Source organism: Streptomyces sp. NPDC017943, assembly GCF_044328425.1.
GTDB classification, from domain to species: domain Bacteria; phylum Actinomycetota; class Actinomycetes; order Streptomycetales; family Streptomycetaceae; genus Streptomyces; species Streptomyces djakartensis_A.
In genome coordinates, this window is record NZ_JBIRHH010000010.1 from 1 (window position 1) to 57,671 (window position 57,671).

Genomic DNA, 57,671 nt, shown 5'->3' on the forward strand with positions numbered 1-57,671 from the left:
CCCGCGGAGCGGGTCCCTCCGGGCTGCGCCCGGAGCAAACGAACCACCGCGCTGCGCGCGGGGGTTGCGCTCCCGCTACCCCCGGCGCGCTGGCGGGGTGCTGCGCACCCCGCGCAATCCCGGCGCTGCGCGCCGGGATTGACGGTCCGTTCGCTGCGCTCCCGGACCAGCGGGACTCTGTCCCGCTGTCAGGCCTTCGCTTCGCTCCGGCCTGGCCGGCGGGTCCGCTGCGCTCCCCCGCCTGGCGGTCCTTCCGGCTGCGCCTCCAGGACCGTAGGCCCGCTGACGCGGGCCGGGCTGGCTACAAGGACGGGGCTTCGCGGGTCTGCGAGGGGACGTGCATCAAACAGATGCAGCATGTTGAGTTGGCGAAAGTGCCCCACTTCTTTCCTCAAGCTTAACCGCAGATCGACGAGCCTATCGCCCTTCCCTAAAGGGAGCTGGCCGACAAACATACGTTTAGCCCTTCCCGCGAAGCTCTCGACTCCGGCACGAAAGGCGGCTTGCTTTTTTGGATCACTTTAAGAGAGATCGCTGCATCCCCTCAAGGGAATTCATGAGGTTGCGTTCCGAATTCGCTCTATGACTCTCACCAGCTTCACCTGTAGAAGTCGCGCGGCAATTGGGGGTGTTCGCGGGTGAGCAGTAGGAATGGAGCGCGGGGTGACCGTGTACAGAGACCCAGCGTGGGCTGCAAGGGTGCGCAGTTGGGGTGATGTCATGTGGGCGGCCGGGGATGGGGCGGGCAGTGCTGTGGAGGGCTGACCGTCAGTCCCCTACAGGTCGTCATGGGCAGACGCTGTGCTGAGTGTTCTGGGCGTGCGGCGCTGTGAGGCTGTTCTGGGGTAGAGAATTACGCGCCACACTGCTGTGAGCAACGTCACATAACCCTTTGAGGGGCCTAGGCTTTTGCGTGCCAAAAGAAGAAATAGTCGGCGGCTACAGGGAGCCACCCAAGGAAAATGATGCACCGTCAGTAGACGGTACGATTAAAGCAGTTCAACACCTCGACGCAAGGAGCGTCGCATTTGGAAAAATTTCTTTGGAGGACAGATGTCTGAGCGTGATTTTCTCATTTTCTCTTTCGTGGCTGCAGTGCTCCTCTACCCGGTCGCAGGAGCTGCTGCCGCCCTGACCTTCTTCTTCGGCGTAGTCGCACGTTACGTCAAGTAACAGTCGAGGCCTCGCCCATGGGCGAGGCAAGCTTGAGCACGACCCGCGCAGTCCGCCGGCCACTCTCGTACGGGACCACCCCCGCGAGTGCAGGGAGCACCGCTGGATGTCCTCCAGCTGGTCCTGAAGGTCGGGACCATCCCCGCGGGCGCGGAGAGCACGTCCACGACCGGGGCGGTCGTCATGCCGCAGTTGCTGCGCCATCTGCTCCGAAGACGTCGTCGAAGGGGTGGGCTTGCTCGGTGCGCACCAGGTGGAAGGACCCGCTGCGGTGGCGTAAGGCGTGGGCTGCGTAGTGGACGATCTCGGCTGGGGTGAGGACTTTGAGGTCGCCGAAGACGTAGTACAGCGGGGTGGGGGCGTGGGCGGCGGTGAAGAGGAGGCCGGCGTTGACGGTGTCGGTGCTGATGGCGTAGCGGTCGGTGTGGGTGCTGGGCATGCGGTCTTTGGCGTCGATGGTGATGAGGTCGCTGCCGCGGGCGGCGATGAGGTCGGGGAACTGTCGTAGGGCGGAGCGGGTTTGGCGCAGGGCTTCCCGTATGGCGGGTGGGTAGGTGCCTTGTCCGCAGGGGTGGACGGTCCAGCCGCGTGCGCGCAGAGCGGCTGCTACCCGCCGTTCGTGCGTGTCGCCTACCGCCTTGCGGTCCTGCCACTGCCTCACTGTGGTTCCCCCTCGAGTAAGTTCAGCAACCCGCGTTGGTGATACGAAGCGTTCACTGTTCGTACTACCCGTTCGGTGGCTATGATGCCCCTCATGGCGGCATACGTTGACCCACGCTTTCGTCCCACGCTCTGGCCGGGAACTCCTGTGCCCGCACCGGAGTTGCGGCCCGTCCCGGGGGCGCGGGCCGACGGCGAGTGGATCGTCTGGGAGCCTCATCTGCGATCCGAGGGAGCAACCGTTCCACTGCCCGAGGACTTCTATCTGCGGGAGTTCATGGAACTTGACCCGGCAGATCTCGACGCCGTGGCCACTTTGATGCGCACCTACGGATACCTGGGTGGCAGCATCAACACTGGTAGTTGGGACGAGGAGGAGTACGAGCGGCTCAAGGAGCTCACCGAGCGCGAACACCCCAGGAGCGGGACGTTCTCCCTTCACGGCGAACTGGCCACGCTGTACGTGACGCAGGCCCAGGCAGCCATCACCACCTGGCTGGCCCTGCGCCACGAAGGCGGTCTCAACGCGCTCATCGAGCCGGAGGTATGCGAGGAACAGCTGGCGCAGTGGCAGTCCGAGAACACGCATCGGGACGAGGTATGGCCGCGCGACCTGGACCATATGCGTGAGATCGTCCTGGGAATGCGGATCAGCGACCTGGTGGATGAGCTGAACGCCGCGCTCAAGCCGTTCAGCATCGGCATCGGCGGCCTGACGGACCGCTACCCCAGCGTCCTGTCGGTCGTTTTCCTCCAGCTGTACAACCACCTTGCCGAGGACGCCACCATCCGCGAGTGCGCCAACGAGACCTGCCGCCGCAGCTTCGTACGCCAGCGCGGCCGCGCCGAGTACGGGCAGAACCGCACCAGCGGCATCAAGTACTGCACCCGCGAGTGCGCCCGCGCCCAGGCGCAGCGCGAACTCCGCCGGCGCCGCAAACTGCAGGCCCCGCCACTCCAGCAGCCACCGACCGACAGCCCGACGATGCAGGACGGTCCAGAGACCGTCGGCCAGGCGGGAGACGAGCGATGATCAGCCTGCGGGAACACCAGGCAGAGGCCGTCTCGCGGATCCGGAAGTGGGCGGGGTTCCCCGTACGCGCGTCCGCGCCCGCTCAAGGGCTGCGTGGAACGGTGGTCTCCGCGACCGGCTCGGGAAAGACGATCACCGCCGCGTGGGCTGCGCTGGAGTGCTTCCGTGGCGGACGGATCCTCGTCATGGTCCCCACCCTCGACCTGCTCGTGCAGACCGCCCAGGCGTGGCGGAGGGTCGGCCACGGGGGGCCGATGGTCGCCGTGTGCTCGCTGGAGAAGGACGACATCCTGGAGCAGCTAGGCGTACGGACCACCACGAACGCGATCCAGCTGGCGCTGTGGGCGGGCGCGGGGCCGGTGGTCGTGCTCGCCACGTACGCCTCACTCGTGGACCGGGAGGATCCCGAGGATGTCACGGGCCGGGCGAAGGTGCGCGGGCCGCTGGAGGCAGCTCTGGCGGGCGGGGATCGGCTGTACGGGCAGACAATGGCGCCGTTCGACCTCGCCGTGGTTGACGAAGCCCACTCAACGGCGGGTGATCTTGGTCGGCCGTGGGCGGCGATCCACGACAACACCCGCATCTCGGCGGACTTCCGGCTCTATCTCACCGCCACCCCCCGCATCCTCGCCTCCCCCCGGCCGCAGAAGGGCGCTGACGGGCGAGAGCTGGAGATCGCGACCATGGCGTCCGCCCCGGACGGCCCGTACGGCGAGTGGATCTACGAGCTCGAACTGTCCGAGGCGATCGAACGCGGCATCCTCGCCGGTTTCGAGATCGACGTGCTGGAGATCCACGACCCCTCCCCCGTCCTGGGGGAGTCCGAGGAGGCGCAGCGGGGCCGGCGCCTGGCCCTGCTGCAGACGGCGCTCCTGGAGCATGCCGCCGCGCGGAACCTGCGCACAGTTATGACCTTCCACCAGCGGGTTGAGGAGGCGATGGCGTTCGCGGAGAAGATGCCGCAGACGGCCGCCGAGCTGTATGCGGCCGAGGTCTCCGACGAGGCTCTGGCCGACGCGGACTTGCTGCCGAAGTCGTCGATCGACGCGGAGTTCTACGAGCTGGAGGCCGGCCGCCACGTACCGCCGGAGCGGGTGTGGTCGGCATGGTTGTGCGGCGACCACCTCGTAGCTGAGCGACGGGAAGCCCTACGGCAGTTCGCCAATGGCATCGACGGCGCGGGCCGCCGCGTACACCGGGCCTTCCTCGCCTCCGTCCGGGTGCTCGGCGAAGGCGTCGACATCGTCGGCGAGCGGGGCGTGGAGGCCGTCTGCTTCGCCGACACCCGCGGCTCCCAGGTCGAGATCGTGCAGAACATCGGCCGGGCACTACGCCCGAACCCCGACGGCACGGCCAAGACCGCCCGAATCATCGTGCCCATCTTCCTGAAGCCCAGCGAGGACCCGACCGACATGGTCGCCTCCGCCTCATTCGCACCCCTCGTAGCCGTCCTCCAAGGCCTGCGCTCACACTCCGAACGCCTCGTCGAACAGCTCGCCAGCCGGGCACTGACCAGCGGGCAGCGGCACGTGCACGTGAAGCGGGACCAAGACGGGCGGATCATCGGCACCACAGCCGAAGGAGAAGGCGGGCAGGACGAGACCGAGGGCACGGTGGAGTCAGCGCTGCTGCACTTCTCCACCCCGAGGGACGCGACGACGATCGCGGCGTTCCTGCGCACCCGGGTCTACCGGCCCGAGTCCCTGGTCTGGCTCGAGGGCTACCAGGCCCTGCTCCGGTGGCGGAAGGAAAACGGAATCACCGGCCTGCACGCAGTCCCCTACGACACCGAGACCGAAGCCGGCGCCACCAAGGCATTCCCTCTCGGGCGGTGGGTCCACCAGCAGCGGCGCGTGTACCGTGCGGGCGAACTCGATGATCACCGCAAGATGCTGCTCGACGAGGCCGGGATGGTGTGGGAACCCGGCGAGGAAGCCTGGGAAACCAAACTCGCCGTCCTGCGCTCCTACCGGCGCGCCCACGGACACCTCGCCCCCAGACGCGACGCCATGTGGCGCGACGCCGACAATGAGCTGGTGCCGGTCGGGGAGCACATGGCCAACCTCCGCCGCAAAGACGGCCTCGGCAAGAACCCCGACCGCGCCGCGATGCGGGCAGCGCAGCTGGCCGCCATCGACCCCGACTGGAACTGCCCCTGGCCACTGGACTGGCAACGCCACCACCGCGTCCTCGCCGACCTCGCCACCGACGAACTGGGCGGAACCCTGCCCGCCATCGAGCCGGGCGTCCTGTTCGAGGGCGACGACCTGGGCAGGTGGCTGCAACGGCAGCGCCACAGCTGGACGGAGCTCTCCGAAGAGCAACAGCAGCGGCTGTCGGCACTGGGCGTGACACCCGCTGAGCGGCCCGCTCCGGCCCCAGCGGCCGAGGGCGGCGGGAAGACGTCAGCCTTTCAGCGCGGTCTGGCTGCCCTCGCCCAGTGGATCCAGCGCGAGGGCGCCCAGAAGGCAGTGCCGAGAGGACACATCGAACGCGTCGTCATCGACGGCCAAGAGCACCACCACAAGCTCGGCGTATGGATCTCCAACACCAAAACCCGCCGCGACAAACTCACCCACGACCAGCGCACCGCACTCGCCGCACTCGGAGTCGAGTGGGCTTAGCAGCAGGGTCTGTCGGGTTGCTGAAGCGTGGCGTGTCCTGCGGGGTGCCTGGATCCGCCTCAGCGGTTGGTGTTCTCCTCTCGGATCATCCGTCGGAGGCTGGTGCGTGCTGCCGCCAGGTCTGTTTCCAGGGTGCCCACGCGGGCCTGGAGCCGGTGGTTGTCGTCGGTGGCCTGCTGGAGGCTGTCTTCGAGCCGTTGGCTGTTCCGGGTGAGTTCGTCGACGCGTTCGGTCAGGTTCCTGGTGTCGAGGGCGTCGAGTTGCTGTCCCAGCTGGTGCTGGATGGCCTTCCTCATCCGGTCTCTGTCTTCTCTTAGGGTCCGGATCTCCTGCCTGGCGAGCTCGAGTTCTGTGCGCAGCGTGGCGGTGGTGCTGCGGGTGCGGGCGGGCGAGGGGGTGGTGGGGTGCTGGCGTTGTTGTGCGGCTTCGATGTGCTCGCGGATGCCTTCGGTGTAGGTGAGCCATGCGGAGACGCCAGCGGTGCGGGCGACCGCGGTGTGAGTGATCTTCTTGCCCTGTTGTTCCAGCAGGGCGAGTGCGGTCAGGGCACGCTGGCGCTTGTCGAGGCTGGTGCGGCGGCGGGCCTGGGCGAGGGTGTGCGGGTTGCCGCGGGGGTTCATGCCGGGTCCGTCCTGGAGACCACGGTGAGCGGCAGGAGAGTGTGGGCGTTGCCGGCGCGGGCTTTGCGCAGGATGGTGCTGGCTTCCTCGATCTCCTGGCGTTCTGCGGCGGGGAGAGCGGCGAGGCGGCGCTGCATACGGTCGGTGACCTGCTCGTAGGCGGTGATCTGGGCGGTGAAGGCGGTGATGACGAATTCGGCGGCGTCCATAGCCTGGGCGGTTTCGCGGTCGGCGCGCAGTTCGTTGATGTGCTGTTCGATCGCCGGGAGGTAGGAGGGGTCGGGGCGGTAGAAACCGCAGCCGGCGCACTGGAAGCGGATGGGGCAGGAGCCGCCTGCGGCTTTGACGTTGCTGGGTTCGGTACATCCGCCGTAGGGGACGGCGACGGAGCGCAGCTCGTAGGCGGTCTCGGAGCTGGGGCTGGGGTGGCCGTGGTTGTCGACGACGTGGGCGGCGAGCTTGGTGACGGCGTCGCGCTTTCGTTTCAGAGAGACGGTGTAGTAGCGCTGGGTGGTGCTCACCGACTTGTGGTCCATCAGTTCGCGCAGGACGTCGAGTGGGGTTCCGGCGTCAGCGTGGCGTTGCGCGTAGGAGTGGCGGAAGGCGTAGGCGTAGATGAGGGAGCGGTCGAAAGGCAGTGGGTCGCCCTGGGTGTCGGTGCCTTCGCCGTGCAGGTGGGGGATGGAGTCGACCCAGTCGCGCAGGGTCTCGCCGAGGTAGCTGGTGTGCAGGTAGGGGCGGGTGGCGAGGTGGGTGAGGGCGGGGAAGAGGTAGTCGGCGCCGGTGGGCGGAAGGCTGGTCTGGAGCTGTTCTCGGCGTTCTTGCCAGGTACGGATGGCCTGGGCGGTGGACGTGGTGATGGGCAGGCGCCTGCGGTGGCGGCGGGCCTTGTGGTTGTTCCAGATCAGAGAGATCTGGTCGTTGCGGGTCTCCAGGCAGTCGCGGGGCAGGGAGCAGACTTCCAGGGGCCGCCGGCCGGTGTCTCTGAGCAGGATGTACAGCGTGCGGTACATCAGCTGCAGGTCTTCGGGGGCGAGGGTGCGCTGGCCGCGGGCCCGGCCCTGGCCGAGGAGGTGGAGGTGGGCGTCGAGCTGGCGGATCACCGGTTCGGGGATCGCCTTGCCGATCTCGTCCTCGTTGGCCTCCTGCTCAGGGATGCGGTGGAGGGCGTGGTCACGGACGAAGGCGGCCGAGAGGTCGTCCGCGGCGCCCGAGCGGCGGCCGTAGTCGATCAGGGCGAAGAAGTGGCTGGCGATGGACATGCGGTAGTTCCAGCCGGCCGGTTGACCGTCCCGTTTCCGTGCGGTGCGGATCGCGTCGACCACGGCGGTGACGTCGTCGTAGCGAAGCCGTGTGGGGTCGTCGGTTCCCGGGCGCTGCGCGAGAGCCCGGGAGGCGAGCTCCACGCCGCGCAGCGTGCGGGCGAACTCGTCCGCTCCCGGGCGCTGCTGGACGGTCCAGGTACGCAGGAGGCCGCGCAGCCACGGCTGCCGGATGGTGCGCAGATCGACGGTCTTGGGCTGCCGGATGCCGGCCGGGGTGCGGGAGCGCTGGCCGAGCGCCCGCAGGTCCAGGACGTCGTCCTGCGTCGGCGCGGTGCCGGTGTACTGCGCATGGCCCGCCCGGACCGCCGTACGCACGCGGTCGAGCATCCGCAGGACCGCGACGGTGGAACGAGGGCACATCTGCTCGTCCGTGGCGTCGACGATGAGCGTGGTGGCCGCGGCGAGGTCACGCACCATGCGGCGGACCTGCGGGGGTTCGAAGATCCGCAGCCACGGGTCCACCTGCTGCAGACCGTAGAGGACCTCCCGGCGCAGCAGTTCGGGCAGCGGCAGGAGACTGAACTGGTGCGGGGCCAGGTACGGGGGCTGCTCGGCTGCCCACGGCGCCACGGCCGCGTCCGGGTGAGTGCGTCGGTGCTCACGGAAACGCTTGGCGTGATGCCGGCACAGACCCCGGCCGTACAGGCCCGGCAGCGGACAGGCAGGAGCCGGGCAGGCAGGGGTATCGGCATACGGGACCGCGGTGTCCTCCCACCGGCCTGCGGTCTTGCGGGTGGTGTGGGTCTTCCACTGGGTGTAGTGCGTGGCGCACAGTTCCTTGCAGTGGCGGGGCCGGACACAGCGCTGCCCGTCCTTCGTGAAACTGCACGGCTTTGGAACACCGCCGAAGGCAACGCGGTTGCGCACTGGCACGAAGGCCCGCGCGAACTCCGCGTCGGGCAGCGGCGACCGTTTCTGCTCCTCCTTGCAGAAAGGGCAAAAAATGTTGGCCGGCGAGACCACGGTGTCGCACGCCTCGGTACGGCACAGCGCAACCGAGGTGCGCGGCTCGTGGACGCTGCCGGTGAACAGCCAGCAGTCCTGCCGCCATTCACTGGTCCGCCAGACGGGATCGAGATGACCTCGCAGCCACGCAGCCCATCCCCCGCCGTCGAGATCCACCGCGTTTTCGGCGCGCGGTGCGGGCAACCGCGACAGTGCGGACGAGATGCTGCTCATCGACGCTCCTTCAGGGAACCGACGCGTTCGACCGCTGCCCGCGCCTCGGCGTCGTTGACGTGCCGGTAGCGCTCCATCGACAACGGCGAGGCGTGGCCCAGGAGCCGCTGCACCACATCGCGGTCGACGCCGTCACGCAGCCAGCGGGTCGCCGCCGAGTGACGCAGCATGTGCGGACGGCACGCCTGCCCCACGGCGCGGGCCAGCCGGTCGAACATCTCCTTGGCATTCGGGTACGACATCGCCCGGCCCAGCGGATGGCGGAACAGATTCACGAACACCATCTCCGATTCCGCCGCCTCGGCTACCCGCTCACGTTCGTACTGGTAGTCGGTGTAGAGGGCCACGAGGTCGGCGGTGACCGGCACGAAGCGGAGATGCCGGGACTTCGCCAGAGACCGGTTGGGATTGTCCACGCGGCGGCGGATATGCACGTGCGGACCCTCCACGCCGCAGCCCACCACGCGCGAGGAAGCCAGCAGATGCATGTCGCCGCGGTGCAGGCCGAGCGCCTCGCCGATCCGCAGCCCGGTACACGCCAGCAGCGCCACCAGGAAACGGTCCCGGGCACTCGGCGCCGCAGCGATCATCCCGCGAATCTGCTCACCGCTGAGGTCCTCGTAGCCCGGCTCGGTGATCTTGAAGCGGAACGCGGCCGCCTCGACCTGGCGCCGCCGGCCCGATTCGCCGGTATCGAAGCCGGGTGGGGTGAAGCGCAGCAGCTTCGGCTGGGACAGCAACCCAGCCGTGTCGGCCGGCACCCAGCCGTGCACAGCGCCGAACCGCAAGAACTCCCCCACCACCGTCATGATCGCGTTCGCCGTCCCCCGCGACCGGTAACGAACCGGCCCCGGCCGCGCCTGGCTGGCCCGGTGCTGGGCAGGCGTCTCGACCAGCCACCGCTGCAACCCGGCCAGATCCAGAAAGCCGAGAGTCCGCCAGTCCAGCCGCCATATCCGGCAGTAGCTCAAGTACAGAGCGACCCGCCCCGCATACGCCCGCTCAGTGTTCGGCGAACACCCCCGCGCCCGCAACGACGCCAGGAACGCCACCGCCTCGGGGTGCAGGTCGAATGAGCCGGCGTCGACCACCACCCACCGCACCACACCGGTCACCGGAGAAACCGCACGCTCCGCCACAAACTCGGCATCCACGAACAAACACAACCACCACGCCCAGCGGCGAGTACCGCACTCCTGCCAGCACCATCACCGCAGGCGACAACCCAAACAAACATCCCTCATCGTCCACTTCCCCTGAGATAATGGATGTGCCCGAGTTGGACAAGCGCCCATAGGTAGGCGGTTCGCGAGGGGTGCTGGATGGGTTGTGAACGGTCCTCTGAGGAAGTCCGGCTGAGCGCACTTGTCAGCCGACGCAATGACATTGCCCTCACGCCGCCGCTTTCAGCCCCCGACGTGTTGCCCTTCGGACAGCTCTCACCACCTGTGTTCGAGCGTGTGGTCGGCGAGGTCATGTGGCTTGTCGACGGGATGAACGACATCCGCGGTTACGGCCGATCAGGACAGGATCAAGGTGGGCTCGACCTCATCGGCAGGAAGAAGGGCAAGACGCACGTCTACCAGGTGCGCAGAATCGTCTCCCTCTCCGCGCCCGCCCTCCGTGCGGCCGTCACCGACTTCACCGGCCCACCTCGCACGACCACCCCTGAGGAAGGATGGTCCGAGCGACGGTTCGACGCGGTGCGTTTCGTCCTGGCAGCAGGGTGCGTCGTCGACGATACGAAGGTAGAGGACGAGCTCGTTGCCCTGCAGGAGGAGTACCAGGGCGACATAGAAATCGATCTGTACGACGCGGGTGCCCTGTCTCGGTTCCTGCGGGAGCGCCCGCATCTTGTCGCGGGCGTGTTCGGTCCGGAGTGGGCCAAGGCATTCTGCGGGGTGGAGACCCCTCCGGTTCCGTCCCTGCCGCACGGGTACGCGCTTCTCAACGATCCGCTTGAGCACATGGGGCTGTCCGATGCTCTGCAGCGCGCCCAGCACCTCGCGGATACGGAACCTGGGCCAGCTGCCGAGCTCTTCGGTGAACTGGCCCAGGAGCTGGAACGTGTGTCGTTTACGGGGCATGCCGGCCAGCTGCGCATCCAGCAGCGCGACCTGCTGGCGTCTGCCGGACAGCACGGTGCGGCATTCGCTGTCGCGGCGGAGCTGCTGCTGGACCGGTACGAGGCCGGGGACCGCGTCTTCCTAGAGAACCAACTGGAGCGGCTGGCTTCCGACGCCGGGGGCATGGCACCCGACACCTATGTGGTCTTGAAGGCGCTGGCGGACTGGTTCGAATACGGCTTCGACCTCGCGCCGGTGACCGCCGCACTTGAGACTGTGGTCCAGGCCGGTGAGCCCTGGGCGTCCCGCTTGGTACTGGCCGTCATCGAGCAGATCGTTGTCGACGAAGATCCCGACGATGATCCGGCGGGACTGTCCGATCTGGCTGCCGGCCTCGTCACTTCCCAGACAGGTCTTTTGCGTGTTCGGCTGGAATGCTGCCTGGCAGACCTGGCCATCCGCTCCGGACACAGCCCGGATGAGGCCTACGCCGACCTCGACCGGCGTGCGCTGGGCGGCCGCATACCGGAACGGTGCGCGGTCTTGGTGCACATGCGCCGCGGGCGCGCCTTGGCCCTGGCCGACCTCGGAGACGAAGCCATCGAGGCCTACCGGCGCGCCGTACTGGCTGCGACACGCGAGGGCCTGGGAGGCGATGCCCGGCACGCCCTGCGGGCCATCTCCTACCTGTCCGACCAGTACAACCTCGGCTTCGGGCATTCGTCGAGGGCCATGCAGTCGGCCCGCACAGTCGGCGCCAAGGGCGCACGACTCATCGATCTCTCCTTCGACCCGGCCGTCAGCGCCCTGGAGGCCTTGGCCGACGGCAAGCTGCCAGACGCTTCCCGCGCCTCCCACCAGTGGCTGTGGCAGGACCGGATATCCGGTGCCCTAACCGACGAACTCCTCGCCCATCAGCGCTACGGCGAAGTTTTCGACCGTGCCGGAGAGACAAACCGCGCAGTGCATCACCTCATCCTTGCCGGGCGTAGAAAAGATGCGCGGAGCGCCGCCGAATCCGTACCCGACTACCTCGATGTGCGCGACTTGCTACAGGTCCGGGCACGGTGGGTATGCAGCGCAGCCGCTGCGGTGACCGGCGAGCAGGCGGACCTGATCCCGGACGACGCCGTCCCTGGCATCGCCGCACGGCTGGCGGACATCGTCACCACAGGCCCGCAGTCGGGGCTGACGGGCAGCGATCCAGTCAAGGAAGCACTCGGAGCACTTGGAGCACTCGACAGGCGGCTGCCAGCGGAGGCAGCGCAGCAGATCCTGCCCTTGCTGGTCGAATGGATTCCCAGGGAACCGAACACCTACCGGTTCACCGACGAGCAGATGCTGGCCTTCCTCGGTGCCTGCATCAAGGCCGAACTGCCGGTAGCGGACCAAGCCGTCCAAGCTCTGCTACAAGCCTGGAAACTCGACGTAAACGGCGCTGAAGACCTGCTCGCCGGCCTCGGCGCACAACTGCCGGCCGCCGTGCCGGTGGTACGCGAACGGGCGCAAGCAGGCCACCGCGGCGCTGCAGCCCTCCTGGCCGACTGGCGGGTGGACGACCCGTCTGTCGCCGAGGCCGCGCGGGATCTGGCCGACACCGTGCTGGCCGAACCGGTAGGAACCGTCCGCTCCTCCTACTCCATGGGCAACACCGCGCAACGGTGCGCAGCCTTCCTTGCCGCATGCACGGATACACAAGCCACACCGGAAGAGGACAAAGAGTCGATCACGCGATTGCAAGAACGCGTCGCAGCTCACCTCCTGCTGTGGGCCGAAGACCGCAACGACATGGCCGACCGACGCTCGTCCGCCATTCGCGCGCTATCCATCCTCGCTGAAAGTCTGCCGGTGCCCGTGCGAACTGACATGTTCGAACGCCTCATGGCCCTGTACCAAGATCCCGGAGAGCACCCGGTCGATGCCTTCGAACGACGCAGCCTGCATCCCCTGAGCCGTTTCAAGATCGATACAGGAGGCGATTGGCGCCTACCCGGAGAGATCCTGCACGCAGCCGCCGTCTTCGCCACGACCACCGAGCAAGCCGTCCGCGTCGAACAGTGCCTGCTCCCCCAGCTGACTCGCCCCGAGCGGAAGCGAGGTCAAGGCTGGCTGCAGGCGCGAACGGTGCTCGCGCTCGACCATTTGACCCCCGCGCAGACATCCCTGATAGCCGCCCACCCCTCACGCTTCCTGCGGCAGACCGCCGTGATCTGCTGGGGCCGCGCCGCGCACCGGGACCCGGATCTGGCACGCGTCTTCGCCGAGGACTCCAATACCGGCGTACGCCACAACCTGGCGCACGCCCTCACTGAACTCCCTGCAGATGAACGCCCCAGGTACCAGGCCATCACCCAACAACTCCGAACCGACAACAGCGCACGCGTCCGCCAAGCCGCCGCCCAGATCCCATGAGCCCGGCACTGGCACCGCAACCACCCGACACAGCAAGCAGACCAAACACACCGCCCAGATACTCAGCTCCAGATAAAGGGCCTGCGCAGCCACGATGAACAACTCGTCGAGCAACTCGCCTCCCGCGCACTCACCCACGGCAAGCGCAAGATCCACCTCCAGCTCGATGAGGACGGGCAAATCGTCGGGGCCGGCGGCGAGGGCGACGGCGAGGACCAGGAGCAGGACGACACCGACGCCGCTGCCGAGTCCACCCTGCTGCACTTCTCCTCTCCCCGCGACGCGGCGACGATCGCCGCGTTCCTGCGCACCCGGGTCTACCGGCCGGAGTCGCTAATGTGGCTGGAGGGCTACCAGGCCCTGCTGCGCTGGCGGAAGGAGAACGAGATCACCGGCGTCTACGCCGTGCCCTACGACGTTGAGGTCGAGGTCGGGGCGACGAAGGCGTTTCCGCTCGGGCGGTGGGTGCACCAGCAGCGGAAGGCGCTGCGGGCCGGGGTGCTGGAGGAGCGGCGCAAGGTCCTTCTGGACGCGCCGGAGGCCGGGATGCTCTGGGAGCCGGGCGAGGAAGCGTGGGAGGCCAAGCTCGCCGCGCTCCGGTCCTACCGGCGGGCCACCGGGCACCTCGCGCCGCGTCAGGACGCGGTGTGGGGCGAGGGCGAGGCGATGGTGCCCGTCGGGCAGCACATGGCCAACCTCCGCCGGAAGGGTGCGAAGAATGGCCTGGGCAAGGACCCGGAGCGGGCCGCCGTACGCGCGACGCAGCTGACGGAGATCGACCCGGACTGGAACTGCCCGTGGCCGCTGAACTGGCAACGCCACTACAAAGTGCTCGCCGACCTCGCCGCCGACGAGCCCGGCGGGCTCCTGCCAGATATCCAGCCCGGCGTCACCTTCGACGGTGACGACCTCGGGCGATGGCTCCAGCGACAGAAACAGCCCGGCACCTGGGCGCAGCTTCTTCCCGAGCAGCAGCAGCGGCTGGCGAAGCTGGGCGTTCAGCCCGACCAGGCCCCGTCTCCCGCCCCGGCTGCCGCGCGGGCGACGAAGGCCCCGAGCAAGGGGCAGCAGGCGTTCCAGCGGGGCCTGGCAGCCCTGGTGCAGTGGGTGGAGCGTGAGGGCGATCGGCCAGTACCGAGGGGGCACAGCGAACAGATCACGGTCAACGGCGAGGCGGAGCCGGTGCCGGTCAAACTCGGGGTATGGATTTCGAACACGAAATCCAGGAGGGACCGGCTGGCCGCCGACCGGCTCGCCGCGCTCGCGGAGCTGGGCATGGACTGGGCGAGCCCGGTGGCGATCCCCCAGACCAGCGGACAACCCCTGACCGCTCCCAGTGTCGTGACCGGACCCCCGGCTTCTTAGGGCCCGGGGTCCGTTTCTGTGGCCGTGCGTCAGCCGATGTTCTTCCAGGTCAGGGGTGCAATGCGGGCTCTGTTGCACTCCCGTGTTGCACGGCGAGGGGCTCGAAGGCGTCGGCCTGTTCTGGCCGGCACTGCCTCACGTGCTCCGCTACGCGCTCTGGTTCATCAACACGTCGAAGATCTCCAGGGCTCCGCGCTCGGCGCCGGCCGCGTTCAGAAGCGTCACCGGATCCCGCAGCGAACACGGTTGGTTCACCGCTGGGAACACCTTCACATCCGCACACCGCAATGTGGCGTGACGCCCCGGAGCGGTCGACCCCACCACCGTCTCCTTACCTGTCGCCTTATCCACGTACGACACCCGCATCGGGATGTGGATCAGCATCTCGACGCCGCCGCCATCGGCCACGGTGAGCGTCGACAGCGGCCCTGTCTGCTCCTGATCACGCTCCAGCACCAGCCGATACCCCGAGGACGGATCGGCGTGGTTGAGGTCGGCCTCCATCCGAAACCCCTGCTCCTCCAGCGTGATGCCCTCAGTCCCGGAGCTGCGGGTCGTCAGATTGATACCGCCCTTGAAATCGGCGAACAGCAGCCCCAGGTCGTTCAGCCGGATCTGCGTGTTCGCCGCGTACATGCTGTGCGAGATGTCGACCCCGATCGGCGGCAGCGGGATCGCTCCGCCGAGCAGCCCCCCGAGGTCCGGTTCCTCCGTGCCCGGGGGCGGCGTCGGATCGGCTACCGCACCACCGGCCGGAACCAGCAGACCCCCTGCGACCGCCACGGCCGCCATCACCGCCCGCACTGTCAGACGCTTGCTCACCACGAAACCCTTCTTCCTGCTCCGTCAAGATCGCAACGGGCCTAACGCCCCCAATCGGCGAGCGTTGCGGGCACAGACGAAGGCCCCACCCGAACCGGGTGGGGCCTTCAGTGGCGAGTGGTCAGGCGGTCGCAGCCGGCCCCGCCGACGGCCTCGGGGAAGCGGCCGCCGTGGGACCACCATGAGGAGTGCGACAAGATGCACTACGAAGGCGGGGCCTGCACCTGCGACCTCATCGAGCGGTACAGGCCGAACTCCGAACGTGGCGACTACTGACCTGCTTCCCGCATCGTTGTCGGGCCCCGGGCCTGTTGAGGCCCGGGGCCGGTGCTGTGTTCATGGGAATGTTCACAGGTCAGGAGTGCAACGGGGGCTCTGTTGCGCTCCCTTGATGCAGGGCGGTGTTGCAGGAGTCGCGGTGAGCCGCCGTACGAGACGGCGCGGTTCCGGATGCAGCGGATGGCGCCCTGGATCGGTTAGGAGAGGCTCATCGGCCTCCCGCGCAGCGGCATGCACCGCACCGCACGACGTCAGGACCTTGATCGCCCGGTCCACCGTTTCGCGGTCCGTGCCCGGCTGACGGACCTGGGACCACAACTCGGCCATGTCCGGTTGCGGCAGCAGATCGACTGCGTGCGCCAACGGCATGGTGACCTTGCCGTTGCGCAAGTCCTCACCGACCTGTTTGGTGGGCGCGCCGCTGCGCAGTACCCCGGTGAGGTCCTGGACGTCGTCGGTGATCTGGTATGCGGTACCGATCGCTTCTCCGAACCGGGCAAGAGCTTCACGCTGCTGAGTGCTCGCCCCGCATCCGTATGGGCCGAGCTCCAAGAAACAGCGCACCGGGGCCCCGGACTTCAGTGTGTGGGTGAGCCGTACCGCGTCCAGCACACCCTCGCCGGCATGGGAGGCCACCGCCGGGTCCATCACCGTCCGCAGTCCGGCGATGTCCAGTGCCTGCCCGGCATGAGCCGAACGCAACATCCCCAGATACGACTGATACATCGACACCTGCGTACACGGATCTGTGGGCATCACCAGCCGCAGCGCCCGGTCCAGCACGAAGAACGCGGCCGTCGCCGCGTTGAGGACCAAAGCCGGGTCGAACGCGACGTGCGCGGCCGCTGCACCGCGCCGCACCACTGACCCGTCCTGCAGGTCGTCCACCATCAGCGACCCGGTGTGCATCACTTCCAAAGCCGCCAGTAGCGGCCCGAACTGTGTGCTGTCGCCACCCAGCGCATCGATCGCCGCAGCGATCAGATACGGGTGCCACCGCCCGCCGCCCTCCTCGATCAGATAGCACACGGGATCCACCAGCGCCCCCTGCACCCGCGCTGCGGTGCCGGGTGGCAGTACACAGTCCTGGCGGCAGGCCAAGAACTCGCGGGCCACGGACTCACCAAGCTGCTGCGGATACAGCCCGTCGATAGATGTCCGGACAATCTCTGCGGCGTCTTGCAAGTCCTCCTCGCTCCAGGCCGGACCCTCCCGCTTACCAGGACGCGGCGTAACGGGAAACGGCACTGAAGAGGAAGGCATGCGTCCGTTCCACCGGCAACAGCGTTTCACGCGGGCCGAACGTCACCCGATCGGGGGCACGCATCACCTTTTCGCGAGCCCAGACCGGTTGCCCAACGAGCTCATCAACGGTAGGCGGTGCTGATCCGGTTCCTGGCCGACGGACTCCCGGGACTCTCCGTCGGCTGCTGATAAGCCACGTCACCGGATATCCCACCGTTGGCTGGACGAACCCGTCGCTGTCGATCAGATTCTTGTCGGGATGGTTTCCGCCTGTGGGCCCGGGTCGTTGGTCCAGGCATGATGATCGATGCTAGTTCGGTGGCCGGTGTGTACCCGGACCTCGACCCGGCCAGGCTCGCCGACACGCTCTTCGCCGACGGCTGTGAGGGTCCCGACGTCCACGGCAGGTGGCGCAAGGCGGTCTCGACCGCACTCTTCCGTCACCGCACCGGCGCCGGCACCGAGGAGAGATGGCAGCTCGCCTATGACCGGCTGCGGGCCCTGAACGAAGAGCTGCCCAGCCCCGAGGACCTGGCGCGCGACGCGCGAGGCCTGGCGGCGTTGCACGAGTGGGCCGCGGTGGTGGACGGCGCGACGGCGACCGTGGCCGGCATCCACTACAACCTCTTCCTCGGCAGCCTGCTCGACGACCATTTCTCACCGCCGCGCGACCTCAGTGCGTTCTACGGCCTCGACCGCATCGGCACGTTCCTGTGCACCGAACGCGCCCACGGCAACGACGCGGCCGCCCTGGAGACCTGCGCCCGGTACGACCGGGAACGCCAGGAGTTCGTGCTGCACACCCCGCACGAGGGCGCGCAGAAGTACATGCCCAACACCAGCGCCGCCGGCGGCCCGAAGAGCGCGGTGGTGGCGGCCCGCCTGCTGGTCGGGGACCAGGACCACGGCGTCTTTTTGTTCCTCATCCCGCTGAGCGACGGTCGCGGGACACTGCCCGGGATCACCGTGACCGTGCTGCCCGAGCGCGTCGGCAGCCCGGTGGACCACTGCGTCACCAGCTTCGACCAGGTGCGCCTGCCACGGACCGCCCTCATCCAGGGCGAGCACGGGCAACTTCGGCCGGACGGCAGCCTCACCGGCTCCGTGGGCAGCGCGCGCAAGCGGTTCCTCCACGCGATCGGCCGGGTGACGGTGGGAAAGCTGTGCATGAGCGCCAGCACCCTCGGCGGCTGCCGTGCCGCGCTGGCGATCGCGGTCCGCTACGCGCACACCCGCCACATCTCCGGCCCCGTCGCGGGCAAGCGGGTCCCGCTGGCCGCGCACCGCAGTCACCACGCCCGCCTGCTGGAACGGGTGGCCACCGGCTACGCGATGACCTTCCTCCACCGGGAGGTCACCGACCACTGGATCACGCACACGCCGGCGGACCGGCCGGCGGCGGAGCGTCTCGTGGCCCTCGCCAAGGGCTGGATCACCTGGCAGGCACGGGAGATCGTCACCGAGAGCCGGGAGCGCTGCGGCGCCCGCGCCCTGTTCCCGGTGAACGGGCTGGCGGAGTACCCCGCCAACGCGGACGGGGCCATCACCGCGGAGGGGGACAACCTCGCGATCTGGTGCAAGGCCGCAGCCGAGATGATCTTCGGCCACACCCTTGCTCCCCAACCCTCTCCGGCAACCGGCCGGGAGAGTCTCACCGATCCCGTTTTCCTCCGCCGCAGCATCACCGCCGCCGAACGCCACTGGCACGCCGGCGCACGGTCCGACCTACGCAGCGGGGAGGCCGACGACGCGCTCGGACGCTGGAACAACGCCTCCGCCGCAGCCCTCAACCTCGCCGAGGCCCACATCATCGGCCGGGCCGCCGACGCCTTCGCCACCGCCATCACCCGGACCACCCCGGACGGCACCCGGGCGGCCCTGACCGACCTGTACGTCCTCTTCCTGCTCGACCAAGTGGACTCCCGCAGCGGACTGCTCCTCGCCGAAGGCGCCCTCACCCGCGACCACGTGCGCGAGATCCCCCGCACCCGGCACCTCCTGATCACCCGGCTCGCACCGCACCTGCCGGCCCTCACGGACGCCTTCTCCATCCCCCAGGAACACCTCTCCACCCTCCCGATGCTGACAGCCCCCTGACCTCATGCACCGCTCCCAAAAGGGTGACGGTCTTCCGCGTGGGCTGCCCAGCCACCGCCGTCCGACATGGCTCGCAGAGCACGGTAATGCTGCGTGGCCGTCGGGGTTGTCGAGCGCATCCCGTCAGCGTCTGCTCCCCGGTCCGTCCCAGCCGTCGCCACACCGCCCGCCGTACCGGCGCCGTGCTCATGGAGCTTCTCCAGGGTGGTGACGACCACGGGCACCGCCTGGCGGTAGTCCCGCGCGGTGACCGCCTTCGGGTAGGGGGAGTCGTACCGGCGCGGCGCCCAGTAAAGGCGGCCGGTCTCCTCCAGCACGGCGACCGTGTTGTCGACCTTCGCCTCGGTGGTGTCCGCGAGCACGATCGCGAGCGGCATCAGGCCCTCCCGGCCGGCCGGCGGGTAAACCCGCCGGCCGGCCGCTGCTCGAGTCGATGTGCTCGATCGCACCCGGCCGGGAGCGGACCAGGTCCACGGTGTGCTTGGCCGCGTCCTTCGGGAGCAGCCGGCCCCACTCACCGGCGCAGCTTCTGCACCAGGTTGTGGACGTCCTCGCAGCGGCGGTCGATCTCCAGCAGCATCACCGGCACCCCGGCCTCCGGCGCCCGCACCGCCAGGTCCGCCCGCTGCACGTACCCGTCCGCGAGCCGATGCCCGATCCCGGCACGGTGAGGTTCGGCGGCCGTCGAGGTGACCGCCGCCGCGTGGTCGTCGTAGCCGCCGCCCAACAGCTCCCCGGTGACCGGGTCGTACTCCTCCTCGCGTAGCGCCGAGACCCGTATGCCCTTCGGCTCCAGCAGCTTCTTCGCCTCGGCATGTCCTGGCTTGGCCAGCACCCACTCGCGTCGTGCCCGGCAAGGCGATATGTCTCAGCTGGGCTCGCAGCCCTGAGGCCAGTTCGTGATCTTCCCCAGCCAGCCGGCCCCTCACTCCGACGCCGGGACAAACGCCCGGATCAGGTGGGAACCGGTACACCACTTCTCAAGACGCAACCTCCGCCAGTCGAGGCGGCAGGAGACGCGCCGACCGGGCCGTGGAACCGCACCGTGCCGCTTCAGCTGTGCGGTCCCAACAGGCCAAAGACGTGGGGTGGCGGTGGCTTCGTACCCGCAGTCAGACGCGCGGGCGAGCGCGGGACCGAGGAGCGCTGCGCCGAGGGCGGCCGTTGCTGCGGGGGCGGGGGTGATCTTTCGCATGGTCTGCCCAACGGCTGGCGGGCGGTGACGACACGAGCGGCTGGCTGGGTGCTCACGTACAGGACGCAAAGGGCCCGGGCGAAGGACCACCGCGGCCCGGAAGATGGCTGGGAAGATGACGGCCTCGCGGCGCGTGACGCATCTGGCTGCCCCGGCCCCGGGGGTCGAACAGGCTCGGGAGTCCGGAGGTGGTTGAGGACCGTATCTGTCCTTGGTGGCCCTCACGGTCGTTCCAGGTCGCCGATCGGGTGACTCGTCGCCAGGATGACGAGGGCAGCCCGCTGACTATGTGGGCTGCTGTCGCACACGTAAGGAAGTACGACCATGGGGATCTCCGAGGCCGCCGACCGCGCCGACACCTTCGTCGCGCACCGGTTCACCGAGCAGCTGGTGGACCTGGGCGAGATCCGTATGAACTACGTCGTCGAGGGTGATCCGGCGTCCCCGGCGCTGCTGCTCGTGCCCGCCCAGGGCGAGTCCTGGTGGGGCTACGAGGAGGCGATCGACCTGCTCAGCTCCGAGTTCCAGGTGTTCGCGATCGACCTGCGCGGCCAGGGCCGCTCGACGTGGACCCCCGGCCGCTACAACCTGGGTACCTGGGGCGCGGACGTGGAACGCTTCGTCGATCTGGTCGTCAAGCGGCCCGTGGTCGTGGCGGGGAACTCCTCCGGCGGCATCATCGCCGCCTACGTGGCCGCGTACGGCAAGCCGGGCCTGGTCCGCGGCGCGATGCTGGAGGACCCGCCGCTGTTCTCCTCCCAGGCCGCCCCGCCCTACGGGCCCGGCATGATGCAGACGCTGGGGCCGATCTTCGCACTGTGGGCGAAGTGGCTCGGGCCGCAGTGGTCCATCGGCGACTGGAGCGGCATGGTGAAGGCCGCACCCGCCGAGCTGCCCGCGTTCCTGCACCCCGGGATCGGGTTCATGATGGGCGACGGCGACCCCGAGGCCGGCGCCTCACCGACTCCCGTGCAGCACCTCAAGGAGTACGACCCCGAATGGGGCCAGGCCTGGGCCACCGACACCGCCAACGCCGGCGTCGACCACGCCACGATGCTCGCCCAGGTCAAAGCCCCCGTACTGCTCACCCATCACTTCCACATGACCGACCCCGAAACCGGCCGGCTCATGGGCGCCATGACCGACATCCAGGCCGCCCAGGCACGCCGGCTGCTGGAGTCCACCGGCCTGCCCGTCGCCTTCCAGCAGCTCGACGCACCGCACACCATGCACGAACCCATGGCCCAGCAGTACGCCGACGTCCTCACCCAATGGATCAAGACGCTCCCCTGACCAACGGCGCAACCGCGGACTTCCCGGGCTTGCCGACCTGAACAGGCCGCCGGCAGAAATCAGTCCCGCCCCGATCAAACATCGGTGACTCAGAGCGCCGTCCACACTCGGTTCTGGCTCAGCTTCTGTGACGCGGCCACGCTGAGCGACGGCTGGGCTTCCTCAGGCAGTAGGTGAGGAAGGAGCTGTTGTTCCCGTCGATCGCGGACGTTGCGGTGCTGGCTGTGGACGTGGGCAACGCGATGGTGCGGGTCGGCGCAGCATGCACTGCCAACGGTGCCGCTTGCCCGGCGTGCGGGCTCTGGTGGAACCGGTTTCATGATTGCTACCTGCGGTTTCCCGCTGATGTGCCCAGCGCCGGACGAAGCGCCGTCCTTCAGCTGAGGGCCGGTTCGCCTGCAGGAACTCGCGGTGCACCCGCCGCACCTTCCTCGAGTGGATACCCGGCCTGACCCGTCGGCACGGTCAGCGGACCGAGCGGCTGCGCGCGACGCCGGCCGCGGTCGGTCTCGCCCTGGCGGGCCGTGCCGGCGCCCGCCTGAGCTCCGCGCTCGGGATCTGCGTCAGCCGGAGCACCGTCCTGCGCCTGGTCGACGCCCTTTCCCGAGCCGTAAGTGCCTGCCCCGCGTGTGGTCGGCATTGAGGAGTACGCCACCCGCGAGGGTCGCCGATACGGCACCGTTCTCGTCGACTCGAAACCCGCCGCCCTGTTCGACCTGCGGCCCGACCGGGAGGCATCGAGCCTGGCGGCCCGGCTCGCCGATCGGCCCGGCGTCGAGGTCGTGTCCCGGGGCCGGGCGCCAATCTTCGTCGAGGGCGCCACCGCCGGTGCACCGCAGGCCGTCCGGGTCGCGGACCGGTGGCATCTCCGGCACAACCTCAGCGAGGCCACCGAGCGGAGCATCGCCCAGCACCGCCGCTGCCTCCGCGCTCTGGTCCCCACGCTCCCCCGATCCGGACTCGGAATCGAGGCCGTTCCGGCCACGGACTCGTCCGGTTCTCCCCGGCCGTGCGGGCACCGCTTCGCCGACCGGACCGGGCCGCTGATCGAGACCGCCGACTACGAGATGGCGATCATCTGTCAGACAGGCCCGAGGGGGTCCGGCGCATCAGCCTGTGCGCTGTCCATGCGGCAAGCGCCCAGCCTGCTACGGCGCCGTACTGCCCCAGTGGGCCGCCATGCTGGTCACCGCTCGATCCCGGGCCGGGTATCCGTCCCACACTCACCGTGCTTTCCCGGCCGGCGAGGGCTCGCAGCACAGCGCGCGCTTCGTCCAGGGCGCTGTCGCCCGCCGCGATCAGTTCCAGCCCTCGCCGTGCCACCTGCTCCTGTGACAGGTGCTTTCGTGCCAGTTCAGTCATGATGTCCATCAGCGCTTGCCGGAATACGTCCGTGGCTGACAGGTCGGGGGCGAGGGCGCGCACTGTGCCTTCGGTGTTGGCCATGGATTTGCCCAGGATTCCGATGGTGGGGCTGGTGCGGATTCCGCGGCGCGCGGCGCAGCGCAGGATGGTGGACAGGGCTGAGCCGAAGTTCATGTGGTCGAGTCGGCTGGTGGCCAGCTGGGGCACGATGCGTGTCAGGTCGTCCCGGAAGGCGGGCAGGTCGGTGCGTGAGGTGGGGCGGCCGAGTTCGAGCCAGGCGGTGGCCAGCCCGCGTGCGTCGTTGTGGGCGATGCTGGTGAAGGCGAGCGCGCCGAGCGTCCCGGTGTGCCGGTCGATGCGGCCGGCCATTCCCCAGTCGATGAGGGTCGCGCCTGTTTCGGGGTGCAGGAAGACGTTGCCTGGATGCGGGTCGGCGTGGAAGAAGTGCTCCACGAAATAGCCCCGGAACATGTATCTGAGCAGGTCGGTGGCTACCCGCTCGCGTTGCTGCTCGCACATGTCGTCCGCTGCCCCGCAGCTCAGTGCTCGTCCGGGTGCGATGCTCTGGACCAGCACCCGCCGCCCCGCCTGCCGTACTGCTGGTACTGCGAGGTGCGGGAAGCCTTCGGCAGCTCGGCGGCCGGCCTCCATGTGTGCGGCCTCGGCGGTGAAGTCGAGCTCGGGTCGCATGCAGTCGAAGATTCCTTGCAGGACGGCGTCGAGGTCCAGCACCTCGGCGAGTCGCGGAGTGGCCCGCCCCGTCATCCGGGCTGCTCGGCTCAGCGTCGCCATGTCCGCCCGCATCCGTCTCTCGGCACCGGGTCGCTGCACTTTGAGCACCGCGCGGGTGCCGTCGTGCAGCACCACGGGATAGACCTGGGCCAGCGACGCGGAGCCGCAGGGCAGGCCGGTGTCGACCTCGCGGAACAGTGTGCGCCATGCGGGCCCGAGCTCCTGCTCGAGTACGGGCTCGAAGACGGAGAACGGGGCGGCCGTCACGGTGCGGTGCAGCCGTTCCAGCTCCGTGGCCAGCGCTCCGGAGATCAGATCCGGTCGGGTGGCGAGTACCTGTCCGACCTTGATGTAGAAGGGCCCCAGTGCCTCCATGGCCTCCCGGATACGCCGCGCCCGGACGCGTTGCGCGTGCTTCGTGCGCTCAGTGGTGCCGGTTCCCTGCTGGGCCGTGAGCGCGTCCTGTGCGAGCAGTCCGGCCAGCCGGGCCACGCCCACCCCTCGAGCCGCCTTCATTGCCACGGCCGCCGGTCTCAGGCTCGGCCCAGCAGCTGGGTTCCCGCTGCGGTGGGTTCCCGGGCCATGAAGAACGCAGTGAGGCCGTCCAGGAGTTCGGGCAGGCTGATCGCGCCGTCCTTGTCGCGGTCGAGTTCGTCGAAGCCACGGTCGAGGTCCCCGGGGTCGACGCGTCCGCCGGCGAAGACCGTACGGTACTCGTGGCGGTCGATGGCTCCGCTGCCGTCGGTGTCCACTGCCTCGAACATGGCGCGCACGGCGTGGTGTACGCCGTCGCGCACGTACCCGGGGTCGGCGTCGCAGTTGCGGAGCATGGCGGTGACCCACTCGTCCTTGCTGACGCTTCCGTCGCCGTCCGTGTCCATGGTGGCGCGCATGTGGTCCCACCATGCGGTGAAGCCGGCATACACCTTGTCTTCCTGCTCCGGGGTGAGTTGCAGCTGCCAGCACAGGGCGCGGGCCATCGCCTGCAGGTCCGGGGCGTCGATCCGGCCGTCGCCGGTCTGGTCGAGCACCTGGGAGAAGAAGCGGCCCAGCCGGTCGGCCCGCGAGTCGCGGTCCTGGCCGCGGACGGCCGCCGAGGCCACCGCTTTGACCAGTCCCAGGGGCCGGGCCAGCAGACCGGCGCCGGGAAGCCGGATGCCGCCGGGCCGGGCCTCGTCCGCCCCGCTCGCAGCAGCCTGGCCGGTCATCGCTGCGGCGGCGACCGGCATGTAGCGGCTGCGCAGGGGCAGCGGCTCCATGGCGGTTCGCGCGGCGTGGTGCACCATACGCGACAGCGCGCGGTCGGCTTGTCCGACGTGCAGGTGGAGGCGCTCGCGGTAGGTCTGCGGCAGCTGTGCGGCCACGGCGCCGGGCATCAGCATCGCGGCGGAGGAACGCATCAACGACCACACCGGCGGGCACCACTCCAGCTGCGATGGTGTCGCAGCACCCCGGTACATGTCCCGCATCAGGAAACGGACCTCGGTGTTGTCCTCCAGCACTTCGCGCTGCATCCGCTCGAAGTAGTCCCAGAACCCGGCGAGATCAGCCGGCAGCAGGTCGCGGTCCAAGCCGAAGGCGCCCAGGGTGGCACACCACTCGTCGTACAGCCGCATCTCGTGGGCAGGCGAGAGCGGGCGGCCGGCGAGCCGCTCCATGCTGCTCATCGCCTCGAACACGGTGCCGAGCACCCAGGCGCGCACCTCCGGCTGCTCGGCGCTGTAGTCACGGCCGCGGTCGTCGGTGCCCTTGATGCGCCGGTGGGCGCGCAGGACCCGCTGCACCTCCTGGAGCCGCTGCTCGGGCGGGGCGTAGACGAAACGCTGCAGGCTGATCAGGGTGTGATCGACCCGCCGCCAGGGATGGGTGCGGTACGTGGAGTGCTTGGCCAGGCCGGCACCGACCACGGGGTGGGCCGCTTGCAGGACCAGCAGCCGTGGCATCACCAGGGTCATCCGCCACTGGCCCAGCAGCTGCCAGGTCACCGATCCGGGGCCGGGGAAACCCGCCCCATCGGCGGAGATCTCGGGCTCTGGGGCCGGCAGGGTTGCGGTCATGACGAGGCGCCTTCCATGTGCTGTCGCCGAGCGGCGAGGAGGACCTTGATCGAGGGCAGCCAAGGGGTCCGGACGGTGTGTCGTGGCAGGCGGGAGCCGGCTCGTCGGAGCGCCCGTAGCTGGATCCGTTGCACGTCCAGGAACGCCGTCATGACCGGAACGAACTCCGGCGGCATGAGCGGCAGGACGTCACGGGCCCGGCCCAGGGCGGCAGCGGCCAGCTCGATCTGAGCGTGCAGCTGCCGGCCGGTGTGCGGCAGGCAGGGCAGCCCTCTTCGCAGGTCGTCGGCAAGGTCGCCGAGGCAGTCGATGCGCTGCCCCGCATCGGCCGCGTCGCGCAGCGCGCGGACCACCTCCGGGGTTCGGCACCCGGGGTGGACCCCACAGACAAGGACCATCAGGGGATGCGAGACGCGGTCCACGTAGGCCTGGAAGCCGGCCTCCGAGCCGAAGGCACGGTATTCGAGGTCGCCGGCCATGCCGTCCAGGAAGTCACTCACCCACGCATCGGGCAGTCCGGTGTGGTCCAGAGCATGCAGCAGCGCGGCCAGCCGGGGGTTGTCCGCCCTGCGCTCGGCGAGAGCCTCCCTTACGGCGGTGTCCCAGGCGCGGAAGCGGTCGGGCCGCGTGGCGGCGGGCCCGCTGTCGGAAGCGGTGTCCGTGGCATGGATGAACGCGTACACACACAGGATGTGCGGCTGCAGCCGGGACGGAGCGAGCAGCCGGATCGCGGCGTAGTAAGGGGGCTCAAGTCGGCGGACCTCGCGGGCAATGTCCCGGTATGCCCTCCTCACCGAAGGGGCGTGGACGCCGGCGTGATCCAGGACGGTGTGGTAGGGCACGGGGGCGATGAGCTGCATCAGGCGGCCCCCGCGCGTCCGAAGCGTCGCTCGCGCCCGGCGTAGTCGGCCACCGCTTCCCACAGGGCGAAGCGGTCGAAGTCGGGGAAGAGCACGTCGGTGAAGTACAGCTCCGCATAAGCGCACTGCCACAGCAGGAAGTTGCTGATCCGGCGCTCGCCCGAGGTGCGGATGAGCAGGTCCACATCTGGGACGCCGGGCTGATACAGCCTACTGGTCAGCGAAGCGGCATCAATGCGGTCGGGGCTCAACCGTCCCTCGGCGGCATCCCGCGCCAACTCGGCTGCCGCCCGCAGCAGTTCGTCGCGGGCGCCGTAGTCGACGCAGAAGATCAGGTCCATGGTCCGGTTGTTCCGGGTGAACTGTTCGAAGTCGGCAAGCGTACGGCCCAGTGTGGGAGGGACACGGTCGCGTCGTCCGCACCACAGTGCACGGACCCCCTTGGCATGCAGGGCAGCCTGGTTGTCGGTGACGAAGCCACCGATGATCTCCAGAGTCCTCGCAACCTCCTCCGGCTCGCGCCGCCAGTTCTCGGTGGAGAACAAATAGAACGACAGATGCCGGATCCCCGCCTGCACCGCACCGTCGATGGTGTCGAGCAGGCGCGGCACGGCGGCTGCGTGCCCGTCATTGCGGGCCAGTCCACGACGAGCGGCCCACCTGCCGTTGCCGTCGACGATCAAGGCAACGTGTGCGGGAACCCGCTCCGGCTCCCACGCCGACGACCGGCCCTCACATAGATGTGGCTTTGCGGACAACGGAGTACCGGCCATTCACATCCACCCGCCCTTTCACCAACCACGCCCCCATCCTGCGAACCTGCGCCGGTATGCGCGGGAACAGCTACACAAGACCCCCGGGAACAAGACCTGGAAGGGCTGCGAACCGCTCAGAACACTGCCTGGCCAGCGTGGCAGCGGTCATCCGCTTCTTACGGATCCACTCGAACGGAGGACGGTCCCGCAGCCCCCGTTACGGGGTGACGCACTCGGTGTCGACGGGCCATCCGCAGCGGTCGGTGTCGAGGTCGTAGACCATCCACTCCGCTCCTTGACAGCGGCCGGTGCCGTCCTCCTCACAGGCCGGACAGGCCAGGTCGGCCGCTGCTCCGCGGGACAAGCGGGCGATGTCCTCGTCGCGGATCTCGTGGCCCTCGGCACGGAGCTGTTCGACGGCGGCGTCGATGTACCGGCTCGTCCAGAGCACGATGGTGTTGAAGACCAGGCCCAGCGCGCCGAGCTGATTCGATCCGAACTAGCCCAGCCGACGGCCCGGCAGGAGTCTGCGCGGGTCCAGTCACTGAACGTGCTTGTCCGAAGTCGTGAAGCCCTGGAGTGTCCGGGCGTGTCGCGCACCGCTGCGTTCTGCACGGTCACCTGTGACACGGCGCCCGGGACCAGGCGACCATCCCCCACATGGACGACGCGTTCACACTCCTTCGGCAGGCCGTTGACGTACTGCCGCAGGACGCCATGGCAGGAAACGGCCAGACGGTTGGAGATGTGCGCAAGGAGATCGAGCTCCAGGAGAGGGAGATGGCGCTCGACGAGCTCATCGAGATCGCGGACATCCATCCGGCATCCATCACCTTGTGGGAGATGCTCTCCGAGGCTGCCCGGCAGATGGTGCTCGACCACAGCCGCCGTGGGTGCGAGTGGCGGGGCGAGAAAGCCAAACACGGCACGATCCGTGCCACCTTGACCCTTCTAGGAGCCGACGAGGGCGGACGCCACAGTGCCTTCTCCGGGGACGGCCAGCTCAGACCGCTGTGGGACATCGGTCACCGCACCGCAGACGGACAGCAAGATCTGAACATCGCGCGGCTCTGGGTGGAGTGCGAGCCGCAGCTGGGCCCTGGAAGGACCGCCCACGTTCGCCTGACTCCCCTGCAGCCCGAGCAAGGGCAGCATCTGCAGCCCGGTGACGTGATCACCATGCACGAGACCCAACCGGCCGCTGAAATCGCCGAAATCATCGAGGATCTGCCACCTCGCGCCTGAGACCAGGACAGCCAGGGGGCGAAGGGCCCGTGACCGGACAGCTGTCAGCCGCTGACGGAGCTGCCGGTGAGTCGGCCGGCGCTGAGCGGCGTCGGCATCGTTGGCATCCGAATGTGCCGACCCGCAGCCGCGTGAAGCCGTCCAGAGGTGGCGTGGAGCAGGACCGCGCACCCCACACCGACTCCACCACCGGACAGACGTCGTGCGGTAGTTGATGACCTCCTTGAGGGGAGAAGGACCTCGCGCCAAAGCGAACGTGGACAGGCAGCACCCTTTTGTGACGCTCGCGGTAGTCGGCTGAGTCGAACTGCGGTGGCCCGCCACATCAGGAGCGGCGCACAGGAACGTTTTCAGGTGGTCAGGCAGACGAGCGGCCAGTGATGGCCGGCAGGGTCGTGGTTTTGATCCGGCGGTAGGTCCTGAAGCCGTACACGGTCAGCGCTGCCCAGATGACGGTACTGGCAATAGGCCACCACAGGTCCCACCCCTGCTCGCCCTGGATGAGCTTGACGGTCCCATTCACCGCCCAGCTGACCGCAAGAACAAGCGCCGCCCACCTGGCCCAACGCCACATCCGCATCGTCCCACGGACACGGGCTTCCCGTGAGATCTGATCACCCCGTCGAAGTCGTGCGCCATCCATACCTACCCGCCTACCCCCTGACCGCCCCTTGCCTCCCATTCCTGAGGAGAAGGCCGGAACGGGACGGGTCGCGGGGCGCGTCAGGCGGACGCGTGCCGTGATGCAGACGCCTTCCGCGATACAGCGTGGTGCGCCGGACGTCCCTCGCTTGTTCCTTGGAGGCGCTCCCGCCACAGGGAGACTGTAAGCAGCAGACCGCTGAAGACGGCCAGCAGGAGAGCGGACACCCACATCTGCCGGCTGCCGGGCGACTGCCACGCGGTAAAGGCAGCCAACACCACCCACAGCAGGGCACCACCGACGTAGAAGGTGCGGACCCGGTGCAGCTGCCGCACCTCCCGCAACGACATGACGCGATCAGACTTGCATGCCATGCCAGCCTCTGTACCCCAGCGGACGCTGAACAACGTTGCAGGTTGATCGAGTTGGCCCTTCGACCGCTTCCCACCCCTTACTGCTGGGCGCGTCCTTCAAAGTCACGGCGCACTGCTGCACCTTGGTCCTCGACCAGGCCTGCATCGTCGGGGAGGTCCAGGACAGCGCCGCAGTGGCTGCACAGTTTCCCGTCCTCGGCCGGCGTGCCACACGCCTTGCAGAACCGATTACCCTCGCCGTTCCCAGTGGCCTGCGACATGACTCTCTCCTTCCCAAAAGGGGACAGTGATGAGCAGGGAGTACCCCCAGCGTCCGCGAACTCACAGATCATGGAGATCGCCATCACCACAGCCCCGGGAACGGTGCTGCTCGGCACGCTCACCAACCCCGGCGGCGAGCCGATCCCGGCGGAGACCCAGCACGTGACGGCATCCCCGAGCCATGGTCCAGACGCGCCTACCGGAGTGGGAAGTTCGTGCGATGGAGCAGCACGCCGCCCGCCATCGCGACTGGCACGACTACTACACCTGGCAGAAGCTGGGCGGCGGCTACCAGGCTCTGGACGATGGCTGTGCTGTCGTCGGACGGCTGAAACCCATTGCGGAAACGTGGTCGCGAACAGGGTGGCCGACCCTGCCTCGCGCTGGACGGCCGGCGCCCCGCCTTCCGCTCACTCAGACAGCCCATGTTAGAGGGGAGCGCAGTTGGCCTCTCGATGCCTCGGCTGTCGCTGCGGCCGGCCTCAGGCTGGAAGGTGGGGATTTTCCTCACCATGGTCACAAGGCTGGTTCAGCCGTCGGCCGGACACGTACTCCTGCTCACCGGCTCCATGCCTGCCGTGCGGTCCCCACGGTGGTGTGGATGCGGTGATGTCCAGCTCGCGCACTTCCAGGCATGTCCATCACGGCCGGGGGCCGAAGGGTGGGCCCGTCCTGCGGCAGGCTCGGCGGCGATGGCCGCGGGTGAGGTTGAGTTGGCTGAGTCGGAGCAGGTCGACGAGCTCCTGCATCGACATCCACTCCTGGGGTGGGCTGCACCGTCGTCCGTTCGCTCGCGCACGTCAGGTACTGCGTGGCTGACGCGTGGTCGGATTGGGTGCGTGGGGCGGCCGAGTGCGCTCTTCTGCAGTCCGCCGCCAACGTGCAAACGCTCGCCCCCGTCGACCTCCTGCGCGTCGACGCTGTACAACCTCACCGGCGCGGCCACCCGCAAGAGCACCATCCCGAAGACGCACCATGTCCAGGACCCACCATGCCCATGAGCCGAGGCAGGCCGCCTCGGCGGCGACCGTCTCGCGGCCCGTAGGACGTACTCCTGCGAGCCACTGACGCCGGGGTCCGTAGGGGCAAAGTAGCAGGTCAGGGGACGGCGGGCAGCGAGGCCTCGATCCCACGGGCCGCGACCGGCTGGGCACTGCCGTCGGCCAGGCGGTAGGACAGGCCCACCACGGCCGCTCGGCCGGTAGCGACCCGATCGGCCAGGACGCGGGAGCGTTCCAGCAGCAGGTCGACGGTCCGCTCGATGTGCTCGGCGAGGATCTCCTCGGGCTGGTCGCGCCCGGCGGCCCGAGCCGCCAGGACGCTGGGGGTCACCCGCTCGACGACGTCCCTCACGAATCCGGCGGGCACTTGACCGCCGTCGGCGGCGGCGCACGCAGCCGCGATGGCCCCGCACGAGTCATGGCCGAGTACCACCACCAGCGGGCAGTCCAGCACGCTCACGCCGTACTCGATGCTGCCCAGCGCCTCCGCGCCGACGACGTGCCCGGCGGTGCGCACGACGAAGAGGTCCCCCAGCCCCTGATCGAAGATGATCTCGGCGGCCAGCCGGGAGTCGGAGCATCCGAACAGCACAGCGAACGGCTTCTGGGCGGGTGCGATCTGCGCGCGGCGCGCGGCGTCCTGGTGCGGGTGCTCAGGGGTGCCCGCAAGGAAGCGCTGGTTGCCGGCCAGCAACAGCTCATAGGCATCACGCGGCGCCGGAGTATGGGTGTCGGTCATGATCCGAAGCCTACGATCCGGCTCCACCGATCGACAGCGCGGGCCATGACGTGTCCCGGGGAAGCACACCCCGCGGGCGGCGCCGCGCGTGCTGCGGTGTCACCGAACCCGGTGCATCCACCGGCACCAAAGGATCCCGCGGATCGTCTCGGCGGCCCTTTCCGGCGCGTCCGAAGACGCCCCCTTGGCAAAGAGCCCGGCAAGGCGAGTGACCACCTGGGACAAGCCGCTGGTCCAGGGCATTACAGGTATTGGATCGCGTGATCGCGGGACGCGCACTCGGTGATCGTCGCGGCGGCATCCAGGCGATGACCGCCGCGACGCATCCGACAGGCAGGCAGGGAAGGACGTGGGGGACATGGACAGCGCGGGTCAGCCGGTGATTCCGGAGGTGGTGGACAGTCCCGCTTTGCGGGCGCACCCGACAGGCAGGACCGCGCGGTGGCTGTTGCGGCATCAGGTCCAGCCTGTGGGGCCGGCGGCCGGTGTGGCGCATGCCGAGGCGCATGCGTGGTGGAAGGTGATGTGCCTGACGGGGGTCGACTACTTTTCCAGCCTGGCCTACGTGCCGGCGATCGCCGCGCTCGCCGCGGGGGCGGTGTCACCGCTGGCGACGCTGCTGATCGTGGCGTTGACGTTGCTGGGGATGCTGCCGATGTACCGGCGGGTGGCCAAGCAGAGCCCGCACGGCGCGGGGTCGGTGGCGATGCTCGAGGATCTGCTGCCGTTCTGGTGGGGCAAGCTGTTCGTGCTGGCCCTGCTCGGGTTCGTGGCCACCTCGTGGATCATCACCATCACCTTGTCGACGGCGGATGCCTCGGTGCACGTGGTGGAGAACCCTTTCTTCCCCGCCGCGCTGCACGGCCACGAGGTTGCCCTGACGGTGGTGCTGCTGCTGGTACTCGGTGGTGTGTTCCTGCTCGGGTTCAGCGAGGCGGTCAGTGTCGCCATCCCGCTCGTCGCCGTGTTCCTGGTCCTCAACGCGGTCGTCATCGCCGTCGGCCTGGTCCAGGTGTTCACCACCGATGGCGCGCTGTCGGCATGGACCGACGCACTCACCGACGGCGGGGGCGGCTTCGGTGACGTCGCCGGCCCGGCGCTGCTGGCCTTCCCTCTGCTCGTGCTGGGCCTGTCCGGATTCGAGACCGGTGTGTCCATGATCCCGCTGATCGCGGGCGAAGGCGCCGACGACGAACAGCGCCTGCGGGCGCGCATCCGCAACGCCCGCCGGCTGCTGACCACGGCGGCGGTGACCATGAGCGTCTACCTGCTGTCCGCCAGTTTCGTCACCACCGTGCTCATCCCGCACGACGAGTTCGAGCCCGGTGGCGCGGCCAACGGCCGCGCGCTGGCCTGGCTGGCCCACGAGCACGTCGGAGAGGCGTTCGGCACGGTCTACGACATCAGCACGATCCTCATCCTGTGGTTCGCCGGTGCGTCCGCGATGGCCGGGCTGATCAACATCGTCCCGCGCTACCTGCCGGGCTACGGCATGGCGCCGGAATGGGGCCGCGCGGTGCGTCCGGTCGTCCTCGTCTACACCGCGCTGTGCGTGGTGATCACCATCGCGTTCGACGCCGATGTCGACGCCCAGGCCGGTGCCTACGCCACCGGGATCCTGGCCATGATGGTCTCCGGGGCCTTCGCCGTGACCGTCTTCGTCGCCCGCGGCCGCCGCCGCGTGGCCACCGTCGGCTTCGGACTGCTCACCGCGGTGCTCCTGTACGCCCTGGGCGCCAACATCATCGACAAACCGGACGGCATCGCCATCTCCGGCTTCTTCATCCTCGGCATCATCACCGTCTCGCTGATCTCCCGCGTCGCGCGGACCACCGAGCTGCGCGCCGACCGTCTCGTCTTCGACGAGAGCGCACGCCGGTTCATCGCCGAAACCCTCGCCCACGACCAGTCCATCAACATCATCGCCAATCGCCGACAGGCTGGCGACGAAGCCGAGTACGCCGCCAAGGAACGCGAGCAGCGCGGCACCAACCCGGTCCCCGGCTTCGCGGACGTGCTCTTCCTCGAGATCGACGTGGTCGATCCGTCCGACTTCAGCGAGACCCTCACCGTCCACGGCCTGGACGTCGGCGGCTACCGCATCCTGCGTGCGCAGGCCCCGGCCGCGCCCAACGCCATCGCCGCGATCCTGCTCGCGTTGCGCGATGCCACGGGGGTGCGGCCGCACTGCTACTTCGCCTGGGCCGAGGGGAGCCCGCTCAAGCACATGTTCCGCTACTTCCTCCTCGGCCGCGGCGACACCGCCCCCGTCACCCGCGAGATCATCCGCCGCAACGAACCCGACCCCGACCGCCGCCCCGGTATCCATGTCGGCAGCTGAAGCGCCTGACCACCGCCCGCTTCGGCGGGGCGACTGCACACTCGGCGGCTCACCGAACAGGGCTGTGCATCGCTTCGCGCGTATGACCGGGGTCGAGGGCGGGGATACTGGCGGGTGCCGGGGCCGAGGGGTATCCATCACATATCCCCCGGCCCCGGTGCCGGGCGTCAGCGCCAGGTGTCGTTGACGGTCAACGTGCCGGTGGGCGGCGTGACGACGGTGCGGTTGTCGCCGTTCTCCCAGGTGACCGTGCCATCGGGGTTCTTCTTGAAGTACTTGTACTGCACGGTGGTGTTCGGCGGGAGCTGGTGGGCTCCGGACCAGAGCGGGTACGTGGTGGCGCCGGTGGTCAGGGGGACGGCCTTGGCCGGGTCCCAGCTGCCCAGGTCGGGCAGGTGGCCGGTGACGTAGAGGTTCTGGCCCCAGCTGGTGGTGGCGGTGGCGCGGAAGGTTGCGGAGACCGGGCTGACGTCCCAGCGGTCGTGGTTGGCCGGCGTGTTCGGGGAGACCGTCAGTGTGCGGTTAGGGGTGCTTTCCCAGGTCACCGCGCCGGTGGGTGAGCGCCTGAGGTACTTGTACTGCACGGTGGCGCCGACGGGCAGTCGGACGCCGGCCGACCAGTGCGGGTAGGCGCTTGCGGTGGTGCCCAGAGGGACGGCTCTGGCCGGATCCCAGGAGCCCAACTGCGGAGCACTGCCGGTGACGAGCAGGGTCTCCCCTTGCGTGGCGGCCTCCACTCGGAAGGTGACGGAGGTGTCCTGCGTCGTGGCCGCACGGGCGTGAGAGACCGTACCGGCAAAGAGGTCGGCGAGGAGCACGGCGAGCACGAGCACCGGCCGCCAGGCGGCCGGCACCCGCTGATATGTCGAGAGCATGTCATCCCCTTCTGACTCGTCGACGGCGGATTCCTGCCCGCCGTCCACGCACATTCAACACAGGATGAAGACAGAGAGCGACGGCATCCGCTCTCTGCGTTCAATCAGGCATGCGATTCGGCCGTGAAAGCCGAACTCTCTTGCGCCTTCGTCCAAGTCCTGAACGAAGAGCCTATGACCCACTGCAGGAAGCCACACGAACTGGTCGCAGCGGACGGGGAGTCGGTCGAGGTCGCCGGAGTACACCTGAAGGCCACGTTCCGTCGGCGTTCCGGCTGCCACGAGCACCCTGACGGGCTTGCGCAAGATGACGCAAAAGCTTTCACCCCGCCATGCCCGGGTTTCGCCGCCTGGCCTACCCGGACCACGGCGAGCGGCACCCAGGGGTGCTGATGTACGCGGACGGCTTCGGCATCCGGCCCATGCTGCGGGAGATGGCCCGCGAACTGGCCGGGCACGGCTACTACGTGCTCGTCCCCAACTCCTTCCACCGACATGGCCTGCACCGCTGGTCGAGCTGCCCGAGTACATCGGAGAGGAGGTCCGGTCTGCGGTCTTCACCCAGCTGATGCCCCTGATCGAGGCGCACACCGCTGAACGTGTCCTGAGCGACGCCGACGCCTACCTCAGGTTCCTCACCACTCAGCCCGAGGTCGGCGCCAGTCCCGTCGCGGTGACCGGCTACTGCATAGGCGGCCTCTACGCGATGCGCACCGCTGCGGCCCATCCCGACCAGGTGGCGGCCGTCGCCGCGTTCCACGGCCCCGTGGGCGCCGACGGGTCCGACCTCTTCTCCAAGCTCACCGCCCAGGTCCACCTCGGCCACGCCGAAGGCGACATGACACCTGAGGCCCTCGGCGAGCTCAACCAGGCCCTGGATGCAGCAGGCGTCGGCTACACCTCCGAGATCTACCCCGGCACCGTCCACGGCTTCACCATGTCCGACACCGACGCCTATAGCGCCTCTGGGCTGAAGCGTCACTGGGATCGCCTGCTCCCCCTTCTGGACCGCACCCTGGCCACCAGTTGAGGCTCCAGCCTGGAAACCAACCCTGAAACGGCCGCGACCAGCCAACGGCATGGCGAGCCACACCGATGTCTCCACGGCCGTGGCCCGCCTCCATCGCGAACGGAACTTCCGTAAAGGGTCGCTTGAGAGATCTAAGCAGGGCCTCTTGGTAGCTCAGAGGGCTTCTACCGCAACTCGTCTTCTAAGAGGCCCTGTTGTTGCAGTTGTATGCCACTGCGGAGACGGAGTCCCCTTCGGTCACTCTGGCGTGTGACTGCCTGGCTCACCGGTTCGGGAGCGCCGCCGACACCCCGATGCGTGTGCGGCGGTATCCGACGGACATGACGGACGCGGAGTGGGCCCGGGCCCTGCCGCTGCTGCCGGTACCGGGTTTGGATGTGCGGCCGGGGCGGCCGGCCGGAGACGTATTGCCACCGGGCCATGCTCGATGCAATCCGGTATCTCGTGGGCAAGGGGATCAAGTGGCGGGCAATGCCCGCCGACTTCCCGCAGGTGGCCGCGGCACACCATCGCCTGGCCCTGGTCTGCGCCGACGGCGGCTACACCGCAGCCCCGTCGAGTACTGCCTGGCCACGCTCGCCCTGGTCCTGACGATCGTCAAACGCAGTGTCGACCGACGAGGGTTCGTGGTGCTGCCCAAGCGGTGGATCGTCGAGCGCCTCTTCGCCCACCTCATGCGAAGCCGCCACCTGGTGCGCAACTTCGAGCGCCGCACCACCAGCGTCGAGGCGTTGGTCTGCTGGTCGATGGCCCTGCTCACCCGTCGCCCGGCCCGGTCACGCCTGCCGCGAGGATGAACCGGCCCGGCTGCTGCTCGGCCAGCCAGTCGCGGGCCACCCGGCGTTTCGCTTTCGACCGCAGAGCCTCCACTCGCGCCGGCACCACGTCCATGCCGAACATGGCGGCCATCTCCTGAGGATGCGTTGGTAGTCGCCGGCAGCGCCGACCAGGCCAGCCCTTGGCGCCATACCGGCACCTGCGACCTCGCTTTCGCCGCATCCCCAGGAGCACCCGACAGGCCACCCCTCCCACGGAACCACCACGCCCTATCGCCGACCAGCGGAAACGCGTCGATCACGTCCGGCCGGGCCGGGGGGCTACGCCGCGTCGGCCCGCCGCAGCCCGGGGCCCTCGGCGTCCAGGGCGCCCCGGGCTCTGATCGTCGGGCCCAGGGCGAGTTGGGCGAGGGCGGCCAGGCAGCACAGGGCGGTGCACGACAGCCACAGGACGGTGGATCCGATGCCGAGGAGGCGGGTGCCGAGGAGCGGGGCGATGAGGAACCCGGTGCCCCAGGCCATTCCGAGCAGGCCGTTGTAGCGCCCGCGCAGGGTGGGTGGGGCAATGTCCGCCACGATGGCGGCCGTGACGGCGAAGACGAGGACCTCTCCCAGGCTCCACACCGCGACGGCCGCCCCGTAGGCCGGGCCGGCCGAGGCGGCGGCGACGAGGGCGCTGCCGGTGGCGGCCAGAAGGAAGCCGGTGGCCAGGATGCGGCTCTTGTCGTAGGCGTCGAGCCGGTGGCCGATCAGCGGCTGTACGACGATGACGACCACGCCGTTCACCGCCATGACCAGGCCGTAGACGTCACCGGGCAGGCCGTCGCGGGCCATGGCGATCGGCAGGGTGGCGAAGGCCTGCTGGAAGACGACGGCGTACAGGACGACGACGCCGGCGAAGGCCGCCATCGCGCGATCTGCGAGGACCGTGCGGTAACTGCCGCTCCCCCGGCCGGCGGCCTGCGGACGGGTCTCGGGGACGGCGAACCACACCAGCAGGCCGAAGACCGCGCACGCGGCGGCGTCCGCCCAGAACAGCAGGTGGAAGCCGCGGGTCGCGAGGTGACCGCCGAGGATCATGGCGGCGGAGAAGCCGAGGTTCACCGACCACAGCAGCAGGCCGAAGGCGCGGGTGCGGTCGGCGGCGGGCACGGCGTCAGCGACCAGGGCCTGCGCGGCGGGCCTGAAGAGGTCGATGGTGACGCCGAGGGCGAAACCTGCCGCGGTGAGGGCGGGCAGGGTGTGTGCGCTGCCCAGCGCCAGCAGCGAGGCGGCGTTGGCGAGCATCCCACCGGTCAGCGCCGCGCGACGGCCGAAGCGGTCGGTGAGGAAGCCGCCGAGGGGCTGCGAGAGGACCGAGCCGACGCCGACGACCGCGAGGATGAGACCGACCGTGTGGAGGGGAACGCTCCTGGCCTGGGTGAGGTAGAGGCTGAGGAACGGGTTGACCATCGCCCCGAGGCGGTTGACCAGGCTCCCGGTCCACAGGACCCAGAAGGAGCCCGGCAGCCCGCCGACACGGACGCGGATGATGGTGCGCAGCCGGCCGGCCTTGCCCGGAGCCGAGATCGGAGTCGGGCTCGGGGGCCGGGTCAACGCGCTGCTCCTTCCGGGGCGGTGAGACTCGCCGCCAGCGCCGCACGGTCGGCTTTGCCGTTCGCCGTGAGGGGCAGGGCGTTCACGACGCGCACCTCGGCCGGGACCATGTAGGAGGGCAGCGTCCGGGCGCAGAAGGCGCGCAGGAGGGGGGCGATGTCCTGGTCCGGCGCGGCAGGTTCGGCAGCCAAGGCGGAGTTCGTGGTGGCCGTGTCGGACCGGAGTGAGTCGGGAGCGAGGACGACGAAGGCGGCGAGGCAGCTCCCGCCTTCGGGCGAGGGTCCTCGCAGGACGGCGGCGGCGGCGGTGGCCGCGGGGTGCTGCAGCAGGCGGCGTTCGACCTCGCCGAGTTCCACGCGGTTGCCGTTGATCTGGACCTGGGAGTCGGTGCGTCCCAGGAAGTAGAACTCGCCGCTTTCCCCACGCACCGCCAGGTCGCCGGTGCGCAGCACGCGTTGCCCGGACTCGGGGCACAGCGGGTCGGGGACGAGCGCGGCCCGGGTGGCCTCGGGATCGTCCCAGTAGCCGGTGAACAGGGCGGGACTGCGCAGGAGTATCTCCCCGTGCACGCCGGGTCCGTCCACGACGTCTCCCGCCTCGTCGACGAGGATCATCTCGGCACCGGGGTGGGCGGTGCCGATCGACAGGCGCTCCAGGTCGGCCGGGAGGGGATCGGGCACGTCCTCGAACGAGGCGGCCATCGACTCGGTGGCGCCGTAGCAGTTGACGATGCGCATGCCGGGGCGCAGTTCCTGGATGCGGCGCAGTTCGGGCAGCGGGAACTCCTCTCCGCAGAAGAGGACTTGCCGCAGGGATGTGAGCCCGGCCAGGCGGTCCGGTTCGTGTCGCAGCACTTGACGCCAGATGGACGGTACGCCGTTGACGTGCGTGGCCCCCGTGTCGTGCAGGGCTCGCAGGAAGCGCCGGGGCCAGCGCACCGCGTGCTGGGGCACGGGTACGACGGCGGCACCACTGGCCAGTGCCAGCCCGATGGTGAGCAGGGAGAAGTCGAAGTGGAGGGGTGAGGTGCCGGCGATCCGGTCACCGGGGGCGGCCAGGCGGTGGGCCAGCATGCCGCGGTAGAACGCGGTGACGGCGCGGTGGCTCATGACGACGCCCTTCGGGCGTCCGGTCGTTCCGGAGGTGAAGACGATGTACGCCGGGTCGGTGACGCAGGGCACGCGGCGTCGGCGGGCAGTCGCGGTGGGGGGCCGTTCGACGACCAGTTCACCCGCGGCGAAGCGGGCTGTGCCGAGGCCGGGCGGGAGGTCGGTGCGCTCGCCAGTCCTCGCCTGGAGGTGCAGGGCGGGGCGGGCGGTGCCGATGAGGGTATGCAGACGTTCCTGTGGGGTCTCGGGAGGGATCGGTACGAAGGTGAGCCCGGCCCGGGAGCAGGCGAGCAGCACGGCGATCGCCTCGGCGCCGGCTTCGGCCTCCAGGAGCACGCGCGTGCCGGGCTCGAACTCCAGGGCGCGGAGGGCGGTGGCGTAGGCGTCGACCGCGCGGACGAGTTCGGCGTAGGTCGTGACAGTCGTTCCGCCGGGGGCGACGGGCTCGATGACGGCGGGCCGGCCGGGGGCGTGGCGCGCCGGATCGAGCAGGAGGTCGTGGAGGAACTCACCGGTTGCCGCGGCGGTGGCGGCCGGCGGTCGGCTCACTGACGGGGTCCTTTCGGTGCGGGGTGACTTCGCTTCAGACGCGCTCTTTCGTATTGCGGAATCCTTCTTCCGCAATACGGGCGCTTACGGTGTCACAGTCGCCCACGGGAGCGCCACCCCACTCCCCCTTCGGCGGGCTCGGTACGACCACTGCACGCACTTAACAGCCCTACAGAACGGCAGCGTTGATGCGGTGACCTTGATATCCCTGGACAGGCTTCAACAGTTTGTGGCAGCGTGGAAGCCCACCGCAGCGGAAAACGATTTCCGCATCATGGAATAGGAGGTCGCCCGTCGTGCAGCCGAACGACGCCGGACCTCTCTCCCTGGGCCAGCTCTCGGTCTGGCACGACATCCGCGAACTGCCGCCCTCCCGGCGCCATGAGCCCAACAACGCGGCCGTGTGGGACCTGCCGCCCGGCACGGCCTCCGACGCCGTACGAGCGGCGCTGGCCTGCCTTGCCCGCCGCCACCCCTCGCTGCGCACCCGCTACGACCTGCGCGACCCGGACGCGCCCCGGCAGTGGGTGGCCGAGGAGACCGCGCCCGTGGTGCTGCCCGCCGCCCCAGCCGGTGGCGCCCCGGCCGAGGACCAGGCTCGTGTACTGGCCGGTGAGCCTTTCGACCTCGGCCGGGAGGACGGCTGGCGGGCCCGGCTCGTCAGCGACCCTTCCGGCTCACAGCGCCTGGTGTTCGTCAAGCACCACATCCTGGCGGACGCCTGGGCGCAGGAAGTGCTGCGCCGGGAACTCCTGCGGGAGATCGCCGTACCGGGCAGCCTGCGGGCGACGGCACCGGGTCCCCTGCACCTGGCCGCGGAGCAGCACGGCCCGAACGGGTTGCGGCGGCAGCGAGCCGCGCTGGAGCACTGGGAGCGGCTGGGCAGCCGGGCGCCGGCTGCTCGGCTGCCGGACAGCGGCGACGCTCCCTGCGAGGTGGTGCAAGCGACGCTGCGGTCGGCGCCCGCGCTGGCCGCGGCACGCGCGCTCGCCGACCGGGCCGGCGTCTCCGTCGCGAGCGCGGTCATGGCCGCCTACGTGCGCGCCGTGGCGCGCCGGTGCGGCAGCGACACGCTGCTGGTGCACCTTATGAGCGCCAACCGGTTCGCCGGCCGCTGGAAGGACGTGGTCACCTCGATGAACCAGTGGGTTCCCGCCCTGGTGGAGGGGGCCCGCGCCGAACTCACCACCCTCGCCGGCACAGTGCACTGGAACAGCCTGCGCGCCGTGCGGCACGGCATGTCCGACGTGACCGCGGTCGCCGCCCTGCGTGCCCGCACACCGCAGGCTTTCGAACCCGCCTGCGCCTTCAACCATGTCGCCGCGCCCCCCGGGGACGAGGCCCGTGCGGCCGCGGACGCACAGGGACCGGCGGAACCGGCCCTCTCCTTCGACAGGCCGTTCACGACCATCGGTCCACGTTGCTACGCCCGTTCCCAGGAGGACGGGCAGGTGCTGACGGTGCGGCTCACCGCGCGTGACGTGAGCCGCGCGGAGTGCGCCGCTCTGCTCTGGGAGTTGCACGACACCTTGCTCACCGCCACCTGACACCTGCCGTCTCCCGGCGCCCGCCCCCCACGTCCTTGCCCGTGCTCCCAGGAGGTTCTGTGCCCGGCTCTCCCCGCGAAGGCGGCCATGTCGTCGTCCTGCACCGCTGGACCGATCGCTACGCCGACTACGGCCGCTACCTCGACCACACCGTCCACCGCGTCAGTTACGTCACCACCGAGCAGGCACTGCGCCACCTGCCCGTGGCCCGAGCGGCCGGAGTGGAGCTGGTGGACAGCACCGAGGACGTCAAGGCGGTGCGCGAGGCGGTGGACCGGCTGATCGAGCGGTCGGGGCCGCCGACGCGGATCGTCGCGCTGCAGGAGACCGACCTGGACGTGGCGGCCCTCCTGCGGGACGAGTTCGCCCTGCCGGGGCCTGGGGCAGAGGAACTGCGGCCCGTGCGGGACAAGTTGCTGATGGCGCAGCGGCTGGAGGCCGCCGGGGTTCCGGTCCCGCCGACCGCCGCGGCCCCGGATCCCGCCGCCGTCGCCCGGTTCGCCGCCGCACATGGCTGGCCAGTGCTCGTCAAACCGCGGCGCGGCACGGCCAGCGCGGGTGTCACCCGCCTCGACTCCCCCTTGGCCTTGGCCGAGTTCGCCTTCCCGGACGGCGTCGAACTGATCGTCCAGCCGTGGGTGGCGGACCGGGTTCTGCATGTCGACGGCGTGTTCACCGGGCGCGAGCCGGGGCCTTGGCGGGCTTCGCGTTACCTGAGCACGTGCCTGGAGTTCACGGAGGGCGAGGCGCTCGGCTCGGTGGAGATCGACGAGCACTCCCTGCCGGCCGGGCTCGCCGAGCTGGTTTCCTCGGCCACGCGAGCACTGCTGGCCCGCCCCTCCGTCTTCCATCTCGAGTTGTTCGCAAGCGAGTCGGGGGCGTTGACCGTCCTGGAGCTCGGGGCCCGGCCCGGCGGGGCCGAAGTGCCGTTCGTGTGGCGGGAGGTGCACGGCGTCGACCTGATGGCCGCCGCCTTGGCCCACCAGACCGGCACGCCCGACCCGACACCGGCCGCACTGCCGCACACGGGCCGGATCGGGGGCTGGCTGCTGGTGCCGCCCTCGGCGCCGACGCCCTGCCGGGTGCGGTCCGTCCGCCTGCCGGACGAGGGGTTGGCGTACGCCCGGAAGATCCCGCCGCGGGGCCGGTTGCTGACGGGCGGCGGTTACGAGCACACCGGCGCACGGTTCCGCTTCTCCGGCGCGAGTACCGCAGAGGTAGAGGCGGACGTACTGCGGACCGCCCGCGACACGTCCGTGCTGAGTGCGCCGGTCGACGCCGGCGCGCCCGCCCGGCTCGCCGTGGTGGGCTGCGGGAACCCGCCCTACCGCAGGTACGCGCTCGCCGCGCTGGCGCAGCGGGTGGAGACCGCGCTCGTGCAGCCCGCGGCGCCGCAGTGGCAACGCCCGTACATCGGTGACCGCTTCCGGTCCGCCGACACCTCCGACGCCGACGCCGTCACCGCCGCAGTCGCCGACCTGCTCGCGCCCGCAGCGGGCCCGGTTGCGGTGCTGACCTGGGACGAGACGCTCCTGGAGACCACCGCCGAGGTCGCCCGGCGCCTTCGGCTGCCGCACCTGAGCCCGCAGGCGGTGCGCCACTGCCGCGACAAGCTCGCCACCCGCCGGGCGCTGGCCGCGGCCGGCGTACCCTCCGCGGGCTTCCGCCACGTCCACGACCACGACGAGGCCCTCGCGGCCGCCGAGCAACTGGGTCTGCCCGTCGTCGTCAAGCCCCGCGGCCTGGCCGGCTCCATCGGCGTCACCCTCGCCACCCGGCCGGACGAGGTGACCGGTGCCTTCGAGCGGGCGACAACCTCCTCGTTCCCGGGCATCCGGCGGCTCGACGGCGCCATCGTCGAGGAGTACCTGACCGGACCCGAGATCAGTGTGGACTGCGCCGTGGACCACGGCCGGGTGCACGTCGTCAACGTGGCCCGCAAACGGCTCGGCTTCGCGCCCCACTTCGAGGAGACGGGCCATCTCGTAGCGCCCTGGCGGGACGAGAGCTGGGCGTACGACGTGGAGTTCGTGGTCGCGGCCGCACACGCCGCGCTCGGGCTGCGCACCGGCATCACCCACAGCGAGGTGCGCCTGACCCCGTCCGGACCACGCGTGGTCGAGGTCAACGGGCGGCTCGGCGGTGACTTCATCCCGCTTCTCGGCGCCCTCGCCACCGGCGTGGACCAGGTGGCGGCCGCCGCCGACCTCGCCCTGGGCCGGACGCCCGCGCTGGTGCCGCACCACGACCGGTGCGCCGAGGTCCGCTTCCTCTACCCCGGCCACGACGCCGTGGTGCGCGAGCTGGACGTCACGGCCGCCGCAGCCGTCCCCGGCATCGTGGAGACCGTCGAACTCGCCCCGCCCGGCACCGAACTGCGGCTGCCGCCGCGCGGCATCGTCCCCCGCCTCGCCGCCCTCGTCGCCGTGGGCGACACCCCCGCGCAGTGCGCCACGGCCCTGGACCGCGCGGAGCAGGCCGTGCGGTACACGCTCACGCCGCTGTCCCCCTGACCTCCACCCTGAAGGAGCTGCCCGATCATGTGGATCCTGGGCGTCAACGCGCCACCGGCCGGCCGGCACGACACCGCGGCCTGCCTGATCGACGGCGACGGACGGATCGTCGCCTTCTCGGAGGAGGAGCGCCTCAACCGCCGGCGCCACTCGCTGTACCGCAAGCCGCTGGGCGCGGCCCGCATGTGCCTGGCGCGGGCCGGCATCAGCGCCGCCGACATCGACGTGGTGGCCGTCGGCTGGGACGACCACCAGCTCCATCCTGGCCGGTGGACGGGTGACGCCGAGTTCCTCGCCTACGCCGTCGGCCTTGACTTCGGTGACCGGCTGCCCGAGGTGGTCCGCGTCGGGCATCACCGCGCCCACGCCGCCTCGTCGTTCTACGCCTCCCCGTTCCGCAAGGCGGGTGTGCTCGTGGTCGACGGGCACGGCGAGAACGAGTCGTCGAGCATCTGGACCTACGAGGAGGGCCGCACGCCCCGGCTCGAACGCTCCTGGCGGCGCACCGCCTCACTGGGCTACGCGTACGACGCCGCCTCCACCTGGCTCGGCTTCTCCTTCCTCAACGCCGGCAAGACGATGGGCCTCGCCGCCTACGGCCGCGCCGCCGGCGTGCCGACGGAGCCCCTGGTGGAGACGCGCGGTGACGACTTCCGGCTCGCCGTCGAGCCGCTGCAGGAGAGCACCGGACGGGCCACCGCCGCGGACATCAAGGAGCAGTACGCACTCACGGTCGACCGCTGGCGCGAGCGGTACTGCCGCATCGCCGGGGCCGACGGCCCCGACGCGCCCGAGGACCGGCTCGCCGACGACCCCCGCTCGGTGCTGGTGGCCTACACGGCGCAGCGCGTCGTCGAGGAGGCCGTCACCCATCTCGCCGCGCAGACGCGCAAGGCTGCCGGAGTCGAGGAGTTGTGCATGAGCGGTGGCGTCGCCCTGAACTGCTCCACCAACGGCACCCTGCCCGGTCCGCTGTACATCCCGCCGGTGCCGCACGACGCCGGCGTGGCCCTCGGCGCCGCCTGGACGGTGTGTCCGCCGGTCTCCCGCACTTCCCCGCTCAGCCCCTACCTCGGCAGCGACATCGCGGCGAGCGCGACCGGTGCGGCGGACACCGATGGCCTGGTGCGCACGCCCCTGGACCTCGACGAGCTGACCGCGCTGCTGCTGGACGGGCGGATCGGCGCGGTCGCGCAGGGCCGCGCCGAGATCGGCCCCCGGGCGCTGTGCCGCCGCTCGATCATCGCCGTTCCGGACACCCCGGACGTCAACACCCGTGTCAACAGGGTCAAGAGCCGCGAGCAGTGGCGGCCGTTCGCCGGTGTCACCCGGCCCGCCTACGGCATGCGGCTGTGGGAGCAGCAGGAGTACCTGAGCCGGTACATGCTGGGCGCGGCGCGCGCCACCGAGCTGGGCCGCCGGGTGGCGCCGGGCGTCGTCCACGTCGACGGCACCACCCGCCCGCAGGTGCTGCGCGGCGACGAGGCGCCGGTCGTGGGCGCGGTCCTGGACGCCCTCGACGCCCAGGGCGCGCCGTCGGTGCTGCTGAACACCTCCTTCAACGACCGCGGCGAACCGGTCGTCGACTCGGCGGCCGACGCGCTGGCCGCGTTCCGCAGCATGGACCTGGACTTCCTCGTGCTGGGTGACGCCCTGTACCGCAAGAACACGGCGGGAGGTGTGGGCTGATGGCCTCCGGGCTCCCCGCGGCGGAGCGGTTCCGTGCCTACGGCCCGCGGCAGCTGGACGACATCGCCGTCCGCTTCGGTCTTCCCGACGACGTCCGGGAGATCGTGCGCCGCCTGTCGCTGGTGCTGCCCTTCCGGGTCAACGAGTACGTCCTCACTCATCTCGTCGACTGGGACCGGGTGCCGGAGGACCCGCTGTTCCAGCTGACGTTCCCGCAAGCCGGCATGCTCGACGCGGCCGACGAGGAGCAACTCGGCAAGCTGTCCGCGGACCCTGGGGACCGGCTGCTGCTGCGGGACTTCGTCGGCGACGTCCGGGCGCGTCTGAACCCCCACCCGTCCGGTCAGCAGCAGTACAACGTGCCGCACCTGGAGGGGTCCGCCCTGCCGGGGTTGCAGCACAAGTACCACGAGACCGTCCTGTACTTCCCGGGCCAGGGGCAGACCTGCCACGCGTACTGCACCTACTGCTTCCGCTGGGCCCAGTTCGTGGGCGACGCAGACCTGCGGTTCGCCGCGCCGGACCCCTCCGGACTGCTGGCCTATCTGGCGGCGCACCCGGAGGTCAGCGACGTACTGATCACCGGGGGCGACCCGATGGTGATGACCACCGAGCGGCTGCGCCGCCACGTGGAGCCCCTGCTCGGAGTCGCGTCGGTCTCCACCGTGCGCATCGGCACCAAGTCGGTCGCCTACTGGCCGCAGCGCTTCACCACCGACCAGGACGCCGACGACGTACTGCGCCTTTTCGAACGAGTGGTGGCGGCCGGCAAACAGCTCGCCGTGATGGCCCACTTCAGTCATCCGCGCGAGCTGGAGACCGAGCCCGCACGGCGGGCGCTGGCACGGATCCGCGCGGCCGGCGCGGTCGTGTACTGCCAGGCCCCTCTGATCGCCCGGGTCAACGACGACCCGGCGACCTGGAGTGCGCTGTGGCGGGCCGAACTGGCCGCGGGCGCGGTCCCGTACTACCTGTTCGTGGAGCGGGACACCGGCCCGCACGAGTACTTCAAGGTGCCGCTGGCCCGGGCGGTGGAGATCTTCCAGGCGGCCTACCGCACGCTGCCCGGTCTCGCCCGGACCGTGCGCGGGCCGGTGATGTCGGCGACGCCGGGCAAGGTGGTCGTGGACGGGGTGCAGCACACGCCCGAGGGCTCCTTCTTCCAGCTGCGGATGCTCCAGGCACGCGATCCGGCCCTGGTGGGCCGTCCCTTCCGAGCGCCGTTCAGTACGGAGGCCGCCTGGCTGGACGAACTCGAGATCGACCCGGCCACCCCGCCGGACCTGGCCGCCGCCCTGCGCGGTGCGCCACCCACACCCGCAAGGGCCGCATCGGAGACGACCGCACCCGAGACGGCCGTATCGGGCACGACCTCATCGGAGCCATCCACACCGGACGGCGGCCAGGGGCCCGAGCGGGAGGCGGCCGCATGACCAGCCCGCCCCTCTCCCCCACGCCCCGCGTCACCCCGTACGAGCGGGACGCGCACGGGGCCGGTCCGGCCGAGCTCGCGCCCTCGCCCAATCTGGCCCTCGACCAGCTGGTCCGGGAACGGCGGGCCGCCGGTGAGTCGCTGGTGCACCTGGCGTTCGGCGAGGCACGGCTGCCGTTGCTGCCCGGCGTCGCCGACGCCCTCGCGGCCGGGGCACGGCGGACCGACTACGGTCCGGTGGCGGGCCGGGAACACGCCCGCGAGGCGGTCGCCGGGTACTTCGCACGCCGCGGTCTGCCCACCGACGCCGACCGGATCGTGCTGGCCCCCGGCAGCAAACCCCTGCTGATGGCCCTTCAGCTCACCCTCCCCGGTGATGTCGTGCTGCCCGCGCCCGCCTGGAACACCTACGCCCCCCAGGCCGCCCTCGCGGGCAAGCGGGCCGTCGGCGTACCGGTGCCGGCGTCCTGCGGCGGAGTGCCGGACCCCGCCGCGCTGCGCACCGCCCTGCGCCGGGCGCGGGCGGACGGACTGCGGCCACGGCTGATGGTGCTGACGCTGCCCGACAACCCCACCGGCACGCTCGCGCCGCCGGACCTGGTGCGGGACGTGTGCGACATCGCCCGGAGCGAGGACCTCGTGATCGTCTCCGACGAGATCTACCGGGACGTCGTGCACGATGCGGCGGCCATCCCGTTCCTCAGCCCCGCGGACGTCGCACCCGACCGCACGGTGGTCACGACGGGCCTGTCCAAGAGCCTCGGCCTGGGCGGCTGGCGCATCGGCGCCGCCCGCTTCCCCCCAGGGGAGTCCGGACGGCGGATGCGCAACGGCGTGGTGGCGGTCGCGAGCGAGCTGTGGTCGGCACTGTCGGGTCCCATGCAGGACGTCGCCGCCTACGCGTTCGCCGAACCGCCGGAGGTGGTCGAGCGGCTGCGCGACGCCACCCGGCTGCACGGCGCGGTCGCGCGGGCCGTGCACCGGATCGCCCTTGGCTCCGGGGCCCTGTGCCGGCCGCCCACCGGCGCGTTCTACGTCTACCCGGACTTCGGCCCGCTCCGCCGGGAGCTGGCGGACCGTGGCGTCACGGACTCCGCCTCGCTGGCCCGGCGACTCCTGGAGGAGTCCGGCGTCGTGGTCTTGGGCGGCCACCTCCTCGGTGACGACCCCCGGGCGCTGCGCTTCAAGGCCGCGACCAGCCTGCTGTACGGGGACGACGAGGAACAGCGGGAAGCCCTGGCCGCCGCGGACCCGGTGCGCCTGCCGCACATCGCCGGACGCCTCGCCCGTATCGCCACCGCCTTCGCCCGGCTCACCGGCCGGCAGGCTCCCGCCCACGACGTCCCGGAGACCGCCCGATGAAGGAGATCGACCCCGGCCCCGAGGCCTTTCACGAACTCGCCGCTGCCGCCGACCGGCTGCTGCGCGCGGTGGACGGCCTCGGCGAGGCGGACCTGCGTGCGCCGTCTCGGCTGCCCGGCTGGACACGCGCCCATGTGCTCAGCCACCTCACCGCGCAGGCGCCCGCCCTGGAACGGCTGTTGACCTGGGCGCGCACCGGTGTCAGGACACCGCAGTACCCCAGCCGCGAGGCCCGGGACGCCGAGATCGAAGAGGGGGCCCGGCTGCCCGCCGCCGACCTGCTCGCCCGGCTGCGGGACAGCGCGGCGCACTGGCAGCACGCCGTGCAGACCCTGCCGGCATCCGCCTGGGACGCCACCGTCGTCCCGTTCACCGGCGAGATGTGCACACCGCGCCGCATCCTCGTCATCCGGCTGCGCGAACTGACGCTGCATGTGGTCGACCTGGACACCGGTCACGAGGTCGCGGACACACCGCCGTCGGCGCGGGACATCGTCCTGGCGGACGTCATCGGCTACTACGCCCAGGCCGACGGGATGCCGTCTCTCACGGTCCGGACCATGGACGGCACGGAACTGGCCCGTTTCGGCAGGGGCGCCTCGGTGGTGTCCGGGACACCGGCGGACCTGCTCGCCTGGTTCAGCGGCCGCGGCAGCGGCGACGCACTGCACGCACCCCACGGGCTTCCCGTGCTGCCCCCATGGATCTGACCGCCGTCGACCAGTCCGACCCGCCCTGCCGCCGAACGACCGAGGGATCAGCGACCGACATGCCCACCACCCCCCGCACCGGCTCCCCCGCCGCATTCCGCCTGGACGGCATCCGCACCGGCCTGCTGGACTGCGTGCAGGCCAACCTCGCCGTGCTGGCGGACCACTTCCACGGCCCCGGCACCCATCTGCGTCTGGGCTCACGACTGGACCTGCCGGTACGCCCACTGCCCGACGGCCTGCCCACGGCCGACCCCGCGCTGGAGACCCGGCTGGCGAACGACGCCCCCCTCGCCGGACTCATAGCGGTCCGCCGGGCCCGCCTGGCCCCGGCGGACCTGCTCGCCGAGGCGGCCCGGCACACCGGTGTCCACTACGTCGTCGCCGACAGCTTCCACCTGCCCTGGCTGCCGTACCACGGCAAGGCCCACATGGACCACAGCTTCCTGCTGGCGGCGGGACCCTCGGGATGGCACGTCACCGACGCCTACCGCATCGAGACCCGGTGGGGCGCGGCCGTGCCCGGTGAACACGTCCTGAGCGCACACGAGTTGTCCGGGTTCGCATCGGCCGAGCTGGTCACCTTCGTCGCGGCCGCCCCGGTGCCGGCGCCGCCGACGGTGGCGGCCGGCGACCCGGAGCCCTACCTCACCGCGTACGCCGAGTGGCCGGACCGTCTTCGCGCGCTGGAACAGCTCGCGGCCGAGACCTGGCTGCTGGCCCGGGCCCGCAAGCTGCACGCGGCGTACCGGGCGCAGTGCGCCGGACGAAGCATGGAGACGGACGCCGAACGCGCTCACCTGGCTGCGTGGGACCGGCTCGTCGAGCACACCTACCTCGCGCACCGCCGGGTCGCCCGCGGCCGGGCCGAACCGTCCGGCACGGTCGACCGCCTGCGGGAACTGCTCGCCGCCGACCAGCAGGTCTTCACCCCGCAGCCGGAGCCGGCGCCGCTGCCGGAGTCCGGTGAGGACCACCCGGCCGACCCGGAGCTGCGGCGCCGCATCACCCGGATCGTCGCCGACGTCCTGGGCATCACGGCGCAGGACCTCGCGTCCGGTGCCGCCCTGGACTCGTTCGCGTCCTTCACGTCCTTCCGGCTGGTGGAGATCGTCGAACGGGTCGAGGGCGAGCTGGGCCGGGAACTGGCCGCCGACGAGCTGGTCCCGGAGCGGCTGCGCCGGATCGACGACCTCTGCCGCCTCGCCCGTGACCGTTGAGCCCGGTACCGCGGACGTGGCCGCATCGGCCGTCTCCCGTGAATCCGGCACCGACGACCTCGTCTTTACCGAGCCCAGCACCGACGACCTCGTCTCCGACGAGTCCAGCACCGAGCCCAGCACCGAAAGGAACCGCTCCCCCATGGACGCCCGTTTCACCGAGCTGCTCCGGCCCTTCCTCAAACACGCCGGTCCCGAAGAGGTCGCCATCAACGCCGACACCGACCTGCGGCGGCTCGGCGTCGACTCCATGCAGGCGATCGAGTTGCTCTTCCGTCTGGAGGACACCTTCGGCATCGAGCTGCCCGACGAGGACATGAACGACGCCACGTTCGCCACCGCCGGAAGCCTGTGGCGGGTCGTCGCCGCGCAGTTGCCCGACGGCGACGCCGGCCGGGTGACGGCGTGAGCACGGACGTCGTCGTCCTGCCGGACCTGGAGTCCCGGCTCGCGGAGGTCACCGCGGTCACCGAGGCCCATCTCGCGCGCACCGACCGGGACGCCGTCTTCCCCGTGGAGGCGCTGGCCGCGCTGCGCCGCACGGGACTGCTGGGGCTGCTGGTGCCCACCACGCACGGAGGTCTCGGCGGCACCGCGCGCGACCTGGTCGCGGCGACGTCGACGCTGGGACGCGCGGACCTGTCCGTGGCCATGGTCTTCGCCATGCACTGCCAGCAGGCCGCGGCCCTGGTCCGCTACGCCGATCCGCGCCTGGCCACTTCCCTGCTGCCCCGCGTCGCCGGAGGCGAGGTGTATCTCGCGTCCGTCACCACCGAGGCCGGCAAGGGCGGTCATCTGGGCACGGCCGACGCCCGGTTGACCGACAGCGGCGGGCTGCTGGAGATCGACCGGTTCGCGCCGGTCGTCACCGGCGGCGCCCACGCGGACGGCTTCCTCGTCACGATGCGCGCCGCGGGGGACGCCACCGCGCACGAGGTGTCCCTCGTCTACGCGGACCGCGACCAGCTGAGCGTCGAGGCGTCGGGTGACTGGCAGCCGATGGGCATGCGGGCGAGCCACAGCGTGCCCCTGCGTCTGACCGGCCGCGTCCCGGCCCACCACATCGTGGGCACGCCGGGGCGGTTCCACGAGATCGCCGCGGACGTCTTCGGGCCGCTCGCGCATCTCGGCTGGTCCGCCGCATGGCTCGGGACCGCCGCCGGGGCGCTCTCACGGGTCCTGCGGATGCTGCGCAGCCCCGCCGGCCGGGAGCGGTTCGACGTCGGCTCCGAACTGCTGCTGACCCGTCTGTCCCGGTCCCGGCAGCGTCTGGACGCCGTCCACGCGCTGCTCCAGCAGGCGCTGGCGACCGTCGAGACCGGTGCGGACCTGTCCCGCCCGGCACGGCAGCTCCTGCTCAACTCCCTCAAGATCACGGCGTCGGAGCAGTGCCCGGCCGCGGTGGACGACCTCGTCGAGGCGGTCGGGCTGCGGCACGGTTACCTCAAGGACTCGCCGACCCGGCTGGAACTGGCCCTGCGGGACCTGCGCTCGGCCGGTCTCAACTACCACAACGACCGTCTCCACCTGGCGGACGGCCGGCTGACCCTGCGCGACCAGGGGGTCACCTTTGCCTGACCTGCCCTCCTTCAGCCCGGCCGAACTCCCTACGGATGCCACCGGCGCCGAGGTGTGGGCGGCGCTCGGCGCGGCCGGGCACCTCGCGCGCGTCTACCGCGGCGGCACCGTCCGCGACGGTATCGATCCCGACCGGCTCGCCGACCTCCTGGCCGCGATCGACGGGCGCTGGTCCATCCCCGCCACTCTGTCGGCCAGTGTGCAACTGGCCACCGCCATGCCGGTCCTGGCCACCGGCACGGGGGCGGCCGTGGAGCGCTGCCTGCACCGCGTCCTGAACGGCCGGGCCACGCTGGCCCTGGCCGCGACGGACACCACGGCCGGCACCGACCTGACGGCGCTGCGGACCGAGGTGACGATCGAGGAGGACGCCGTCACCGTGACCGGCGAGAAGCAGTGGATCGCCAACACGACCACCGCCGAGTCCTTTCTCGTGCTCGCCCGGCACCGGCCCGGCCGGCATGTCACCCACTTCACCTGGGTGCTGGTCCCGACGGATGCGCCCGGGGTGACGGTGCGGCCGGCACCCAGCCGCCTGTACGCCGGTTCGGGCGTGGGGCACGTGTCGTTCGGCGGGGTGCGCCTGGGCCGGGACCACGTGGTGGGGCGGGTCGGCCTGGGGCTGCCGGTGTTCGCCCGGCACATCGCCGTGGAGCGCTTGGCCGGGGCGCTGTGGGGCGTCGCGCTGTGCCGGCGGGTGCTGGCCGACACGCGAGGCCGGTTGACGCACCGGGCGCACGGGCAAGGCGCGTTGTGGAGTCTCGGCCATGTGCGGCAGCGTTTCGCCGCCTGCCTCGTACGGGTGCAGGAGCTGCAGGCGCTGGCCGCCCGGTGGGCTCCCGAGGTGGCCCTGCGTCACGACGCCCGGGCCGCGGCCACGCTGAAGGCGGCCGCCGGTACCACCGTCCCCTACGTCCTCGGGGAGTGCGCCCAGCTGTGGGGAGCGGCCGGGTTCGTCGACGGCGGCATCCAGCAGACCAGGGCACAGGCAGCGCTGTTCGGCATCGGCGGCGGCGCGACCGAAGTGGTTCTGGAAACCCTCGCGGACAGTGCCGAACGGGTCTTGGACGACCTCGGCCGCAAGGGTGTGACCTGGTGATCGGGCCACTCGAAGTCGCCGACGGCGTCTGGGTGCTGGCCGGCGCCGGGCCGCTCAGCGCCCACCCCGACGACCGGCGCAGGTCCGCCGCCCTGCCCGGGTGGCGGACCGAGCGTTTCCTGCGCGGGCGGGGGCTGCTGCGCGGGTTGCTGCACACCGTCGCACCGCCGATGGCCGAAGCCGTCATCGTGCCGGACGGGCGCGGACAGCCCCGGCTCGCCGGCTTCCCGCGTGCCGGGATCAGCGTCTCCCACAGCGACGGCGCCACGGCCTGCGCTTTCGCTCCCGGCCGACCCGTCGGGGTGGACCTCCAGCGCCCCTCGGGATCGGCCGGCCGTGTCCTGGCCCGGCGGCTGCTGCGCTCCCACGCGCCGAGGGTCCTGGCCCTTCCGCCGGCGGAGGCGGCGCGGGAAGTGGCCTGGGTGTGGACCGCGCAGGAGGCGTGCGTGAAAGCGGCGGGCACCGGGCTGGCGGGCCGTCCCTGGGAGATCGACGTGCCACCCGGCCACCGTACCGGCCACTGGGGCACATACCGCTGGATCTCCCTGCGCGATGTCTCCGACACCCCCCTCAGCTGTGCCTTCGGCCCTCCCCGGCGCCCGGCCCGGCCGGGCGCCGTGGACAACGGACCACGCACACACACCTTCGCGAAAGGCATGAGCGACACGTGAGCCCGCTGATGGAAGACGAACGACGCACCCTCGACGACTGGTTCACGCACACCGCCGCCGCCTTCCCCGACGCCGTTGCGCTCGACCTCGGCGACATCACACTGACGTACCGCGAACTCCATGCCCTCGCCGACCACGTGGCCGGACGGCTCCTGGACCGCACCGCGGGGGTACGCCCGCGCAGGGTCGGTCTGCTGGCCGCACGCACCACCGTCGCCTACGCCGGATACCTCGCCGTCCACCGCCTCGGTGCCACGGTCGTGCCGCTCGGCCCGGGCTCTCCCCTCGCCCGCAACGCGCGGGTGACCGCGGCAGCGGGCCTCGACGTGATCCTGACGGACGGCTCCTGCGGCCACGCCGCGCTGTTGCCCGCGCCCGTCCTCACCCTCACCGCGACGGAGCCGGACGCGCTCGCCGCCACCCCACCACCGGGCCCGCCGGCCTTCCGTGCCGGGCCCGACGACCTCGCCTACGTGCTGTTCACCTCGGGCTCCACCGGCACGCCCAAAGGCGTGCCGGTCAGCCACCGAAACGTCTGCACCTACCTCACCCACGCCGTCGCACGCTACGGCCCCGGCCCGGGTGACCGCGTCTCGCAGACCTTCGACCTCACCTTCGACCCGTCGGTCCTGGACCTGTACGCGGCCTGGGGCACCGGCGCCACCCTCGCCCCCGCCACCCGTGCCGACCTGCTGCGCCCCGTCCGGTACGCCGCCACCCGCGCCCTGACCCACTGGAACTCCGTGCCCTCCGTCATCACGCTGGCCCAGCGATTGCGGGCACTGAGACCCGGCAGCCTGCCCGGCCTGCGCCGCAGCATGTTCTGCGGCGAGCCGCTGACACTGCGCCAGGCGCGGGCCTGGGCGCTGGCCGCCGAGCACAGCACCGTGGACAACGCCTACGGCCCGACCGAGCTGACCGTCACATGCACCCACCACCGCCTGCCTCGGGACCACGCGGCCTGGCCCCGGCCCGCCAACGGCACGGTGCCCATCGGTGCCCTCCACCCGGCTCTGGAGGGCCGGCTCCTCGACGGTGAACTGTGCGTGCGCGGGCCTCAGCGCTTCTCCGGGTACCTCGATCCGGCCGACAACGCCGGCCGCTTCCTCACGCCGGACGGCGCCCCCTACGATCCTGCGACGCCGCTGACCGTCGCCCACTGGTACCGCACCGGGGACCGTGTCAGCCCCGCCCGGGCCGACTCGCCCAGCACCGACGGGCCGCTTCCGCCCGGGACGGTGCTGGTCCATCTCGGCCGGGTCGACCAGCAGGTGCAGGTGCACGGCTACCGGGTCGAACTGGGAGAGGTCGAGGCCGCCTTGCGCACCCTCCCCGGTGTGCTCGACGCGGTCGTGGTCGCCCTCCCCACCCCGGAGGGCAGCACCGAGCTCGCGGCCGTGCACACCGGCATGGACGGCACACCCGGCACAGCGCCCGGCCCGGACCCACGCGAGGCGCTCCGCGAGCTCCTGCCGCCCTACATGGTGCCCACCCGTGTGAGGGCGGTTGCCGCCATCCCTCTCACCACGAACGGAAAGACGGACAGAGAGGCCGTCACGAGGCTGCTCACCTGTGATGATCCCAGGCCCGGCAAGGGTTCCTGAACCAGTCGGCCTGACGCTGTGGGCGTCCCTGGCCAGTCCCTGCGCCTCGTCGTTGGTCGCTATGGCTCTCGGGCCAGCTCTGCGACAGTGACCTGCGCGTGCATGGGAACGCGCGCGGCCTGGTGCTGCCGGCGGATCAAGCGGCGGGAATCGGCGGCTCAGGCGTTGTAGCCACCGTGGGCGTCCAGCACCGCGCCCGTGACGTACGACGCGGCCGGACTCGCCAGGAAGGCGATCGCCGCGGCGATCTCGTCGGGGTGCCCCATGCGCTGCAGGGACAGCGAGCCGAGCAGGGCCTTGAGGGTGTCGGGGTCCGGCGGCTGCATGCCACCGTCCATCAGTCCGGCCTCCACGACGTTGGCCGTGATGTCACGCCGCCCGAGGTCGCGTGCGACGCCCATGGTGTACCTCTCTATACCGGACTTGGTCGCCGCGTAGTCGGCAAGGCCGGGGGCGCCGACCCGGGAACCCAGGCCGGAGCTCACCGTGATGATGCGACCGCCCGTGCGCAGCACTCGGGCGGCGGCGCGGATGACCGCGATCACGCCGAGATAGTTCGTGGCGTGCATGCGATCCAGGGCAGCGGTGTCGGCGTCCGGATCGTCCACCGCGCCGGCCACGGAGATCGCGGCGTTGTTGACGAGGATGTCCAGGCCGCCGAAGTGTGCGACCACGTCGTCGATCAGGGCTGGTGCCCGGCTGGTGTCCGCCTGATCGGACCGGAGGGCGAGGGCGTTCGCTCCCTTGCCGCGCACCTCGTCGACGACGGCCTGCGCCTTCTCCTCGGAGCTGACATAGGTGAAGGCGACATCGGCGCCCTGCTCGGCCAGCAGTCGCACAGTCGCGGCCCCCAGCCCTCGTGACCCCCCGGTGACCAGGGCGACCTTGCCCGTGAGTGGCTTGCTCATTCTTCTCACCTCGTTGATCGATCCGTCCTGCTGTCGCAACGTTAATTGTTACGACAGGCGGTTGCAACCTTACTTGTTACGACTGCGCTGTCGTAACATGAGGCGTTGCGTCCTGAGAGGAGGGTCATGAGCGCCAACAGCAGGCTCACCATCGCCTCGCACGCCCTGGCCTGGATCGGCCTCTACCAACGTCAGGGCCATGAGGTCGCCACCTCCGAGCAGATCGCGTCCAGTGCCAACACCAACCCCGTGGTGATCAGACGGCTCCTGGGCGATCTGCGCAGGGCCGGGCTCGTGGAATCACGGCGGGGCGTGGGAGCGGGCTGGTCACTGGCGCGCGACCTCGGATCGATGACCCTGCTCGACGTGTACGAGGCGGTGGAATCCGGCCCCCTGTTCGCGATGCACCGCACCACGCCGGACCACAATTGCGTGGTGGGCCACGGCATCCAGCCGGCGATGCAGCGGGTCTACGACGGCATCGAGCAGACCCTGAGACACGAACTGGCCCGGGTCACGCTCGAAGACGTACTCCAGGAAGTCCTCGCGACACCCCGCTAGCCCTGTGTCAGCAGGTGCGAGGCACCTCTGCGGATCTCGCAGCTCTTGATCAGGTACTCCCAAGCCGGGTTGCTCCAGACCGGGGACGTCTGGACTCAGGGAGGGCGGTCAGGGTCGAAGACCCGCGCGTCGCAGCGTCAGCGCCGCCAGGTCGGCGATGACGTCAGGGTCCCCGCGACGCCAGGCGTCGGCCAGGCCGCCCGGCGGCGTGGCAAGCGCGGCCAGCGGCCGCTGCGGTCCGGTCAGCGCACGCAGCGCGAGGAGGTCGGCGCCACCGGGGGCATCGAGGAGGCGACGAGTGGTGGCGCTCCGCCGGATCCACCGCAGTCGTGGAACGAGCCACAACACCAGGATCACGGCGGTCGGAAGGACGATCAGGGCGATCGTCGTGAGCGTGGCGACATGGCCCACGGTGTCCTGCAACGACTGTCCGGCATCGGAGAGACTCGTGCCGGCCTCGGCCGCGGACCTGAGTGGCTTCTTCAACGAGTCACCGACGAACGGCACCTTCGAGGCCGCGTTGCCCGCATCGTCGAGACTGGAGGCAAGACTGTCGCCCGCGCTCTCGGCTTTCCGCCCGGGCTCGGCCAACGTCAGGATCGCGTCACGGACGACCAGAGCGAACTTCACTGTGCTCGCGATCAGGAGCAGAGCGATCAGATCCGCGATCAGCTGACGACCCCGACGCGCTGGGCTCTGGGCGTAGAGACGCATGACGTGCTCCTGTTCCGACGGCGACATCGACAAGGGCCAGCTTCGAGCCGGTGGCGCGGACCTCGTGTCTGCGGGGGGGGTGACGGCGAGGATCGGCGGGTGGCTTGACGGTACATGGGACGCGCGCACGATATGGGGGTACGCGCGCTCAGGACCGGTCACGCCCTCCACCGACCGGCCGACACGGGCATCGACTGCGTGGTCTTGGAGCACCGGGACCGCACCTACGTCGAGCAGCGCCAGCGCGCCGGCATCCTCGAACAGGCCACCCGTCGACGCACTGCGGGCGTGCGACGCTGCCGAGCGCCTGGACCTGGGGAGCGGTTCGGCATCGGACGCCGTGGCCAACTACGGTCGTCAAGGGCTC

At 70.5% G+C, this 57,671-nt stretch carries 41 protein-coding genes and 6 pseudogenes; 26 read left to right on the plus strand and 21 right to left on the minus strand.

Features of this window, described 5'->3' with window-relative positions; translation table 11 throughout:
- Positions 1 to 1,354: 1,354 nt before the first annotated feature.
- Positions 1,355 to 1,834: a hypothetical protein gene (locus tag ACH4C6_RS28535; protein WP_398111489.1), complete on the minus strand. Its 480-nt coding sequence runs from the start codon at positions 1,832 to 1,834 to the stop codon at positions 1,355 to 1,357.
- Between the two features lie 147 nt (positions 1,835 to 1,981).
- Here ACH4C6_RS28535 and ACH4C6_RS28540 point away from each other — a divergent pair, with 147 nt between their 5' ends.
- Both ACH4C6_RS28540 and ACH4C6_RS28545 read left to right on the plus strand, forming a co-directional pair.
- Positions 1,982 to 2,866 (plus strand): hypothetical protein, encoded by an 885-nt coding sequence (locus tag ACH4C6_RS28540; protein WP_398111490.1) that lies wholly within the window; start codon positions 1,982 to 1,984, stop codon positions 2,864 to 2,866.
- On the plus strand, positions 2,863 to 5,490 hold the full coding sequence (locus ACH4C6_RS28545; protein ID WP_398111491.1) for a Helicase associated domain protein: 2,628 nt from the start codon (positions 2,863 to 2,865) through the stop codon (positions 5,488 to 5,490). Before ACH4C6_RS28540 ends, ACH4C6_RS28545 begins: the two co-directional genes overlap by 4 nt.
- A 59-nt stretch (positions 5,491 to 5,549) precedes the next feature.
- On the opposite strand, the gene ACH4C6_RS28550 is transcribed toward ACH4C6_RS28545, so the two are convergent.
- Genes ACH4C6_RS28550 through ACH4C6_RS28560 form a run of 3 tightly spaced genes read right to left on the minus strand, consistent with a single transcriptional unit; the run spans position 5,550 to position 9,768 of the window.
- Positions 5,550 to 6,110, minus strand: coding sequence for a DUF6262 family protein (locus tag ACH4C6_RS28550; RefSeq protein WP_398111492.1), 561 nt, complete (start codon positions 6,108 to 6,110; stop codon positions 5,550 to 5,552).
- Complete coding sequence (locus ACH4C6_RS28555) at positions 6,107 to 8,614, minus strand: tyrosine-type recombinase/integrase (RefSeq protein WP_398111493.1); 2,508 nt, start codon at positions 8,612 to 8,614, stop codon at positions 6,107 to 6,109. The genes ACH4C6_RS28550 and ACH4C6_RS28555 overlap by 4 nt, the downstream gene beginning before the upstream one ends.
- Positions 8,611 to 9,768, minus strand: a complete 1,158-nt coding sequence (locus tag ACH4C6_RS28560) for a tyrosine-type recombinase/integrase (RefSeq protein ID WP_398111494.1) — start codon at positions 9,766 to 9,768, stop codon at positions 8,611 to 8,613. The genes ACH4C6_RS28555 and ACH4C6_RS28560 overlap by 4 nt, the downstream gene beginning before the upstream one ends.
- A 168-nt stretch (positions 9,769 to 9,936) precedes the next feature.
- Between ACH4C6_RS28560 and ACH4C6_RS28565 the strand changes: the two genes are divergently transcribed.
- Entirely contained in the window at positions 9,937 to 13,092 is a 3,156-nt protein-coding gene (locus tag ACH4C6_RS28565; RefSeq protein WP_398111495.1) for a hypothetical protein, read from the plus strand.
- 72 nt (positions 13,093 to 13,164) lie between these two features.
- Positions 13,165 to 14,379: pseudogene (locus ACH4C6_RS28570) on the plus strand (helicase associated domain-containing protein); the annotation flags it as partial.
- 225 nt (positions 14,380 to 14,604) lie between these two features.
- On the opposite strand, the gene ACH4C6_RS28575 reads toward ACH4C6_RS28570, so the two are convergent.
- Together ACH4C6_RS28575 and ACH4C6_RS28580 are read right to left on the minus strand one after the other, a co-directional pair.
- Positions 14,605 to 15,279, minus strand: coding sequence for a hypothetical protein (locus tag ACH4C6_RS28575; RefSeq protein ID WP_398111496.1), 675 nt, complete (start codon positions 15,277 to 15,279; stop codon positions 14,605 to 14,607).
- A 348-nt stretch (positions 15,280 to 15,627) separates the two neighbouring features.
- Positions 15,628 to 16,674 (minus strand): polyprenyl synthetase family protein, encoded by a 1,047-nt coding sequence (locus ACH4C6_RS28580; protein ID WP_398111497.1) that lies wholly within the window; start codon positions 16,672 to 16,674, stop codon positions 15,628 to 15,630.
- Between the two features lie 426 nt (positions 16,675 to 17,100).
- Here ACH4C6_RS28580 and ACH4C6_RS28585 point away from each other — a divergent pair, with 426 nt between their 5' ends.
- The gene (locus ACH4C6_RS28585; protein WP_398111498.1) at positions 17,101 to 18,900 is read left to right on the plus strand and encodes an acyl-CoA dehydrogenase; all 1,800 of its coding nucleotides are present in this window, start codon (positions 17,101 to 17,103) and stop codon (positions 18,898 to 18,900) included.
- Positions 18,901 to 18,902: 2 nt separating this feature from the next.
- Here ACH4C6_RS28585 and ACH4C6_RS28590 read toward each other — a convergent pair whose 3' ends face one another.
- Both ACH4C6_RS28590 and ACH4C6_RS28595 read right to left on the minus strand, forming a co-directional pair.
- Positions 18,903 to 19,277 carry a hypothetical protein gene (locus ACH4C6_RS28590; RefSeq protein ID WP_398111499.1) on the minus strand — a complete coding sequence of 125 codons (375 nt, stop codon included), beginning with the start codon at positions 19,275 to 19,277 and terminating at the stop codon, positions 18,903 to 18,905.
- A 137-nt stretch (positions 19,278 to 19,414) separates the two neighbouring features.
- Entirely contained in the window at positions 19,415 to 19,735 is a 321-nt protein-coding gene (locus tag ACH4C6_RS28595) for a hypothetical protein (protein ID WP_398111500.1), read from the minus strand.
- Positions 19,736 to 20,419: 684 nt separating this feature from the next.
- Here ACH4C6_RS28595 and ACH4C6_RS28600 point away from each other — a divergent pair.
- Both ACH4C6_RS28600 and ACH4C6_RS28605 read left to right on the plus strand, forming a co-directional pair.
- Positions 20,420 to 21,388: an alpha/beta fold hydrolase gene (locus tag ACH4C6_RS28600; protein WP_398111501.1), complete on the plus strand. Its 969-nt coding sequence runs from the start codon at positions 20,420 to 20,422 to the stop codon at positions 21,386 to 21,388.
- A gap of 629 nt (positions 21,389 to 22,017) precedes the next feature.
- Positions 22,018 to 22,296 (plus strand): annotated as a pseudogene (locus ACH4C6_RS28605) (transposase); the annotation flags it as partial.
- 166 nt (positions 22,297 to 22,462) lie between these two features.
- Here the strand turns inward: ACH4C6_RS28605 and ACH4C6_RS28610 are convergent.
- The 5 genes and pseudogenes from ACH4C6_RS28610 to ACH4C6_RS28630 form a co-directional block, all read right to left on the minus strand.
- On the minus strand, positions 22,463 to 23,977 hold the full coding sequence (locus tag ACH4C6_RS28610) for an ABC1 kinase family protein (protein ID WP_398111502.1): 1,515 nt from the start codon (positions 23,975 to 23,977) through the stop codon (positions 22,463 to 22,465).
- A gap of 41 nt (positions 23,978 to 24,018) precedes the next feature.
- Positions 24,019 to 25,542: an oxygenase MpaB family protein gene (locus tag ACH4C6_RS28615; protein WP_398111503.1), complete on the minus strand. Its 1,524-nt coding sequence runs from the start codon at positions 25,540 to 25,542 to the stop codon at positions 24,019 to 24,021.
- The gene (locus ACH4C6_RS28620) at positions 25,539 to 26,402 is read right to left on the minus strand and encodes a squalene/phytoene synthase family protein (RefSeq protein WP_398111504.1); all 864 of its coding nucleotides are present in this window, start codon (positions 26,400 to 26,402) and stop codon (positions 25,539 to 25,541) included. The genes ACH4C6_RS28615 and ACH4C6_RS28620 overlap by 4 nt, the downstream gene beginning before the upstream one ends.
- Entirely contained in the window at positions 26,402 to 27,175 is a 774-nt protein-coding gene (gene uppS / locus ACH4C6_RS28625) for a polyprenyl diphosphate synthase (protein WP_398111505.1), read from the minus strand. The genes ACH4C6_RS28620 and uppS overlap by 1 nt, the downstream gene beginning before the upstream one ends.
- 340 nt (positions 27,176 to 27,515) lie before the next feature.
- Positions 27,516 to 27,647: pseudogene (locus ACH4C6_RS28630) on the minus strand (Tn3 family transposase); the annotation flags it as partial.
- Positions 27,648 to 27,817: 170 nt separating this feature from the next.
- On the opposite strand from ACH4C6_RS28630, the gene ACH4C6_RS28635 reads away from it, so the two are divergent.
- Positions 27,818 to 28,402, plus strand: a complete 585-nt coding sequence (locus ACH4C6_RS28635) for a hypothetical protein (RefSeq protein WP_398111506.1) — start codon at positions 27,818 to 27,820, stop codon at positions 28,400 to 28,402.
- A 723-nt stretch (positions 28,403 to 29,125) separates the two neighbouring features.
- Here ACH4C6_RS28635 and ACH4C6_RS28640 read toward each other — a convergent pair.
- Both ACH4C6_RS28640 and ACH4C6_RS28645 read right to left on the minus strand, forming a co-directional pair.
- On the minus strand, positions 29,126 to 29,419 hold the full coding sequence (locus ACH4C6_RS28640; RefSeq protein ID WP_398111507.1) for a hypothetical protein: 294 nt from the start codon (positions 29,417 to 29,419) through the stop codon (positions 29,126 to 29,128).
- Positions 29,420 to 30,778: 1,359 nt separating this feature from the next.
- Positions 30,779 to 31,420 carry a carbonic anhydrase gene (locus tag ACH4C6_RS28645; RefSeq protein ID WP_398111508.1) on the minus strand — a complete coding sequence of 214 codons (642 nt, stop codon included), beginning with the start codon at positions 31,418 to 31,420 and terminating at the stop codon, positions 30,779 to 30,781.
- Between the two features lie 358 nt (positions 31,421 to 31,778).
- On the opposite strand from ACH4C6_RS28645, the gene ACH4C6_RS28650 reads away from it, so the two are divergent.
- The gene (locus ACH4C6_RS28650) at positions 31,779 to 33,761 is read left to right on the plus strand and encodes an amino acid transporter (protein WP_398111510.1); all 1,983 of its coding nucleotides are present in this window, start codon (positions 31,779 to 31,781) and stop codon (positions 33,759 to 33,761) included.
- A gap of 167 nt (positions 33,762 to 33,928) precedes the next feature.
- Here the strand turns inward: ACH4C6_RS28650 and ACH4C6_RS28655 are convergent, their stop codons facing one another.
- Positions 33,929 to 34,636 (minus strand): CBM20 domain-containing protein, encoded by a 708-nt coding sequence (locus ACH4C6_RS28655; protein WP_398111512.1) that lies wholly within the window; start codon positions 34,634 to 34,636, stop codon positions 33,929 to 33,931.
- A gap of 332 nt (positions 34,637 to 34,968) precedes the next feature.
- On the opposite strand from ACH4C6_RS28655, the pseudogene ACH4C6_RS28660 reads away from it, so the two are divergent.
- From ACH4C6_RS28660 to ACH4C6_RS28670, 3 genes and pseudogenes are all read left to right on the plus strand, one after another.
- A pseudogene (locus ACH4C6_RS28660) lies at positions 34,969 to 35,666 on the plus strand (dienelactone hydrolase family protein).
- Positions 35,667 to 36,086: 420 nt separating this feature from the next.
- Positions 36,087 to 36,257, plus strand: a complete 171-nt coding sequence (locus ACH4C6_RS28665) for a hypothetical protein (RefSeq protein WP_398111513.1) — start codon at positions 36,087 to 36,089, stop codon at positions 36,255 to 36,257.
- A 35-nt stretch (positions 36,258 to 36,292) separates the two neighbouring features.
- Positions 36,293 to 36,463: a hypothetical protein gene (locus ACH4C6_RS28670; protein WP_398111514.1), complete on the plus strand. Its 171-nt coding sequence runs from the start codon at positions 36,293 to 36,295 to the stop codon at positions 36,461 to 36,463.
- On the opposite strand, the pseudogene ACH4C6_RS28675 reads toward ACH4C6_RS28670, so the two are convergent.
- The 3 genes and pseudogenes from ACH4C6_RS28675 to ACH4C6_RS28685 form a co-directional block, all read right to left on the minus strand.
- Positions 36,423 to 36,666, minus strand: a pseudogene (locus ACH4C6_RS28675) (hypothetical protein); the annotation flags it as partial. The gene ACH4C6_RS28670 and the pseudogene ACH4C6_RS28675 sit on opposite strands and share 41 nt — an antisense overlap.
- Before the next feature lie 97 nt (positions 36,667 to 36,763).
- Positions 36,764 to 38,038, minus strand: a complete 1,275-nt coding sequence (locus ACH4C6_RS28680; RefSeq protein WP_398111515.1) for an MFS transporter — start codon at positions 38,036 to 38,038, stop codon at positions 36,764 to 36,766.
- Positions 38,035 to 39,696 (minus strand): AMP-binding protein, encoded by a 1,662-nt coding sequence (locus ACH4C6_RS28685; RefSeq protein WP_398111516.1) that lies wholly within the window; start codon positions 39,694 to 39,696, stop codon positions 38,035 to 38,037. The genes ACH4C6_RS28680 and ACH4C6_RS28685 overlap by 4 nt, the downstream gene beginning before the upstream one ends.
- A gap of 296 nt (positions 39,697 to 39,992) precedes the next feature.
- Between ACH4C6_RS28685 and ACH4C6_RS28690 the strand changes: the two genes are divergently transcribed.
- Genes ACH4C6_RS28690 through ACH4C6_RS28745 form a run of 12 tightly spaced genes read left to right on the plus strand, consistent with a single transcriptional unit; the run spans position 39,993 to position 55,121 of the window.
- Positions 39,993 to 41,243 (plus strand): condensation domain-containing protein, encoded by a 1,251-nt coding sequence (locus ACH4C6_RS28690; protein WP_398111517.1) that lies wholly within the window; start codon positions 39,993 to 39,995, stop codon positions 41,241 to 41,243.
- Positions 41,244 to 41,302: 59 nt separating this feature from the next.
- Positions 41,303 to 43,756: an ATP-grasp domain-containing protein gene (locus tag ACH4C6_RS28695; protein WP_398111518.1), complete on the plus strand. Its 2,454-nt coding sequence runs from the start codon at positions 41,303 to 41,305 to the stop codon at positions 43,754 to 43,756.
- A 27-nt stretch (positions 43,757 to 43,783) separates the two neighbouring features.
- Positions 43,784 to 45,445 carry a carbamoyltransferase C-terminal domain-containing protein gene (locus ACH4C6_RS28700; protein ID WP_398111519.1) on the plus strand — a complete coding sequence of 554 codons (1,662 nt, stop codon included), beginning with the start codon at positions 43,784 to 43,786 and terminating at the stop codon, positions 45,443 to 45,445.
- Positions 45,445 to 46,878, plus strand: a complete 1,434-nt coding sequence (locus ACH4C6_RS28705; RefSeq protein WP_398111520.1) for a KamA family radical SAM protein — start codon at positions 45,445 to 45,447, stop codon at positions 46,876 to 46,878. The genes ACH4C6_RS28700 and ACH4C6_RS28705 overlap by 1 nt, the downstream gene beginning before the upstream one ends.
- Positions 46,875 to 48,239 (plus strand): pyridoxal phosphate-dependent aminotransferase, encoded by a 1,365-nt coding sequence (locus ACH4C6_RS28710; RefSeq protein WP_398111521.1) that lies wholly within the window; start codon positions 46,875 to 46,877, stop codon positions 48,237 to 48,239. Before ACH4C6_RS28705 ends, ACH4C6_RS28710 begins: the two co-directional genes overlap by 4 nt.
- Entirely contained in the window at positions 48,236 to 48,949 is a 714-nt protein-coding gene (locus ACH4C6_RS28715) for a maleylpyruvate isomerase family mycothiol-dependent enzyme (protein ID WP_398111522.1), read from the plus strand. The genes ACH4C6_RS28710 and ACH4C6_RS28715 overlap by 4 nt, the downstream gene beginning before the upstream one ends.
- A 59-nt stretch (positions 48,950 to 49,008) precedes the next feature.
- Positions 49,009 to 50,169, plus strand: coding sequence for an acyl carrier protein (locus ACH4C6_RS28720; RefSeq protein WP_398111523.1), 1,161 nt, complete (start codon positions 49,009 to 49,011; stop codon positions 50,167 to 50,169).
- Positions 50,159 to 50,578, plus strand: a complete 420-nt coding sequence (locus tag ACH4C6_RS28725) for an acyl carrier protein (protein WP_398111524.1) — start codon at positions 50,159 to 50,161, stop codon at positions 50,576 to 50,578. The genes ACH4C6_RS28720 and ACH4C6_RS28725 overlap by 11 nt, the downstream gene beginning before the upstream one ends.
- Entirely contained in the window at positions 50,575 to 51,747 is a 1,173-nt protein-coding gene (locus tag ACH4C6_RS28730; protein ID WP_398111525.1) for an acyl-CoA dehydrogenase family protein, read from the plus strand. The genes ACH4C6_RS28725 and ACH4C6_RS28730 overlap by 4 nt, the downstream gene beginning before the upstream one ends.
- Positions 51,740 to 52,846, plus strand: a complete 1,107-nt coding sequence (locus tag ACH4C6_RS28735; protein WP_398111526.1) for an acyl-CoA dehydrogenase family protein — start codon at positions 51,740 to 51,742, stop codon at positions 52,844 to 52,846. Before ACH4C6_RS28730 ends, ACH4C6_RS28735 begins: the two co-directional genes overlap by 8 nt.
- Positions 52,843 to 53,517, plus strand: a complete 675-nt coding sequence (locus ACH4C6_RS28740; protein WP_398111527.1) for a 4'-phosphopantetheinyl transferase family protein — start codon at positions 52,843 to 52,845, stop codon at positions 53,515 to 53,517. The genes ACH4C6_RS28735 and ACH4C6_RS28740 overlap by 4 nt, the downstream gene beginning before the upstream one ends.
- Before the next feature lie 8 nt (positions 53,518 to 53,525).
- Positions 53,526 to 55,121: an AMP-binding protein gene (locus ACH4C6_RS28745; RefSeq protein WP_398111528.1), complete on the plus strand. Its 1,596-nt coding sequence runs from the start codon at positions 53,526 to 53,528 to the stop codon at positions 55,119 to 55,121.
- 158 nt (positions 55,122 to 55,279) lie between these two features.
- Here the strand turns inward: ACH4C6_RS28745 and ACH4C6_RS28750 are convergent, their stop codons facing one another.
- Positions 55,280 to 56,029 carry an SDR family NAD(P)-dependent oxidoreductase gene (locus ACH4C6_RS28750; protein ID WP_398111529.1) on the minus strand — a complete coding sequence of 250 codons (750 nt, stop codon included), beginning with the start codon at positions 56,027 to 56,029 and terminating at the stop codon, positions 55,280 to 55,282.
- Positions 56,030 to 56,155: 126 nt separating this feature from the next.
- On the opposite strand from ACH4C6_RS28750, the gene ACH4C6_RS28755 reads away from it, so the two are divergent.
- Positions 56,156 to 56,590 (plus strand): Rrf2 family transcriptional regulator, encoded by a 435-nt coding sequence (locus tag ACH4C6_RS28755; protein ID WP_398111530.1) that lies wholly within the window; start codon positions 56,156 to 56,158, stop codon positions 56,588 to 56,590.
- Positions 56,591 to 56,698: 108 nt separating this feature from the next.
- On the opposite strand, the gene ACH4C6_RS28760 is transcribed toward ACH4C6_RS28755, so the two are convergent.
- On the minus strand, positions 56,699 to 57,304 hold the full coding sequence (locus ACH4C6_RS28760) for a hypothetical protein (RefSeq protein ID WP_398111531.1): 606 nt from the start codon (positions 57,302 to 57,304) through the stop codon (positions 56,699 to 56,701).
- Positions 57,305 to 57,436: 132 nt separating this feature from the next.
- On the opposite strand from ACH4C6_RS28760, the pseudogene ACH4C6_RS28765 reads away from it, so the two are divergent.
- Positions 57,437 to 57,617: pseudogene (locus ACH4C6_RS28765) on the plus strand (4-hydroxybenzoate 3-monooxygenase); the annotation flags it as partial.
- Positions 57,618 to 57,671: the final 54 nt, after the last annotated feature.

Excerpts from the sequence above, each read along its gene's own strand:
- ACH4C6_RS28545 (WP_398111491.1), top strand. The coding sequence starts at position 2,863 with ATGATCAGCCTGCGGGAACACCAGGCAGAGGCCGTCTCGCGGATCCGG.
- ACH4C6_RS28550 (WP_398111492.1), bottom strand. The coding sequence starts at position 6,110 with ATGAACCCCCGCGGCAACCCGCACACCCTCGCCCAGGCCCGCCGCCGC.
- ACH4C6_RS28555 (WP_398111493.1), bottom strand. The coding sequence starts at position 8,614 with ATGAGCAGCATCTCGTCCGCACTGTCGCGGTTGCCCGCACCGCGCGCC.
- ACH4C6_RS28565 (WP_398111495.1), top strand. The coding sequence starts at position 9,937 with ATGGGTTGTGAACGGTCCTCTGAGGAAGTCCGGCTGAGCGCACTTGTC.
- ACH4C6_RS28585 (WP_398111498.1), top strand. The coding sequence starts at position 17,101 with ATGATGATCGATGCTAGTTCGGTGGCCGGTGTGTACCCGGACCTCGAC.
- ACH4C6_RS28590 (WP_398111499.1), bottom strand. The coding sequence starts at position 19,277 with ATGCCGCTCGCGATCGTGCTCGCGGACACCACCGAGGCGAAGGTCGAC.
- ACH4C6_RS28600 (WP_398111501.1), top strand. The coding sequence starts at position 20,420 with ATGGGGATCTCCGAGGCCGCCGACCGCGCCGACACCTTCGTCGCGCAC.
- ACH4C6_RS28615 (WP_398111503.1), bottom strand. The coding sequence starts at position 25,542 with ATGACCGCAACCCTGCCGGCCCCAGAGCCCGAGATCTCCGCCGATGGG.
- ACH4C6_RS28620 (WP_398111504.1), bottom strand. The coding sequence starts at position 26,402 with ATGCAGCTCATCGCCCCCGTGCCCTACCACACCGTCCTGGATCACGCC.
- uppS (WP_398111505.1), bottom strand. The coding sequence starts at position 27,175 with ATGGCCGGTACTCCGTTGTCCGCAAAGCCACATCTATGTGAGGGCCGG.
- ACH4C6_RS28635 (WP_398111506.1), top strand. The coding sequence starts at position 27,818 with ATGGACGACGCGTTCACACTCCTTCGGCAGGCCGTTGACGTACTGCCG.
- ACH4C6_RS28640 (WP_398111507.1), bottom strand. The coding sequence starts at position 29,419 with ATGGCATGCAAGTCTGATCGCGTCATGTCGTTGCGGGAGGTGCGGCAG.
- ACH4C6_RS28645 (WP_398111508.1), bottom strand. The coding sequence starts at position 31,420 with ATGACCGACACCCATACTCCGGCGCCGCGTGATGCCTATGAGCTGTTG.
- ACH4C6_RS28650 (WP_398111510.1), top strand. The coding sequence starts at position 31,779 with ATGGACAGCGCGGGTCAGCCGGTGATTCCGGAGGTGGTGGACAGTCCC.
- ACH4C6_RS28655 (WP_398111512.1), bottom strand. The coding sequence starts at position 34,636 with ATGCTCTCGACATATCAGCGGGTGCCGGCCGCCTGGCGGCCGGTGCTC.
- ACH4C6_RS28665 (WP_398111513.1), top strand. The coding sequence starts at position 36,087 with ATGCTCGATGCAATCCGGTATCTCGTGGGCAAGGGGATCAAGTGGCGG.
- ACH4C6_RS28700 (WP_398111519.1), top strand. The coding sequence starts at position 43,784 with ATGTGGATCCTGGGCGTCAACGCGCCACCGGCCGGCCGGCACGACACC.
- ACH4C6_RS28705 (WP_398111520.1), top strand. The coding sequence starts at position 45,445 with ATGGCCTCCGGGCTCCCCGCGGCGGAGCGGTTCCGTGCCTACGGCCCG.
- ACH4C6_RS28710 (WP_398111521.1), top strand. The coding sequence starts at position 46,875 with ATGACCAGCCCGCCCCTCTCCCCCACGCCCCGCGTCACCCCGTACGAG.
- ACH4C6_RS28715 (WP_398111522.1), top strand. The coding sequence starts at position 48,236 with ATGAAGGAGATCGACCCCGGCCCCGAGGCCTTTCACGAACTCGCCGCT.
- ACH4C6_RS28720 (WP_398111523.1), top strand. The coding sequence starts at position 49,009 with ATGCCCACCACCCCCCGCACCGGCTCCCCCGCCGCATTCCGCCTGGAC.
- ACH4C6_RS28745 (WP_398111528.1), top strand. The coding sequence starts at position 53,526 with ATGGAAGACGAACGACGCACCCTCGACGACTGGTTCACGCACACCGCC.
- ACH4C6_RS28750 (WP_398111529.1), bottom strand. The coding sequence starts at position 56,029 with ATGAGCAAGCCACTCACGGGCAAGGTCGCCCTGGTCACCGGGGGGTCA.
- ACH4C6_RS28755 (WP_398111530.1), top strand. The coding sequence starts at position 56,156 with ATGAGCGCCAACAGCAGGCTCACCATCGCCTCGCACGCCCTGGCCTGG.
- ACH4C6_RS28760 (WP_398111531.1), bottom strand. The coding sequence starts at position 57,304 with ATGCGTCTCTACGCCCAGAGCCCAGCGCGTCGGGGTCGTCAGCTGATC.